Below are 57,671 nucleotides of genomic sequence, written 5' to 3'. Positions count from 1 at the left end.
GGCGGAGCCCCCTGGTGGGGTCGAAGGGGCGAAGCCCCTGGTGATGGGACGGGTAGGGGCGGCGGGGGCGAAAACAGCCCGACCCACACACCACGACACCGCCCCCACCCCCACCGGCGCCCAAAACACCGTGCCCCACCCCACACCCCCGGCGACAATGACCCGGTGCGGTACAAAATCCTGGGCGTCACCCAGGCCGAAGACGACCAAGGCCTCGCCATACCCGTCCCCGGCCCCCGCCTACGCGCCCTCCTGACCGCCCTCGCCCTACGCCCCGGCCGCGTCACCACCCCCGACACCCTGATCGACGACGTCTGGGGAGAGGCCCCACCGCAGGACGCCCCCGCCGCCCTCCATGCCCTCGTCGGCCGCCTCCGCCGCACCCTCGGCAAGAACGCCATCACCTCCGACCCCGGCGGCTACCTCCTGGCGGCCACCGAAGCGGACATCGACCTGTACGTCTTCGAACACCTGGTACGCCAGGGCACAACGGCCCTGGCCCACGACAACGCCGACGAGGCCGCCCAAACCCTGGCCGAGGCCCTGACCCTCTGGCGCGGCCCCGCCCTGGCAGACCTCCCCGACCGCACCCCGGCAACCCGCCCCGAGGCCCTGCACCTGGAGGCGACCCGCGCCCGCATAGAGGCCGACCTACGCCTGGGCCGCGCCCACACAGCCGTACCGCACCTGAAACAACTGACCGCGGCACACCCGTACGACGAACCCCTCCACGCCCTCCTGATCCGAGCCCTACGCGACACGAACCGCAGCGCCGACGCCCTCGCCGTCTACGAATCAGCCCGCCAAGCCCTGGCCAACGACCTGGGCACGGACCCGGGTCCCCAACTCCGCGCCCTACACAGGGAACTCCTCACGGGAACACCGGAATCCACTCACCCGCCGACACCGAGAAACCGTGCCTCTACGGCGGCACCGAGCCCCGCTTCTACGGCGGCACCGCGACCGACCCCGACACCGTCATCGCAACCTGCCCCTGCGGCGACATCGCGACCCACCCCGACCGGCTCCCCGCACCCAACCTCGACAACCACGGCCCACCCCACCCCGACGGGCCCTGAGCCCACCGAGACCTCCAGACCCGCAGCCGACTCAGCGCCGGCGGCTTCCCCCGAGCCGGCCAACTCCTCGACACCCGCAGGCTCCTCCGCGCCGGCCGACTCTTCAGAGCCCGCAAGATCCCCCGAGCCAGCCGGCTCCGCCGCGCCCCCCACTTCCCCCATCCCCGCGAGCCCCTCCGCGCCGGCCGACGCCTCCGCACCCGCGACCTCCTCGGCGCCAGCCGCCCACGCCGCGCCCACGACCTCCCTCGATCCAGCCACCCCGCCCGCGCCCGCCCACTCCTCGCCCGCAGCTCCCCCCGAGCCGGCCCACGCCCCCGAGCCGACGCCCCCCAACCCCTCGTCCGCTCACCCCCACCCCCACCCCCAACCCCACCCCCACCCCCACCCCCAACCCCACCCCCAACCCCACCCCCAACCCCCCACCCGCACCGGCAACCTCCGTCCGCGGCTTACCTCTTTCGTGGGGCGGGAACCCGAACTCGTCGCCATCCGTTCCGAATTGCACAGGGCCCGACTCGTCACCCTCACCGGACCGGGCGGCTCTGGAAAGACCCGTCTCGCCGAGGAAGCCGCCGCCGGGCTCCCGCAGGCGTGGCTGGTCGAGCTGGCGCCGCTCGACCGGCCGGAGGCGGTGCCCGGCGCGGTGGTCAGCGCGCTCGGTCTGCGCGAGACCGTGCTCATGACCACCGAGCTGACCGCCCCGCAGGACGACCCGCTCGCCCTGCTCGTCGAGTACTGCGCCCCGCGCAGCCAACTCCTGATCCTTGACAACTGCGAACATGTCATCGAAGCGACCGCCGCCCTCGCCGAGACGCTCCTCACCCGCTGCCCGGGCCTCACGATCCTCGCCACCAGCCGTGAACCCCTGGGCATCCCGGGCGAGTCGGTGCGCCCGGTCGAACCCCTCGTCCCCGACCAGGCGCTCCGCCTCTTCGAGGAGCGCGCGTCCGCCGTCCGCCCCGACGCGGACGCCCTCCTCGGCGACCGAGAGGCCGTCGTGGAGATCTGCCGCCGCCTGGACGGCCTCCCGCTCGCCATCGAGCTCGCCGCGGCCCGCCTGCGGCTGCTCACACCCCGCCAGATCGCCGACCGCCTCGACGACCGCTTCCGCCTCCTCACCTCCGGAAGCCGCACGGTCCTGCCCCGCCAGCAGACCCTGCGCGCGGTCGTCGACTGGTCCTGGGACCTGCTGGACGAGCAGGAGCGGACGCTGCTGCGCGAGGCGTCGGTGTTCGCGGGCGGCTGGGACCTCGCGGCGGCGGAGGCGGTGTGCGGCGGCCTCGCGGCGGACCTGGTCGGGGCGCTCGTCGACAAGTCCCTGATCGTGGCCGCACCGCACGGGGACGACGGCTCCGGCGAGGGCGCCGGTATGCGCTACCGCATGCTGGAGACGATCCACGAGTACGCCGTGGAGCGCGCCGCCGAGGTCCCCGAACTGCGCGCAGAGGCCGAGCGACGGCACCGGGCGTGGGTGCGCGCGCTGGTGGCGGAGGCCGAGCCACTGCTGCGCTCCGACGGCCAACTCCCGTGGATCTCCCGCCTGGAGACCGAGCTGGACAACATCCGCGCGGCCCTGCACCGCGCCCTCGTCGCCGGCGAGGAGTCGGAGGCCGGCACCCTCGCCCTGGCCATGGGCTGGTTCTGGTGGCTGCGCAACTACCGTCACGAGGGTGGCGCCTGGGCGGACCAGGTCCTACGCCTCGGCGCGCTCCTGGACAACAGAAGCGCCGCCGACACCTCCCACCCGCCCACTCCCGACCCCCTCGCCGCCCTGGCGCACGTGGACCCGGTCGCCGCCTACCTCGCCACCCCGGACGGCGAGGCGCACCACCCGTTGCACGGTCTCCGGATGGATCTCCGGATGCTGCACATATTCCTCCAGGCCGAGGTCGAGCCGATGGACACCCTCCTCGACGAGCGGCTGCGGGAGTACGTCCGCCGGGTGCGGGGCCACTACCAGCCGGGCGGCCCCGCGGCGGCCCGCTTCCCGGGGCTCCTGTGGCCGATGACCGCCTACGTCCTGAGCAACTCGGAGGAGGTCGCGGCCATGATGGAGGTCGCCGTCGCCCACTGCCGGGCGCACGGCGACGACTGGGCGGTCGGCGTCACCCTGATGTTCCGGACCCACATGGTCGTCGACTCGCCGGGCGGCATGAAGGGCATCGACGAGGACCTCGCGGAGCTCAGGGTGCTCAGCCGCCGCGTCGGCGACCGCTGGATGGGCGCCCAGGTGCGCAGCGCGGCCGGCGAGACGAGCCTGGCCCGCGGGCGGTACGTCGAGGCCAGGGACGAGTACGAGGAGGCACTGCGCCTGGCCTACGAGGTGGGGGCGTACGCCGAGACGCCCTTCCTGATCGCCCGGCTCGCGGAGTTCTCCTACCGCGTCGGCGACCGCGCCGCCGCACTGGCCGCACTGGACGAGGCGGCGGCCGCGGCGGACCGCTACGGCGTGGCCGACTCCCGGGCGTTCGTGCTGCTGATGCGCGCCCAGCTGGCGCTGGACGAGAAGAACATCGGCCGGGCGCGCGAGCTGTGCGAGGGGGCCCGCGGGGAGATCGGGCGGGGCACGCCGCCACCCCAGTTCCTGGTGCTGCTGAGCGCGACCGAGGCGTTGGTGACCGTTGCCGAGGCCGGTCCGGCACACGGACTGCCGAAGCTGATCGGTGCCGTGCGGGAGGCGATCGAGCGGCGCTGCGCGGACGCGGTCACGTCGGCCCTGGTGGACACCACGGCGACGGTGCTGGCCGAACTCGGCGACCACGTGCGCGTGGCCCGTCTGCTCGCGGCCGCCGACCGCCGGCGCGGCGACAACCCGCGCGCCATGCCGGAGGGCGCAAAGGCGGAGCGTGCCGAATCGGCCGCCCGCGTCGCGCTGGGCGCGGGCCGCTGGGAGGCGGAGTACGGTACGGGCGCCGCCCTCACCACCGACGAACTGCTCGACGAGCTCACCGGAGCCCTGCGCGACCACCCCGCCGACCAGGCCCGTAAATCCCCCACGGGCAACTGAGTTCCCCGGCAAGCGGCTGAAGTCCCCTAAGAGCAGGTGAACTTCGACTCGGCCCAGTCCGCGAGCGTCAGCGAGTCGAAGTTGCTGTGCGGTTCGACGACCAGCCGTACGGTCTTGTGCCCGGCGAGGTTCACATGGACCGGAACAGCCGGGTCGCCGCCCTCGACCAGGCCGGACTTCCACAGCCGGGCGCCGTCGGCGTAGACGGAGAAGTACACCTTGCCGAGGCCCAGGGTGGAGTCGTCGATGCCGACGGAGGCGTCGTAGGCGGTGCAGCTGCGGTTGAGGTCGATGGTGACGGAGGACCGGCCGTGCACGGTCACGCCGTGCGTGTACTGCTGGTCGCCGATCGAGAGGCCGTACCGCTGCCAGACCCAGCTGCTCTCACCGAGCCGCATCTCGGGCTTGGTGCCGTCGCCGCTGACGTCGTAGGACAGCTCGCTCCACTGGTAGGCGACGGGAGCGGGCGGGGGAGTCGGCGTCGGGGTGGGCGTGGGCTTGGGGGTCGGCGTCGGCTTGGGTTTCGGGGTGGGCGTCGGCGTAGGGGTAGGGGTCGGGGTGGGCTTCGGCCGGGGCGTGGGGGTCGGCGTCGGCGTGGGTCCGGGCGCGGCCGCGATCACCGGGGGAGCAGGCGTGGGTTCCTTCTTGGTCGGCGCGGGCGTCGGCGACTCGGGCCGGACGATCGGCGAGGAGACCGGCGGCTTCGCGTCGGGCTTCTTGGCCTGGTGAGGGCTGCCGGCCAGCGCGATGGCGATCGCGACGCCGGCCGCGGCGACGACACCGGCGGCGATACCGGCCTTCACCGGCGCGCCCAGCCCCTCGGAGGCCGCCGCCCCGCCCCCGGCGCTCGCCCCGCCGGAGGAGCCACCGGCCGCGGCGGCCGCACCCGCGGCGCCCGCCGCACCGGCGCCGGCACCGCCCGCGACGAGCGCGGCGACCTTGGCGTACCCGGCGGCGCCGAACCAGCCGATGACCGCGATCGGCACGGCGGCCGGGATGCCGCTGGCGACTTCCTTGATCTGGCCCGCGGCCAGCCGGCACTTGGCGCACTCTTCCAGATGCTTGCGCAGCCCCCGTTCGGCGCGGGTGCGCAGGCCGCCGCGGGCGTAGGCGCCGAGCCGGTCGGCGTAGCGGGCGCACTCCTCGTCGGTGGCGAGGCTCGCGCTGACATGGGCCTGGAGATAGGCCTGCTTGAGGCCCTCGCGGGCGCGGCTGGCGAGCACCCGCGTGCCGTTTGCGTCCAGCCCGAAGAGTGTGGCGACCTCGCTGGGCGACTCGTCCTCGACCTCGGTGTGCCACAGCACGGCCTGCCAGCGCTCGGGCAGCGAGCGGAAGGCCTGCATGGCCATGGACTGCTCGGCCTCGTGCATCGCGCGCACGTCGGCGCCGAGGTCCAGACCCGCTCCGAAGGAGCTGATGGATGCAGCGTCGTCCGACACCTCGGGGGAGCGGGAGGACTGCGCGGCGAACACCGCGAAGTCGTCGACCAGTTGCTCCCGCTTCGCGGACTTCGTCCAGTTCGCGGCGACCCGGCGGACGGTGGTGAGCAGATAGGCGCGTACGGCGTGCTCGGGGCCGGACCCGCCGCGCACCGCCTGGAGCATGCGGGCGAAGACCTCGGCGGTGAGGTCGTCGGCGGTGTGGGCGTCACGGCAGCAGGTACGGGCGTACCGGCGCACGGCGTTCGCGTGGCGCCGGTAGAGCTCCTCGTACGCGGTGTCGTCGCCGGCGCGCATCCGCTCGATCAGATCGGCGTCGGAGGGTGGCATCTCCCGCGGCGGCGGCAGGATGCCGGCGTCCTCCCGCCGGTCGCGCTGGGCCGGGACACTGCCCTCGACGGGCTCGCCGCCCTGGGCCGGGATGGCGGCGCGTCCCCCCTGGAGCGGCACCTGCGGCGTACCGCCGTCCTCCGGGTCACCGTCCCCCGGTGTCCCGTCCCCGTCCCGCCCGTCAACGCTCATCGCGGAAAGCCCCCGCCGCCTGCCCAACCAGTCCCGAACACCGGGTCAGAGTGCCATATTGGCTTTTGTTCAGGACCCCCTGAGTGCGATCGATCCACTCGTCCGTGGGGATTTGCCGCAACGCAGTACTAGCCCTCACCCATTCGGGGAAGGGTCAAATGACGTCTGCCGAACCGAAGTTGGCGACAATTCCCGAAATGTCCGGCGCATTCGGGGCGTGCACGGGGAGCGCGGGCGGCGCAGAGCCCGCACCCCACGGTCACCTTTTCGGGTAATGCACCGCGGATGACCGCCGGCACTCCACCCGCGGCCGCCGATGGCGAACGCGTCCCACGAGGGCCACCCGCACCCGACCACGAAAGTGTCACGGGTGGTGCGGGTGGGAGAATAAATCCCGGCCGGAGGCCGGAACACACGTCACGCAGGGCGAGACCGCAACCCCTCCAGCAGAATGTCCAGCAGCCGAGCCGAAGCCGCCGCCTGCTGCGCCGCATCCGGCAGCGAGGGCGCCGCCGTGGCGATCACCAGCAGCACGTCCGCCACGGAAACGTCCGCCCGCAGCTCACCCGCCGCCCGCGCCCGCTCCACCAGCTGCCCCACGACCTCGAGCAGCGCCGCAGCCCCGGAGTCCTCGTCGGCCGGTACGGAGCCGCCACCCTCGGGAACCAGCCGCAGCTCACCCGCGCCGGGCTGCGACCGCTGCTGCGGCACCCGCGCCTCGTCGAACACCGAACCGTCGGCCCGCTCGTCGGCCACGCCGACCCGCAGCACCTGCGGCGGCAGCAGCCGCCCCGCGCCCGAGGCCACCGAGGTCCGCAGGAAGCGCGAGAGCGCCGACCACGGCTCGTCCTCCTGGCCGAGCGCCGCCCGGGCCTGGTCGGTCAGCCGGGAGGTCTCCTCCTCGGCTATCCGCCGCACCAGGACGTCCTTGCTCGGGAACCGCCGGTACACGGTCCCCACACCCACCCGCGCCCGCCGCGCCACGTCCTCCATCGGCGCGCCGTAACCCAGCTCGCCGAAGACCTCGCGCGCCGCGCGCAGTACGTGCTCCAGATTGCGCTGTGCGTCCACGCGCAACGGCGTCGTCCGCGAGGTGTCCCCGCGTCCGTTCCCCGCCGCCGCGCTCACCATGCCGCCCGCTGTCAGTGAGGACGCGGACGACCAATGAGAGTCCTGAACATGCATAAGCGTTCCCCCGGTAATGACGTCTCCCCCCGGAGACTCTCCCCGCCATGTGAAAGCCGGGGCGTGCGGAGAACCCTGGATCCGCAAGCCCGCCCGTCGCGGACTTCGAACCCGATGAGCGCATCCCCCTACACCCCGTCGACACACGAACATAGTTGAGAGGGGGTCAATTCAGAAGGGGCAGGTTCCGCACGGAGCGCCCCCCGATCGGAGTACGGGTCGTATACGTCCCGATTGCGCCACCTCCGTACACCCGGCGCACACCCACTGACCTGCAATCCTTCGCACCACTCCGGCAATTCGGCCAACTCCGGAGATCCCTGGCTCGCGGTCACACAAATTGTCGAGGCTGTGGACAAACCCAAGCGCTCGGTGCGTCATGGGATGGTGAAGGAACGTGCGCGCATTCTCGTTGTCGGCGGCGGCTACGTCGGGATGTACACGGCTCTGCGCCTCCAGCGGAAGTTGAAACAGGAACTCGGGCGGGGCGAGGTCGAGATCACAGTCGTCACTCCGGACCCGTACATGACTTATCAGCCGTTCCTTCCCGAGGCGGCGGCCGGTGCCATTTCCCCCCGCCATGTCGTCGTACCGCTGCGCCGCGTCCTCGACCGGTGCCGGGTGGTCATCGGCGAGGTCACCTCGATCGACCACGCCAAGCGCACCGCCACCCTCACCACCCTCGCCACCGAGGAGGAGGGCGCGGGCCCGGAGCAGCTGACGTACGACGAACTCGTCCTCGCGCCGGGCTCGATCTCGCGCACGCTCCCGATCCCCGGACTCGCCGAGCACGCCATCGGTTTCAAGTCCGTCGAGGAGGCCATCGGGCTGCGCAACCACGTCATCGAGCAGATGGACATCGCCTCCTCCACCCGCGACCCCGCCATCCGCGACGCGGCCCTCACCTTCGTCTTCGTCGGCGGCGGGTTCGCCGGCGTGGAGGCGCTCGGCGAGCTGGAGGACATGGCCCGGTACGCCGCGCGCTACTACCACAACGTCCGGCCCGAGGACATGAAGTGGATCCTCGTCGAGGCCTCGGACCGCATCCTGCCCGAGGTCGGCGCCGAGATGGGCCGCTACACGGTCACCGAACTGCGCCGCCGCAACATCGACGTACGCCTGGAGACCCGCCTCGAATCGTGCGCGGACCGGGTCGCCGTACTCAGCGACGGAGCCCGCTTCCCGACCCGGACGGTCGTGTGGACGGCCGGCGTAAAACCCCATCCGATCCTCGCCGCGACCGACCTCCCGCTCAACGAACGCGGTCGGCTGAAATGCACCCCCCAGCTGACGATCGACGGCGCCACGCACGCGTGGGCCGCGGGAGACGCGGCCGCCGTCCCCGACGTCACCGCCGAGGAGCCCGGCAAGGAGACGGCCCCCAACGCCCAGCACGCGGTCCGCCAGGCCAGGGTCCTCGGCGACAACATCGCGCACGCGCTCCGGGGCGAGCAGCTGGAGACGTACGCCCACAAGTACGTCGGCTCGGTCGCCTCCCTCGGCCTCCACAAGGGTGTCGCGCACGTCTACGGCCGCAAGCTGAAGGGCTACCCTGCCTGGTTCATGCACCGCGTCTACCACCTCAGCAGGGTGCCCACTTTCAACCGGAAGGCCCGGGTCCTGGCCGAATGGACCCTCTCGGGCCTCTTCAAGCGGGAGATCGTCTCGCTCGGCTCGCTCGAACATCCCCGGGCGGAGTTCGAACTCGCGGCCGGTGGAAAGCCTCCTACCGACCCGAACTCCGACCGGAACCCGAACCCGAACCCGAAAGGGTCGTCCTGACCGGATCCAGGAACTCCGCGGACCTGACAGGCGTCTGACGGATGTCGCCCAGGTAGGCCACACTGCCAGACTGACCCCGACCCCAGGGCGAGCAGCCGCTCGTCCCACGACCCCAGAGGCTTTCCCCACCGTGCTGCACCCCGGGGGTGTCACCCCCCAGCCCTCCGGCAGGGTCCGGAGCCGGCCGAAGACGACGACACGAGGCAAGGATTCGTGAACTTCACGCGCTGGAGCGCCCGGCTCCCCGGAACTCAGCGCCGCGCCGCAGCGCGGACCGACCACGCGGTCACCCCCGACCGTCCGCCCGAAGGCGCCGGCTCGGTCCCCGCCGCCCGAGCCGAACAGCTCACCGACGACGCCCCGCCCGTCCCCGCCGTCGACGACCTGCCCGTCCGCGAGGTCCTGGACCGCGTCCCGGCCCTGGTCGCCCTGGTGCACGGCTCCGACCACCGCGTCGCCTACGTCAACGACGCCTATACGACGGCCTTCGGCGCCCGCCCGCTCGGCGAGCCCACCCGCGAATCCCTCCCCGAGCTCGCCGAACTGGGCCTGCTCCCGCTCCTCGACCAGGTCCTGCGCAGCCGCAAGCCCCGCACCCTCAAGTCCCGCAAGGCTCCCGACGGCCGCTCCTACACCTTCACCTGCACCCCGGTCACCGAGGGCGACCACGCGGGCGTGCTCGTCTTCGCCACCGACGTCACCGACCACGCCGAGGCCGCCGAACGCCTGCGCGCCAGCGAACGCCGCCAGCGCGAGACCGCCGTGACCCTCCAGCGCTCCCTGCTCCCGCAGGAGCTCGAGGAACCCGACGACCTGCGCCTGGCCGCCACCTACCAGCCCGGCGGGAACGAGGCGGCGGTCGGCGGCGACTGGTACGACGTCATCACCCTCGGCGGCGGCCGCACCGCCCTGGTCATCGGCGACGTCATGGGCCGGGGAGTGCGTGCGGCGGCCGTCATGGGCCAACTCCGTACGGCGGTCCGCGCGTACGCCCGTCTCGACCTGCCCCCGCACGAGGTGCTCCAGCTCCTCGACGGCCTCGCCGCCGAGATCGACGCCAACCAGATCGCCACCTGCGTGTACGCCATCCACGACCCGAACGAGGGCCGCCTGGTGTACGCCTCCGCCGGCCACCTGCCGATCCTGGTCCGCGACGAGAGCGGAGCCGTCCAGCGCGCCGACGAACCGACCGGCCCGCCGCTCGGCACCGGCGGCTGGATGCACGCCTCCGGCTCCATCGCCCTCGGCCCCGGCTCGACCGCCGTGCTCTACACGGACGGCCTGGTGGAGCGCCGGGACGAGGACCTGGACGAGGGCATCGCCGCCCTGGAGCGCGCCCTGTCCGGCGCGACGGGCACCCCCCAGGTCGTCTGCGACCGCCTGGTCCGCTCGGCCGGCGTGACCGCGGACCACGACGACGACGTGGCCGTCCTGGTCCTCCAGCACCCGTCCCGCACGGGCCCCGACAGCGAGCTGTTCCGCAACGCCGCCCTGGAGCTCCTCGGCGGCATCGAAGCGGCCCCACGCGCGCGTGCCTTCGCCTCCGGCGTCCTCACCAGCTGGCGCTTCCCGACCGAACTGCACGACCTCGGCGTCCTCGCGGCCAGCGAACTCGTCGCCAACTCCCTCCAGCACGGCACCCCGCCGATGCGGCTGCGGCTGCGCCGTACCGACCGCCGCCTGATCATCGAGGTCACCGACGGCGACGACCACCTCCCGCGCCGCCGCCGCGCCGAACCGGGCGACGAGTCGGGCCGGGGCATCGCGATCGTCGCGACCATCGCGTCGAACTGGGGCTCACGCCGCACACCGGGCGGCGGCAAGGCGGTCTGGTGCGAATTCGTCCTGCCGAAGGCCTCGCCCTGAGCGATCTCCGGTGCTACTAGCTCTTCATGGCAGACGAACCGGGTTTCCAGCTCACCGAAACAGCCGCCGACCGCTACGAGCACTACGTCGCGCCCATCATGGCGCCCTTCGTCACCGCGATCCTGGACGCCGTCGACCTCTCCCCGGGCGCGACCGTCCTCGACCTGGCCTGCGGCACCGGCTTCGCGGCCCGCGCGGCCGCCACCCAGGCCGGCCCCACCGGCCGGGTCTTCGGCGCCGACATCAACGAGCCGATGCTCAAGGTGGCCACCGCCCACCACCCCCGCCACTACCCCGACATCGAGTTCACCGCGGCCCCCGCCGACGAACTCCCCTACCCCGACGCCTCCTTCGACGCCGTCGTCTGCCAACAAGCCGCCCAGTTCTTCCCCGACCTCGACGCGGCCCTCACGGAGACAGCCCGAGTCACCCGCCCCCAGGGCCGCTTCGCCGCAACCGTCTGGGCCCCCACGGCCCTCACCAGCCCCTACATGGCCGCCCAACACGAGATCATCAAGGAATACGGCGGCCAGCAGGCGGCCGACTCCTTCGCCGCGGCCTTCGCCTGCACCGCCGACCGCCTCACCACGGCCCTCCGCACGGCCGGCTTCCACGACGCGAAGGCCCACGAGCTCACCTTCGGCATCGCCCTCCCCCCACTCGACGAGTTCGCCCCCGGCCACCTCTCGGTCCTCCCCTGGGCCCAGCAGATCCTGGACTCCGACGGCCCGGACGCCCTGACGGAAGCGGGCCGAGCCCTGGTCACCCGCCTGACCCCCCACGCCCCGACCTTCACCTTCACGGCCACCCTGGCGACAGCCACCCGCTGAAACACAAAGGCGGCCGCCACCCGAAGGTGACGGCCGCCCAGCCGAACCTCACGCCTCCGCAACAACCGGCTCCGCAGCCGCCCCACCACGGGCAACCACCCGACTCCGCCCGATCCAGGGCCGATCCTGTACGGCGGTCAGCTGCCGCCCCAGCCGCAGCGCGAGGAAAGTGATGCCGAGCGAGAACAGAAAGAACGCCACGATGTACGGCGCGTGCAGCGAGGCCCCCATGGGCCCGCCGACCGCAGGCCCGACGGCCAGCGCGAGCTGCTTCACCAGGGCGAACGCGGAGTTGTACTGCCCGGCCATCCCCTCCGGCGCCAGATCGGCCACCAGCGGGGCGACAGTCGGCGACAACATCGCCTCACCCAGCCCGAACAGGGCGTACGTCGACACGAAGGCCGCCGTCGCCATCTCCTGGCTACCGTGCCCGAGCCCGGCGTACCCGGCCGCGACCCACGCCACGGCCCAGATCAGTCCGACCCCGGCGATCACGCGCGACCGACGCCGCCGCTCGACGAACTTCAGCACGGCGAACTGCGCGACCACGATCATCAGCGTGTTGGCGGCCAGCGCCGACCCCAGCGCGGAGGTGGAGATCCCCGCGGCCTCGACGCCGTAGGCACTCAGCCCCGACTCGAACTGCCCGTAACAGGCGAAGAACAGCACGAAGCCCAGCACGGACAGCTGCACCATGGCCCGGTTGCCCAGCAGCTGCTTCCAGCTGCTCTTCCCCGACCGGCCGGGAGCCCCCTCGATACGCGGCGAGTGCGGCATCCGCACCGTCGTCATCACGATCGCGAGCAGCAGGAACATCGCCGCCTCGATCGAGAACAGCAGGGTGAAGGAGTCGACGCGCGTAGCGTCGACGAGATGCCCGCCGATGAGCCCACCGACGCCGAGCCCCAGGTTCTGCAGGAAGAACTGCGTCGCGAAGGCACGCGAGCGGGTGTCCGCCGTGGAGCAGTCCACGATCATCGTCGCGAGCGCCGGCTGCATCACGGCCTGCCCCGCCCCGAGCGCCGCCGCGGCCAGGAGTACGGACGTCGCGTTCCCCGCGAGCCCCAGGCTCAGCGCCCCGACGGCGGCGGTGACCAGGGCGGCGAGCAGGACCGGCAGGGGACCGCGCCGGACGATGGCCCGCCCGGCGACCGGCAGCACGACCAGCGCGGCCACGGCGAAGACGGCGAGGACGAGCCCCGCCGTCATGGCCCCCAGCCCTCGCACCTGCGCCACATAGACGTACAGGTACGGGACCGTGAAGCCGAGCCCGAACGCGCTGAGTGCGTTTCCCACATGGATCCGGCGCATCGCTGCGCCCATCGCCCTGGTCACGTTCACCTACTAACTAGTTAGATCTGAAGACTTCGAAGCTAAAGAGTACATAATCAAGGACTTCAAAGCAAAGGGACTGCGTGCGATACTGCGCCCATGGCCGACACAGCCGGCGTCCCGGAGCCGACCCTCGACGAGCAGATCGCCGCGTACCAGCGCGAGTTCCGGGACCTCGACCCCCAGGTCGAGCAGATCGTCTCGGCGCTGTCCCGCCTCAACCGCCGGATGAACGTCGCCTACGGCCGCCAGACCGCCGCGCTCGGCATCAGCAACGCCGAGTGGGAGGTCCTCAAGGCCCTCGTCCTCTCCGGCGCCCCCTACCGTCTGGGCCCCAGCGACCTCGCCAAGCGCCTCGGCCTCACGCCGGCCGCGATGACCCACCGGATCGACCGCATGGTCGCGGAGGGTCTGGTGACGCGGGAGCGCGACGAGTCCAACCGCGTCCGTGTGATCGTGGAGCTGACCGCGGAGGGCCGCGAGAAGTGGCTGGAGGCGATGCGGATGGCCACGGTCTTCGAGGAGGACCTCCTCCAGGACCTCTCGGCCGAGGAGCGCACCAGCCTGGGCGACGTCCTCACCCGCCTCCTGCGTAGGGTGGAGCACGCACAGCCGGACGCCGGCGGCCGCCTCAGCGACCTGGACTAAAAGATCTTGACAAGGGGTGCTTGACAGGCCCCTCCGGGATCCGTAAAGTTCTCCGGGTTGCCACGGAGCCGTAACGGTTCTTCGGTAACACCTCCCGCCGCGTGAGCGGCACCCAAACCATCAGCACGATCTCCCAACCGGGTCGATTTCGGCATGCCCGAATTCAATTCGAATTGGAGCTCGGCGGCCCGATTGGGAATCGCCGAGAGGATCCGCTAAGGTTTGAGACGTCGGAACGGCCCAACGGCCGGGAAGGCAACTCCCGCTGACTGGGAATCAGACGCCGAAAGGATCTGATAGAGTCGGAAACGCAAGACCGAAGGGAAGCCCGGAGGAAAGCCCGCGAGGGTGAGTACAAAGGAAGCGTCCGTTCCTTGAGAACTCAACAGCGTGCCAAAAATCAACGCCAGATATGTTGATACCCCGTCTCCGATCATCATGGTCGGGACGAGGTTCCTTTGAAACAAAACACAGCGAGGACGCTGTGAACTGCCGGATCATTCCTCCGGTGGTTCCGCTCTCGTGTGTGTAATCCCGATGACGGGAAAACATTCACGGAGAGTTTGATCCTGGCTCAGGACGAACGCTGGCGGCGTGCTTAACACATGCAAGTCGAACGATGAACCACTTCGGTGGGGATTAGTGGCGAACGGGTGAGTAACACGTGGGCAATCTGCCCTTCACTCTGGGACAAGCCCTGGAAACGGGGTCTAATACCGGATACCACTCCTGCAGGCATCTGTGGGGGTTGAAAGCTCCGGCGGTGAAGGATGAGCCCGCGGCCTATCAGCTTGTTGGTGAGGTAACGGCTCACCAAGGCGACGACGGGTAGCCGGCCTGAGAGGGCGACCGGCCACACTGGGACTGAGACACGGCCCAGACTCCTACGGGAGGCAGCAGTGGGGAATATTGCACAATGGGCGGAAGCCTGATGCAGCGACGCCGCGTGAGGGATGACGGCCTTCGGGTTGTAAACCTCTTTCAGCAGGGAAGAAGCGCAAGTGACGGTACCTGCAGAAGAAGCGCCGGCTAACTACGTGCCAGCAGCCGCGGTAATACGTAGGGCGCAAGCGTTGTCCGGAATTATTGGGCGTAAAGAGCTCGTAGGCGGCTTGTCACGTCGGGTGTGAAAGACCGGGGCTTAACCCCGGTTCTGCATTCGATACGGGCTAGCTAGAGTGTGGTAGGGGAGATCGGAATTCCTGGTGTAGCGGTGAAATGCGCAGATATCAGGAGGAACACCGGTGGCGAAGGCGGATCTCTGGGCCATTACTGACGCTGAGGAGCGAAAGCGTGGGGAGCGAACAGGATTAGATACCCTGGTAGTCCACGCCGTAAACGGTGGGAACTAGGTGTTGGCGACATTCCACGTCGTCGGTGCCGCAGCTAACGCATTAAGTTCCCCGCCTGGGGAGTACGGCCGCAAGGCTAAAACTCAAAGGAATTGACGGGGGCCCGCACAAGCAGCGGAGCATGTGGCTTAATTCGACGCAACGCGAAGAACCTTACCAAGGCTTGACATACACCGGAAACGGCCAGAGATGGTCGCCCCCTTGTGGTCGGTGTACAGGTGGTGCATGGCTGTCGTCAGCTCGTGTCGTGAGATGTTGGGTTAAGTCCCGCAACGAGCGCAACCCTTGTTCTGTGTTGCCAGCATGCCCTTCGGGGTGATGGGGACTCACAGGAGACCGCCGGGGTCAACTCGGAGGAAGGTGGGGACGACGTCAAGTCATCATGCCCCTTATGTCTTGGGCTGCACACGTGCTACAATGGCCGGTACAATGAGCTGCGATACCGTGAGGTGGAGCGAATCTCAAAAAGCCGGTCTCAGTTCGGATTGGGGTCTGCAACTCGACCCCATGAAGTCGGAGTTGCTAGTAATCGCAGATCAGCAGTGCTGCGGTGAATACGTTCCCGGGCCTTGTACACACCGCCCGTCACGTCACGAAAGTCGGTAACACCCGAAGCCGGTGGCCCAACCCCTTGTGGGAGGGAGCTGTCGAAGGTGGGACTGGCGATTGGGACGAAGTCGTAACAAGGTAGCCGTACCGGAAGGTGCGGCTGGATCACCTCCTTTCTAAGGAGCATCTAGCTGCCGCAAGGCGGCCAGAGCCACTACGCGGGCAGATGTCCTGCGGTGGTCAGCTCATGGGTGGAACGTTGATTATTCGGTCCGGTTCACGGGTCGGAGGCTGTGAGTACTGCCCTCTCGGGGGCGTGGAAAGCATGATCTCCGGGCGGGACCGGTCCGGGCACGCTGTTGGGTGTCTGAGGGAATGAATTCCCTCGATGCCGGCCCCAGTGAACTCGAGCCGATGGCTTGGGGTGATGGGCGACTGGTCGTTGTTTGAGAACTGCACAGTGGACGCGAGCATCTGTGGCCAAGTTTTTAAGGGCGCACGGTGGATGCCTTGGCACCAGGAACCGATGAAGGACGTGGGAGGCCACGATAGGCCCCGGGGAGTCGTCAACCAGGCTTTGATCCGGGGGTGTCCGAATGGGGAAACCCGGCAGTCGTCATGGGCTGTCACCCTTGCCTGAACACATAGGGCAAGTGGAGGGAACGCGGGGAAGTGAAACATCTCAGTACCCGCAGGAAGAGAAAACAACCGTGATTCCGGGAGTAGTGGCGAGCGAAACCGGATGAGGCCAAACCGTATGCGTGTGAGACCCGGCAGGGGTTGCGTATACGGGGTTGTGGGATCTCTCTTCTGTCGTCTGCCGGCGGCAGGACGAGTCAGAAACCGTTGATGTAGGCGAAGGACATGCGAAAGGTCCGGCGTAGAGGGTAAGACCCCCGTAGTCGAAACGTCAGCGGCTCGTTTGAGAGACACCCAAGTAGCACGGGGCCCGAGAAATCCCGTGTGAATCTGGCGGGACCACCCGCTAAGCCTAAATATTCCCTGGTGACCGATAGCGGATAGTACCGTGAGGGAATGGTGAAAAGTACCGCGGGAGCGGAGTGAAATAGTACCTGAAACCGTGTGCCTACAAGCCGTGGGAGCGTCGGAACACAGCTTGCTGTGTTCTCGTGACTGCGTGCCTTTTGAAGAATGAGCCTGCGAGTTTGCGGTGTGTTGCGAGGTTAACCCGGGTGGGGTAGCCGTAGCGAAAGCGAGTCCGAACAGGGCGTTTTAGTAGCACGCTCAAGACCCGAAGCGGAGTGATCTAGCCATGGGCAGGTTGAAGCGGAGGTAAGACTTCGTGGAGGACCGAACCCACCAGGGTTGAAAACCTGGGGGATGACCTGTGGTTAGGGGTGAAAGGCCAATCAAACTCCGTGATAGCTGGTTCTCCCCGAAATGCATTTAGGTGCAGCGTCGTGTGTTTCTTGCCGGAGGTAGAGCACTGGATAGGCGATGGGCCCTACCGGGTTACTGACCTTAGCCAAACTCCGAATGCCGGTAAGTGAGAGCGCGGCAGTGAGACTGTGGGGGATAAGCTCCATGGTCGAGAGGGAAACAGCCCAGAGCATCGACTAAGGCCCCTAAGCGTACGCTAAGTGGGAAAGGATGTGGAGTCGCACAGACAACCAGGAGGTTGGCTTAGAAGCAGCCACCCTTGAAAGAGTGCGTAATAGCTCACTGGTCTAGTGATTCCGCGCCGACAATGTAGCGGGGCTCAAGCGTACCGCCGAAGTCGTGTCATTGCAGCAATACTCCCAACGGAGGCTGTGATGGGTAGGGGAGCGTCGTCTGCCGGGTGAAGCAGCCGCGGAAGCGAGTTGTGGACGGTTGACGAGTGAGAATGCAGGCATGAGTAGCGATTCACACGTGGGAAACGTGTGCGCCGATTGACTAAGGGTTCCTGGGTCAAGCTGATCTGCCCAGGGTAAGTCGGGACCTAAGGCGAGGCCGACAGGCGTAGTCGATGGATAACCGGTTGATATTCCGGTACCCGCTGTGAAGCGTCAAACATCGAACCAGGCGATGCTAAGTCCGTGAAGCCGCCCCGGAGCCTTCGGGTAAAGGGGAGTGGTGGAGCCGACGGACCAGACCTGTAGTAGGTGAGTGATGGGGTGACGCAGGAAGGTAGTCCAGCCCGGGCGGTGGTTGTCCCGGGGTAAGGGTGTAGGCCGTGATCTAGGCAAATCCGGATCACACAAGGCTGAGACCTGATGCCGAGCCGATTGTGGTGAAGTGGATGATCCTATGCTGTCGAGAAAAGCCTCTAGCGAGTTTCATGGCGGCCCGTACCCTAAACCGACTCAGGTGGTCAGGTAGAGAATACCGAGGCGTTCGGGTGAACTATGGTTAAGGAACTCGGCAAAATGCCCCCGTAACTTCGGGAGAAGGGGGGCCATCACCGGTGATCACTCTTGCAGTGTGAGCTGGGGGTGGCCGCAGAGACCAGCGAGAAGCGACTGTTTACTAAAAACACAGGTCCGTGCGAAGCCGTAAGGCGATGTATACGGACTGACGCCTGCCCGGTGCTGGAACGTTAAGGGGACCGGTTAGTCACATTTCGGTGTGGCGAAGCTGAGAACTTAAGCGCCAGTAAACGGCGGTGGTAACTATAACCATCCTAAGGTAGCGAAATTCCTTGTCGGGTAAGTTCCGACCTGCACGAATGGCGTAACGACTTCTCGACTGTCTCAACCATAGGCCCGGTGAAATTGCACTACGAGTAAAGATGCTCGTTTCGCGCAGCAGGACGGAAAGACCCCGGGACCTTTACTACAGTTTGATATTGGTGTTCGGTTCGGCTTGTGTAGGATAGCTGGGAGACTGTGAACTCCGGACGCCAGTTCGGGGGGAGTCGTCGTTGAAATACCAGTCTGGTCGTGCTGGATGTCTAACCTGGGTCCGTGATCCGGATCAGGGACAGTGTCTGATGGGTAGTTTAACTGGGGCGGTTGCCTCCTAAAGAGTAACGGAGGCGCCCAAAGGTTCCCTCAGCCTGGTTGGCAATCAGGTGTTGAGTGTAAGTGCACAAGGGAGCTTGACTGTGAGACCGACGGGTCGAGCAGGGACGAAAGTCGGGACTAGTGATCCGGCGGTGGCTTGTGGAAGCGCCGTCGCTCAACGGATAAAAGGTACCCCGGGGATAACAGGCTGATCTTCCCCAAGAGTCCATATCGACGGGATGGTTTGGCACCTCGATGTCGGCTCGTCGCATCCTGGGGCTGGAGTCGGTCCCAAGGGTTGGGCTGTTCGCCCATTAAAGCGGTACGCGAGCTGGGTTTAGAACGTCGTGAGACAGTTCGGTCCCTATCCGCTGCGCGCGCAGGAATATTGAGAAGGGCTGTCCCTAGTACGAGAGGACCGGGACGGACGAACCTCTGGTGTGCCAGTTGTTCTGCCAAGGGCATGGCTGGTTGGCTACGTTCGGGAGGGATAACCGCTGAAAGCATCTAAGCGGGAAGCCTGCTTCGAGATGAGTATTCCCACCCACTTGATGGGGTAAGGCTCCCAGTAGACGACTGGGTTGATAGGCCGGATCTGGAAGGCAGGTAACTGCTGGAGGTGACCGGTACTAATAGGCCGAGGGCTTGTCCATATTTGCTCGCGTCCACTGTGTTAGTTCTGAGGCAACGACCGTGTTGTTTTCCGGTCGAGTTTCATAGTGTTTCGGTGGTTATAGCGTGAGGGAAACGCCCGGTTACATTCCGAACCCGGAAGCTAAGCCTTACAGCGCCGATGGTACTGCAGGGGGGACCCTGTGGGAGAGTAGGACGCCGCCGAACAAATTTTGAGAAAACCCTCGTACCGATAATTGGTACGGGGGTTTTCTGCGTTCGGCTACCGTTGCTGGCATGAACTACAAGATCCGATCCATACGGGCCGGCGAGTGGGCCGAGGTGAAGGCGCTGCGGCTTGCCGCTCTGCGGGATCCGGTGGCGCACCTCGCCTTCTTGGAGACGTACGAGCAGGCCATGGCCCATCCCGACTCCTTCTGGCAGGAGCGGGCCGCCGGCGGTGCCGAGGGTGCGCTGAGTGCGCAGCAGATCGTCGCCGAGGGGCCGGACGGGGAGTGGGTCGGGACGCTGACCGTGCTGATCGAGGAGGCCGGGACCACGGACTGGGCCGGTATCGCGGTGGATCGGAAGCAGGGGCATGTCGTCGGGGTGTTCGTGCGGCCCGACTGCCGTGGCATCGGGCTCACCGAGGTGCTCTTCGACGCCGGTCTGGAGTGGGCCTGGGCGCGGGGTGTCGAGCGGGTCCGGCTCATCGTGCACGAGCACAACGGGCGGGCTCAACGGCTGTACAAGAAGGTCGGGTTCGTGGCGACGGGCGTGACCGTTCCGGTGGGGGAGGGAACGGCGGAGGTGGAGCTGGAGCTCGCCGTCGAGCGTGAGGTCGGCTGACGTACTACACCGGCAGTTCGTCGTGCGGCCAGCGGGTGCGGCCCTGTTCGCGGGAGCGGAGCAGGGCCAGGGTCGGCAGGCCCCGGTCCGCTCCGGTGGCCAGCAGCTCCGGGAGCTGGGGAAGCGGAGCCACGGCGGCGACGTCGTCGAGGACGAGCGTCAGTGGTGGGTCGAGGCGACCGGCGGATGACCGTTCGGCCATGCGGCGGCCACGCTCGACCACGCTGGAGACGAGGGCCGTCAGGAGGGGCATCGCGCCTGGATTGGTCCTGGGGTCCTCGATGGACTCCCCCACTACATAAAGCGTGCCCCCTTCGTCGACGAAGGAATCCAAGGCGAGTGCATCGGTTCGGTTTGGTGTGCACGCCTCTCGGATGTTGACGGTGAAGAGGGCGGACAGGGCTCGGCTCGTCAACTCCTGGGCCATGTCCCGGCGTTCGGGGTGGGCGGTGAGCGCGGCCTCGAGTTCGCCCGCGGAGCCGGCTGCGGCCTTGGGGCTCGTCCGGAGGACGCGGACCGCGTCCTGTACCTGGGTGCCCTGGGACCAGCGGTGGACGTGGCGGATGGTGCGGCCGTCCACGGCGGCGGCGTGCAGGTAGCAGCGCAGGAGCGTTTCCGCGGTCGCCGACAGGGCCTGGTCGAGCTTGGCCGTGGGGCGGATGGGGGCGAGCAGGGCGGCGGCCCGTGAGGTCGCCGTCTCCTTGTCCTCGCAGCCTGCGGTGGGGGACCAGTGCAGGCGGGCGGGGGTGTCGCAGAGATGGGCGGGGTCGTAGAGGTGGACCGGGCCCAGTTTGGTGCGGGCGTCCTTGGTGTCCGACCAGACGGCCGGGTTCGAGGTGACCACGACGGCGGGGCCTTCCGCGTCGCGTACGGCCTGGGTCGCGGTGGTGTGGCGGGTCGCGGGTGGGCCGTAGTGCACCACGCCTTCGGCGCGGTCCCATCCGCCGGTCCTGCCGGCCAGGACGGGGGACTCGTGCCCGTTCGGTGCCTGCGGGTCGGAGAGAAGGGGCTCGGGGAGGAGGGGCTCGGCTCGCGGGACCGGTACCTCGTGCGCCTCCGTCGGCGTCGGCCGGGGCATCGGTTCCGTCGCGTCCGCGACCGTGTGTGCCAGCCGCCGTCGGGCCCGTCCCGCCCGCCACCGGGCGAAGGTGCCCATCACGAACACGGTCAGTACGAACAGCACCATCAGCTGTCCGATGAACAGGCCCCAGAACAGGCCGTATCCGGAGAGCTGGCTGTCGGGGGTGGCGGGCCAGGCGCCCGCGATGTCGTGCGGTTGGCCGATGAGGTGGCGCATGGCCAGCGGGGTGTGGGTGAAGGTGACCGCGTCCGGCCAGGAGCCCTTCGAGAACAGGCCCGCCAGCCCCGTCGCCGACCAGACCAGCAGGGTCATGCCGAGCAGGAAGGCGAGTATGCCGATCAGGAGCCCGTCGGGGATGCCGCCCTGGCTCTCACGGTCGTCCCGTCTCCGGTCGTCCCGTCTCACCACGTCCGCCTCCCGCTACGCCACCGTCGATTCGGACGAGCCGTCGTAGTCGCTCAGGTGCTGCTCCACGAACGCCGCCGCCCGCTCCTCCGCCTCCAGTTCGGCGGCGCGCAGGGCGTCGTCGTTCAGGTCGAGGTCGCGGGAGGACTCGGTCATCGCGCGGTCGGTGAAGACCAGGGGGCGTTCCGTCTCGGTGACCAGGTGTTTGACGACCTGGACGTTGCCGTTGACGTCCCAGACGGCGATGCCGGGGGTGAGCGTCGGGATGATCTCGACGGCCCAGCGCGGTAGGCCGAGCACGCGTCCCGTCGCCCTCGCCTCGTCCGCCTTCTGGGCGTAGATGGTCCTGGTGGAGGCCATCTTCAGGATCGCCGCGGCCTCCTTCGCCGCCGCTCCGTCCACCACGTCGGACAGGTGGTGGACGACCGCCACGAAGGACAGACCCAGCCGTCGGCCGAACTTCAGCAGCCGCTGGAAGAGTTGGGCCACGAAGGGGCTGCTGATGATGTGCCAGGCCTCCTCGACCAGGAAGACGCGCTTCTTCCGGTCGGGGCGGATCCAGGTGTGCTCCAGCCACACGCCGACGATCGCCATCAGGATCGGCATCGCGATGGAGTTGCGGTCGATGTGGGACAGGTCGAAGACGATGAGGGGCGCGTCGAGGTCGATGCCGACCGTGGTCGGGCCGTCGAACATGCCGCGCAGGTCACCGTCGACCAGCCGGTCCAGGACGAGGGCGACGTCCAGGCCCCAGGCCCGCACGTCCTCTATGTCGACGTTCATCGCCTCGGCCGACTCCGGCTCGGGGTGCCGTAGTTGCTCGACGATGTCGGTGAGGATCGGCTGGCGTTCGACGATCGTCTCGTTGACGTAGGCGTGCGCGACCTTCAGCGCGAAGCCCGAGCGCTCGTCGAGGCCGTGGCCCATCGCCACCTCGATGATGGTGCGCAGCAGCGCCAGCTGGCCGGTGGTGGTGATCGAGGGGTCCAGCGGGTTGAGGCGGATCCCGTGGTCCAACGCGGCCATCGGGTCCAGGCGGATGGGGGTTATCCCCAACTCCTCCGCGATCAGGTTCCATTCGCCGACGCCGTCCTCGCCCTGCGCGTCCAGGACGACGACCTGTCGGTCGCGGAAGCGCAACTGCCGTAGGACATAGGTCTTCTCCAGCGCCGACTTGCCGTTTCCGGACTCGCCGAGGACCAGCCAGTGGGGGGCCGGGAGCTGTTGGCCGTAGAGCTGGAAGGGGTCGTAGATGTAGCCCTTGCCGGAGTAGACCTCGCGGCCGATGATCACGCCGGAGTCGCCCAGCCCGGGGGCGGCCGTGGGCAGGTAGACCGCCTGGGCCTGGCCCGTCGAGGTGCGTACCGGCAGGCGGGTCGTCTCGACCTTGCCGAAGAGGAAGGACGTGAAGGCGTCGGTGAGGACGGACAGCGGATCCCGCATCAGCGAATCAGCCCCTACCTTCGGATTCCGGTGGCGAACGGCAGCGTGTTCACGAAGGACCGGTGGTGCTCGCGGTCGCACCACTCCAGCTTCAGGTACGACTTTCCGGCCGAGGCGCGGATGGTGCGTTTGTCGCGGGCCAGGGCCTCGGGATTGCGGGAGGAGACGGTGATGTAGCCGACCAGGTTGACGCCGGCCGCGCCGCTCGCGAGGTCCTCTCCGCGCTGGTCGAGGCGGTTGTGGGCGGCGATGTCGCGCGGGTCCACCGTGCGGTTCATCTTGGCGGCGCGGGAGGCCTCCGCGTCGTCGTTCGTCTTCTCGGTCAGCATGCGCTCGATGGCGACCTCGGTGGGCTCGAGGTCCATCGTGACGGCGACCGTGCGGATGACGTCCGGGGTGTGGACGAGGAGGGGCGCCAGGAAGTTGACGCCGACGGGCGTCATCGGCCACTCCTTCACCCAGGCCGTGGCGTGGCACCAGGGCGCGCGGGTGCTGGACTCCCGGGTCTTCGCCTGGAGGAACGTCGGCTCCATGGCGTCGAGTTCGGCCGGCCAGGCGTTGCGCTGGGTCATCGCCTGGATGTGGTCGATCGGGTGGTCGGGGTCGTACATGGAATGGATGAGGGAGGCGAGACGGCCCTGGCCCAGCGGCTGTCGTACGCGGATGTCGGCCTCCTGGAGGCGCGAGCAGATGTCGGTCAGCTCGCGGGCCATGACGACCGCGAGACCGGCGTCCCGGTCCACCTTCCGCCCGGCCTGCGGGCGCGCCGCGCGGGCCATTGCCTGTGCCTCGGCGGCGAGTTCGCGGGTGTAGTGCATGCAGGCGACGAGATAGGCGCGGTGCTGCTCGCTGCTGGTGGACACCATGGACTGGAGTTGGTCGTACGACTGCTGGAGCCAGCCCAGTGACTTCTCGTCGCCGCGCAGGGCGACGTCCTTGGCGTGCGCGTCCGGGTCGGCGGGCAGCGTGCGGGCGAGCATCTGGAGGCGGGTGACGAAGCCGTCGCCGTTGGCCACGTGCTTGAGGAGGGTGCCGAAGCGGTCGACGAGGGCTTCCTGGTCCTCGGAGTCGCGCAGGCCGACGCCCGGGCCTTCGATCTCGATGGCGGCGGTCACCATCCTGCGGTCCGCGTGCAGGAGTACGGCGATCTCGTCGGGGCCGAAGGGGGCGGCGAGCCAGGTGATGCGGCCGATGCCGGGGGGCGGTCCGACCTCGACCTCACGGCCGTCGAGGCGCGTACCGGCTTCCATGACCCCGCTGCGGTACAGGGTGCCCTGCTTCAGGGTGCGCTTGTAACTGCGGTTGATCTCGAACCACTTGTAGAACGTGCGGTGCTTGTACGGCACGTAGACCGCCATCAGCGCCAGCAGCGGAAAGCCCATCAGCAGCACGATGCGCAGGGAGAGGACGGGGACCAGGAGCCCGCACATCATGCCGAGGAACGCGCCGCCGATGATGAGCGCGATCTCGCCGGACTCGCGGTTCCGGCCGACGATCGCGTTCGGCCTGGCGCGGCCGATGAGATATGTACGGCGGGGCGTGACCGGATGGGACAGGTGGGACTCGGTCGTCAACGCCCTTCACCTCCCGTGCGGTTGGTACTGCTGTTGCGGGTGTTGCCGGCGTGCGGGGTGTTCACCGGGCTCGACGAACGGGGTGCGGGTGCGGCGGAGGGGACAGATCCGCCGCCACCACCGTTCGGGGTGCGGGTGCTGTGTGCGGCCACGCCGCCGGAGACCGGGTTGCTCGGGCGGGCGCCGCCGTTGGAGGACGACTGGCCGCCGCCTCCGTTGTCGTTCGAGCGGGCGCTGTGGGTCTTGATGCCCTGCGCGACCATGGTCGCGGGGGAGCTGATGACGGCCGCGGCCTTGCCCTCGGCGCCCTGCATGATGCGGTTGTTGCGGCCGCTGGCGATCTCGTCGCCGAAGCCGGGGACGAAGCGGTAGATCATCGCGCTGGCGAAGATGGCGAGCAGGATGATGGCGAGGCCGGAGACGACGGCGGAGAAGGAGTCCGGGCCGTTCTCGCTGGACAGCGCGCCGGCCAGGCCCAGCACGATCACGATGATCGGCTTGACCAGGATGACCGCGATCATGATGCCGGCCCAGCGGCGGACGTGGCTCCAGAGGTTCTTGTCGACGAGGCCGGCGTAGACGACGGTGCCGAGGAGGGCGCCGACGTAGAGGAGCGCTGCCCTGATGACGAGCTCCAGCCAGAGGACGCCCGCGGCGAGGATGCTGACCAACGACACGACGATCAGCATGATGGGGCCGCCGCCGATGTCGGTGCTCTTGTCGAGGGCGCCGGAGAAGGTGCCGAAGAAGGTGTCGGTCTGGTCGCCGGTGGTCTTCGCGAGGACGTCGGTGACGCCGTCCGCGGCGGATACGACGGTGTACAGGATCAGGGGCGTGAAGGCCGACGCCAGCACGGTCAGCCAGAGGAAGCCGACGGCTTCCGAGATGGCGGTGGTGAGGGGGACACCGCGGACTGCGCGCTTGGCCACGGCGAGGAGCCACAGCAGGAGGGTGAGGATCGTGGACGCGGCGAAGACGACGGCGTACTGCTGCAGGAACTTCTGATTGGTGAAGTCGACGTTCGCGGTCTCTTTGACGGCGTCACTGAGCTTGTCGATGGTCCAGGAAGCGGCGTCGGCGCAGCCCTTGGCGAGGGAGGAGAGGGGGTCGAGGGTGGAGGTGGGGTCCACGGAGGTGGAGCCGCCCGTGCTCGAGTCGCTGTTGCCGCGTTCGCAGTACTTCTTCGCCTCGCCGACGATGAGATCGCAGGGGTCGCTGCTCTTGGACGGCGAAGGGGAGGGGCTCGGTGCGGCCGCGGCACGGGTGGCCAGCAGCACGGCGGCTGTCTGTACGGCGGTGACGACTCCGGCGAGCCTGAGGACGCGGTGCGGGTTACCGGGCATACGTGAACCCTCCGTACTCCTGGATGGCCTTGCTGATCTCGTCGGAGGAGGCGGCCTTGTCGTCTCCGGGTACCGGTGCCGGGCCGTCCTTCTGGGAGTCCGTGACGATCTTCCAGTCGCCGGCCGACCACTGGAGGTCGAACGTCCACGTCTTCCAGGTCGAGCTGACGGGATCGGTCGAGCTCTGCCCGGACATGCCGATGAGCCCCAGATACCAGACCGCGACTCTGGCGGTGCTGTCGCTGTACTGCTGGGCGGTCGCGCCCACTGGGACGACGCGTGAGACGAACGTGCTGCCCTGCGGCGGGTTGCCGCTCGCGTCGAGGCCCAACTTGCCGAGGAAGTCCGTCGAGTAGGCCCCGTCCATGGCGGTCTGCAACTTCGCGGCCGCGGCGGTCGTGTAGAGGGCGTCGACGATCCTGTGCCGGCTGTCCTTGGTGAACATGCCGGTGGAACCCAGCGTCACCGCGAAGTTCGTCGCCGCACTCTGCGCCCCCTGCCGGTCATGCGCGAACCCCGCTGGAATTCCCGCCGCCTTGGACTGGACCGGCTTCGTCCCGCTGGCTGCGGTGGTCGACGTTTCCGGCTTGTCGTTGGCTCCGGTCGAGGAGGTGGAGTCGTCGTCGCCGCGGTTCGCGAAGGCGATCGCGGCGATCAGGAGGACCACCACGCCGACCACCGTGACCAGGCTGCGTGAGGACGAGCGGCCGCCGCGGCGGGCGCCGCCGTAGACGTCGCCGGCGCCCTCGGGCAGCCTGGTCCGGGTCTGGCCCGTGCCGCCGTAACCGCCGGAGGCCTCGTGCTCGTCTCCGAGACTCATACCGCGTACGCCCTCTCCACCTCGTAGACATACGACGGTAGCCGTGCTGGGGTCCGCGCGGGCGCGGTGTGGTGACTCGACATCAGGGAAACGCAACCTCAGCCGGTGGGCACGACGGGCGGGTGGGGTAGAGGGGAGAGAGCTGCCTGCTAGACGGCCATGCCGTACACGATGGTGAAGAGCGTGCCCAGGGAGCCGATGATGAAGACCCCGGTGAGGCCGGCGATGATGAGGCCCTTGCCCTGTTCGGCGCTGAAGGTGTCGCGGAGGGCGGTCGCGCCGATGCGCTGCTTGGCGGCGCCCCATACCGCGATGCCGAGGCAGAGCAGGATGGCCACCGCCATCACGACCTCGATCATCACCTTGGCCTCGTTGCCCAGGCTGCCGAAGGGGCCCCAGTCCGGAGCGATCCCGCCGATGATGGTGTTGATGTCTCCCTTGTCGGCCGCAAAGAGCATGTAAGTCACCGCCCCTGGTGGGTAGTTCCGGTTCGCGTTCGCGTTCGTGTCCTCTGCGTCGGTGCAGAGGTCAGGGTCATTGTCGCCGACAATGCCGTCGTCGTATGTCGACTTGACGTCATTGATTGGCGGGTTTCGTACGAATGGCACGTACGGTCACTCTGTGTATCACGGCAGGTCACGCCGGGCAATGAGGCCTGAGCGGAACCTGTCGTGTGGTTCCGTCGTTGACCCCTTCCATGACCTGGGCCGATTCTGGCGGCCGGTCGGGTGAGTGGTCGAGACGATGTTCTCACGGTTGATGGGGAGAAAAGGCCTGCGGGCCCCGGCAGCAACCGGGGCCCGCAGGCGTTCTGAGGTGGTGTCAGTCACCCTGTCAGTTGGCGAAGGCCGAGATGCCTTCCGGGGTGCCCCAACCGGTCGGGCCGTCGTAGCCGGTCGTGGCGGTGCAGAAGTACGACGTGGTGCAGGTGCCGTTGTTGCCGCTGGTCACGTCGTTGAGCGACGAGGTGCCCGCGTAGTCGTAGGGGTACTGCGCCGGGTAGGTGCCGCTGGCTGGGGTGCCGGCCAGGGCGTAGACGCCCGCGATGATCGGCGCGGAGACGCTGGTGCCGCCGAAGGTGTACCAGCCGGCGGTGACGCCGTAGGAGTCGTAGACCGAGACGCCGGTTGCGGGGTCGGCGACCGCGGAGACATCGGACTCCATGCGCTTGGTGCAGCCGGTGTCGGTCTGCCAGCTCGGCTTGGCGTCGTACGCCGAGCAGCCGGAGCCGGTGCCCTCGGTGCTGGATGTCTTCCAGACGGTCTCGGTCCAGCCGCGGGTGGTGGAGGAGGTGGCCAGCTTGGTGCCGCCGACCGCGGTGACGTACCGGGAGGTGGCCGGGTACTCGGCGCCGTAGGCGCTGTCACCGGAGGAGACGGTGATGGCGACGCCGGGGTGGTTGTAGTACGAGGTGTCGTACGAGGTCTGGGAGGAGGACTCCGAGCCGCCGTAGGAGTTCGAGACGAACTTGGCGCCGAGCGTCACGGCCTCGTTCTCCGCGGTGCCCAGGTTGGCGTAGGAGGCGCTGGTGGCCTCGACCAGCAGGATGTTGCAGTTCGGGCAGATCGCGGAGGCCATGTCGAGGTCGAGGGAGATCTCCTCGGCCCAGCCGGTGTTGCCGGCGGGCAGTGAGGTCGTCGAGCCGGTCTGACTGACCTTCTTGAAGCAGCCGTTGGCCGTGGTGCAGGCGGAGAGGCCGTAGTACGAGCGGTACGTCGCGAGGTCGGACTCGGCGTTCGGGTCGTTGTACGCGTCGACGATCGCGATCGTCTCACCGGAGCCGTTGGAGGAGGCCGCGGAGGTCAGACCGTAGGCCGACTGGAGGTTGGTGGGGCCGTAGCCGGAGGGGGTCGACGCGTCGGCCGCCTTGGGGGTGACGCCGGTCTTCTCGGCCTGCATCTTCTGGTAGGCGGTGAGGCCGCCGGTGACCCGGTAGGACTTGCAGGTGAGGTCGCCCTCGTGCTTGGGGGTGGCACAGGGGGTCGAGACGTAGGTCACCTTGGTGGACGCGGTGGCGGCCGCGTCGGCCTGTACCGCGGTGCCGAGGCCGGCGAAGACCAGTGCGGCGGTGGCGGCGAGGGCCGAGCCCGCGCGGCGCCAACCGCGGTGCGTCGAAGGTCTGTTGGGGGGAGTGGAACGCATCGTGCAGCCTCCTGATGTTCCTGATGGGGTGGAACAGGGGCGGTGCGGGTGCGATGCCGTCGGTACGGGTTCCCCGGCGGCGGGCGGCGGCCCGCCAAGACCATCGCTTGTTGAGTACGCGACAACAAGAGGCTTACGGAATTCTGACTTCCGGCTTACTGAACGTGGTTCAGTCCTTTACTCAACGCACAGGAGGCTCAAGGGAGTTGCATGGATTGCGGGCTGGCTAGCGGCTGCTGCACTTGGGGTAGGCCGCACCCTCCGTGCAGAGGGCGTAGGCGCTGCTGCTGACGTCGACCTCTTCCTCGCTGCCGCCCTTGGTGCGGACGTTCAGCTCGTACTCGGTGTGGCAGGTGCGGGTCTTCTTGGTGCCCTTGCGCTTCGTCTTGCACTCGTAGTCCGTGTCCTTGCTGACCACGGTGCCGGTGACGGGCTTCGACTTGCTGCACGCGGTCAGCGGCGCGCTGAGTGCGGCTACGGCGAGCAGGACGGCGAACGTGCGCTTCATGGTGCTATTTCCCCCGGGGCGTCGTCAGTTGGGCTTGGGCGGCGTCCCGGGGACCTTACCCGCTACGGGAAAACGGGCCGCGGCCGGCTGCCGTGACCCGTTTCCCTTTCCATGCCGCCGAGGAGACCCCACGTACTCCTCATTCGGGCGGCTCCCCGTGACCCGACGGGGAGGTCGTACCTGCTGTTGTCAGCCCGTGAAGGCGTCCAGGCCCTCCGGGGTGCCCCAGCCGGTCGGACCGTCGTAACCGGACTCCGCGGTGCAGAAGTAGGCGGTGGAGCAGGAGCCGTTGTTGCCGCTGGTCACGTCGTTGAGGGCGGAGGTGCCGGCCGCGTTGTACGGGTACTCGGCCGGGTAGTCACTGCTGCCCGGGGTGCCCGCGAGGGCGTACACCGAGGCGATGATCGGGGACGAGGCGCTGGTGCCGCCGTAGGTGTTCCAGCCGGTGCCGTCGTCGCCGTAGGAGTCGTAGACCGAGACTCCGGTGGCCGGGTCGGCGACGGCGGAGACGTCGGCGATCATGCGCTTGGTGCAGCCGGTGTCGGTCTGCCAGGAGGGCTTGGCGTCGTAGGAGGAGCAGCCGGAGCCGGTGCCCTCGGTGCTCGACGTCTTCCAGACGCTCTCGGTCCAGCCGCGGCTGTTGGAGGAGCTGGACAGCTTGGTGCCGCCGACCGCGGTCACGTACCGGGAGGCCGCCGGGTACTCGGCGCCGTAGCCCTCGTCGCCCGCGCTCGCGGTGATGGCGACGCCCGCGTGCTTGTAGTACGAGCTGTCGTACGTGGTGTCGGAGGAGGACTCCGAGCCGCCGTAGCTGTTGGAGACGAACTTCGCGCCGAGCTTGACGGCCTCGTTCACCGCGGTGCCCAGGTTGGCGTCGGACGCCGACTTGGCCTCGACGAGGAGGATGTTGCAGTTCGGGCAGGTCGCGCTGACCATGTCGAGGTCGAGCGAGATCTCACCGGCCCAGCCGCTGTCGGCCGAGGGGAGCGAGGTCGTCGAGCCGGTCTGACTGACCTTGCTGAAGCAGCCGTTGTCGGTCGTGCAGTCGGAGAGGCCGTAGTACGAGCGGTAAGTGGCCAGGTCCGCCTCGGCGTTGGGGTCGTCGTAGGCGTCGACGATGGCGACCGTCTCGCCGGAGCCGTCGGAGGAGGCGGCCGAGGTCAGGCCGTAGGCCGACTGGATGTCGGTCGGGCCGTAGCCGGTCGGGTCGTCCGTGGCGGCGTTCGGCTTGATGGTCTTGGGGGCGATCCCCTTGAGCGCGGCCTGCTTCTCCATGAAGGCGGTGGTGCCGCCGGTGACCCGGAGGGCGTTACAGGCGGCGAACCCCTTCTTCGGGGTCGCACCGCAGCCGGCCTTCTCGTACTGCACATGGGCCTTGGCCACCTGCGCGGCGATGGTCCCGGCGCTCACCTTGTGGGAGGTGGCGGTGGCCGCGTTCGCGTGGACCGCGGTGCCGAAGCCGGCCAGGACGAGTGCGGCGGTGGCCGCGGCGGCCGAGCCGATGCGGCGCCATCTGCCGGATATGTGGGGGGAGTTGGGGGTGTCCGTACGCAACGTACAGCCTCCTGGGAGTGGTTGACAGAGGCCTGCGGGTGGGGGGACCACCGGTGAGGTTCCCGGTGGGGGCGGCGGCCCGCACCGACCATCGCTTGTTGAGTACGCGACAAACAAGAGCGTTTCGGAATTCTGACTTCCGCATTACTGAAGGGGGTTGGGGGTTTGTGGATCAATGGCGGTGGGATGGCGGGGGGTTGGGGGCACCTTGACTCGGCGCACAGGACTCTCACAGGTTGACGCGCGTTGATCGACCGGAGACGAGGGCTATGCGCCGGGCGTGAGGACGATGCGTCGGCCCGGGGCGGTCGGCGCGTTCCAGGCCTGCTCGACCTCGGAAAGGGGGAAGGGCACGGGGTCGATGGTGAAGGCTCCTGAGGTGATCCGCTCGGCCAGGGACGGGAGTTCGGCGAGGATGCCGGCGGTGCTGACCGAGCCCTGGCCGCTGCCCATGAGCTGGAGGTTCGCGGCGCGCAGGTACTGGGAGGGGAGGGTGAGCTCCAGGCCCGCCATCGAGCCGATCTGGATCCAGGCGAGGGGCCTGGCGCGGTCGGTGCGGGCGGTGAGGAGGGCGGGCATGGCCCGCTCGGTGACCGGACCCCAGAGGTAGTCGAGGACGACGTCGGCCTGGGGGGCGGTGGTGGCCGCGAGCCGTTCGGCCGCCTGCTGGGGGTCGCCCTGGAGGGAGACGGTCTCGTCGGCGCCCAACTCCGGGAGCAGGGCGAGGCGTTCGGGATCACGGCCGGCCGCCACGACGTGTCCGGCGCCGAGGTGCCGGGCGATCTGCACGGCGAGCCGGCCCGCGCTGCCGGTGGCGCCCAGCACGAGGACGCGGGCGCCGGGGTCGAGGGTGACGCGTCGGCGCAGGGCGATCCAGGAGGACATCGCCGGGTTCATCGCGGCGGCCACGGCGCTCACGGCGGCCGGCTCGGTGCCCGCGGGGAGCGTGATGGCCCGCCGGTGGTCGACGGCGGCCTGCTCGGCCATGGTGCCGTGGTCGTCCGGGGCGACGAAGTAGAGGAGTTCGCCGTCGGGGGTGCGGCCGACGCCGTCGATGCCCGGGATCAGGGGGAGGGCGCCGTCGGAGGTGTAGTGCGTACCGTTCGCGGCGGAACGGACCCGGGGGTGGAGTGCGGCGGCCAGGACGTCGACGAGGATCTCGTGCTCGCCGTGCGGGGTGGGGGTGGCGGTCGTCTCGTACCGGGGCGGGGTGTCGAAGGAGTGGACTACGGCTGCGTGCATGACGGGCCTCCGTTGGGCGGTGCCGGGTGGTTTGTGGCGCGTACTACTTGGCTGTACGGCGATTTGGTTTGTGTCGCGTACTATCGAGGACGCTAGTTTGTGTCACGTACTAGGTCAAGAGGTTTGTGCCACAAACCAAATCCTGCGGAGGAGGCCTGCATGACCACCGGTGACAGAGGCGACGACGTCCAGGAGAGCACCGTGGACGCCCTGGTCCAGTTGTCGTTCCTGGTCCAGAGCGTGCTGGGCCGGGTCGCCGCCGAGCACGACCTCTCCCTCGTCCAGGTCCGCCTGCTCGGCATCCTGCGTGACCGCCGGCCCGGCATGCTCGAACTCGCCGGCCATCTGGGGCTGGACAAGTCCTCCATGACCGGGCTGGTGGGGCGTGCCGAGAAGCGGGGACTGGTACGGCGGATTCCCTCGCCGGTCGACGGCCGGGGCGTGCTCGTCACCCTCACACCGGCCGGGCGGGAACTCGCGGAGCGGGGCGAGGCGGAGATGGACGAGCGGATCGGCGCGCTGACCGCGTCGCTGACGGCCGGTGAGCATGTGCAGCTGAGGGGGCTGGCGGCGAAGCTGCTGCACGGGGCGACGGTCCGCTGACGCCGGGGCCCGTCGTGCCCCTACGCGGCCCCGCTCTCCAGCCGCCGCTTCAGGTTCCGGTAGCTCACCGGCGCTCCCTTCGCCGCCTGGCGGCGGACCAGGGGGAGGAGCGCGAGGCCGATGCCCCGCGGGGCGAAGTCGAGGGCGAAGGTGACGCGGGAGCCGGTGCCGTCGGCGAGGGGTTCGAGCGTCATGTCCATCGACGGGCGCAGGGGGCCGTCCAGGCCGCGGGCGGACCAGTGGAACGGCGGGCGGGAGTCGGTGACCTCCTGGCTGAAGGTGCGGTCCTTCGGGCCGATACGGCGGGTGGTCGTGAAGGTGCGGCCGTCGCTCGCCGCCCGTGCGCTCACCACGTCGCCCTGCCACTCCGCGAAGCGGGCCGGGTCGGTGACGTAGGCGAAGACCTCGGCGGGCGGGCGGGAGATCTCGATGCTGGAGACGAGAGGTGCCATGGTGCGCCCTCCTCAAGGGTGTGGGTCGGCTTCTCCTACCTCCCTGACGGACGGGGTCCGTCGTCTGTGACCGGGTGGACCGGCGGACGCATCGCCGCGGCCACCCGGTCCGGCTCCTCGCAGGCCAGCAGGTCCAGGAGCAGGCCGCGTACGAGGGCGAGGGCGCGGGTGGCGCGGGCCTCGGCGAGCGCGGGAGGGGTGTCGGCCGGCTGGGCCCGCACCAGCAGGCCGAGCCATTCGCGCGCGGCCTCACCGGCGAAGCCGGCCCAGGGGCCGGGGTCGCGGGTCAGGGACAGCAGGAAGGCCTCGTAGGTCACGCGGACCATGGGGCGCTGGGCGGGGGAGGAGAGGAAGGCCCAGAGACGGTCGGTCAGATCCTCGAGACCGCTGTCGTCCCCCATGTCCGCCAGCGCCTCGGCCATCAGACCCACCTGTTCGTGCCGGGCTCGGGCCAGGAGCTCGCGGACCAGGGCGTCCTTGCTGCCGAAGAGGTAGAGGAGGACGCGGGGGCTGGTGCCGGTGGCGGCGGCCAGGGGGCGGAGGGACAGACCCGTGAGGCCGTGGTCGAGGAGGTAGGCGTAGCAGGCGTCGAGGAGTTCCGTGCGGCGGGGTGACGGTGTCGGGGGCACGGGGTTACCGTAACTGAAACGAGTGTTTCAGTGGAGGCGGCGTGCGGATGGGCGGCCACATGGACTTCGGGCTCGACGGGCGTACGGCCCTGGTGACCGGCTCGGTGCGGGGGCTGGGCCTGGCGATGGCGCGCGGGCTGGCGCGGGCCGGTGCGCGGGTGATCCTCAACGGGCGTGATCCGGCGACGCTTGCGGAGGCCGCCGGGAAGCTGCGCGAGGAGGGGCTCGACGTCGGGGCCGCCGCCTTCGACGTCACCGAGCGGGAGGCGGCCCGGGAGGCGGTGACCGGGCTCGGGGACGTCGACGTGCTCGTCAACAACGTGGGGCACCGGGACCGGCGGGGCATGGCGGAGATGACGCCGGAGGAGCTGGCCCGGCTGCTGGACGTGCACCTGACCTCGGCGTACGCACTGAGCCGGACGGTCGCACAGGGTCTGGCGGTACGGGGCGTGCCGGGCCGGATCATCAACGTCTCCTCGGTCATCGGCACCCTCGGCCGGGCCGGTGACGTCGCGTACTCGGCGGCGAAGGCGGGCCTGGACGGGCTGACCAGGGCGCTGGCCGCGGACCTGGGGCCGACCGGGACGACGGTGAACTCGGTCGCGCCGGGGCCGTTCGCGACCGAGGTCAACGCGGGGCTGGCGCACGACCCGGAGTGGGCTCAGTGGCTGCGGAGCCGTACCGCGCTGGGGCGTTGGGGGCGGCCGGAAGAGGTCGCGGGGATCGTGGTGTTCCTGGCGAGCGACGCGGCGTCGTTCGTCACGGGGCAGACGATGGCGGTGGACGGGGGGATGACGACGACGTTCTAGAACCCGGGCCGGGGCGCAACGCCGCGGGAGGCGGATGGGCCGGGCGGGCCGTACGGTGGATTCGACGCCGGAGAGGTTTGCAGCGGGGAGGAACGGAGGCCGTTCAGTCATGTCCCTGTCGCCGGGCACGCCGCCGTCTTCCCAGCCGCGGAGCGGGCGGTTCACGGAGATATCTCAGTGAACGGCAGACCGTTTCTCACCTTCGTCGGACACAGTGGGGTCCGATGAAGCGCACCTCACGCGTCAACAGCCGGATCGCCAGCCCCCTGTGCGCGGCCGTCGTCCTGCTCGTGCCGGCCCTCACCTCCGCCTCGCTCGCGGCCGCCGACGACGGGCCCGGGCCCTTCGGAGTCACCGCCGTCGCCGCGGTGGGCAGACAGACGGCCCGGATCGGAGCCCTCTTCGGCGCCGACCGGGCCGACAGGCTCGCCGGCGGGCACTTCTGCACCGCCTCCGTCGTGCACGGCCCGTACCGGAATCTGATCGTCACCGCCGCGCACTGTCTGGACGGGGACGACGCCGGGGACCTCGTGTTCGTGCCGGGTTACCGGGACGGGACGGCGCCCCACGGGGTGTGGAAGGTCAAGCGCCGGTTCCTGCCCGACGGGTGGGCCAAGGGGCAGGACGAGGACAGCGACGTCGCCTTCGCCGTGGTCGAGGACCAGGACGGACGCGGGGTCGAGGACGTCGTCGGGGGCAATCGGTTCGTCGCCGGTACGGCCACCGGGGCCACCGCCGTCACCGTCACCGGGTATCCCAACTCCCGCGAGGTGCCGGTCAGTTGCACCAACAAGCCGACCCCGCACAGCCCTACCCAGCAGCGCATCGACTGTCCCGACCTCAGCGGCGGTACCAGCGGCAGTCCCTGGGTGAACGGGGACCAGCAGGTCGTGGGGATCCTCGGCGGGCACGAACAGGGCGGGAACACCGACGACATCTCGTACAGCGTGGTGCTCGGGACGGAGGCGGCGGAGCTGTACAAGGACGCTGCCGCCGATCCCTGAGCCCGGCCGCGCCGGTGAGCTCTGACCTGTTTCCGCCCCTGCGTGATCACCCCGGAACACAGCCCCCGCCCCTACACTGACCTGGGCTATGGACTCCTGGGCTGCGAGGGGCGGTTGACGGTGCGTAAGGCATGGGTCATCGGCGGCATCGCCGTCGGTTCGGCTCTGTCCTTCGTGATGCTGCTCGTCGTCGGTGTGTACGTCGTGGCCGGGAACCTCGTCAACGGGGTGGGCGGAGGCACCAAGGCGCTCGCCAAGGGGTCGGTGCCCGCGGCCTATTCGGCCATCGTGCAGAAGTGGGGCAACCTCTGCTCCGCCATCAACCCCGCGCTGCTCGCCGCCCAGCTGTACCAGGAGAGCGGGTTCAACCCGAACGCCAAGAGCGCGGCGGCCGCCGAGGGGATAGCTCAGTTCATCCCGGGGACCTGGGCCACGCACGGGATCGACGGCAACGGCGACGGTGTGAAGAACGTCTGGGATCCGCAGGACGCCATCCCGTCCGCCGCGTCGTACGACTGCAAACTCGCCTCGTACGTGAAGGACGTACCCGGGAACCTGACCGAAAACATGCTCGCCTCCTACAACGCCGGTGCCTACGCGGTGATCAAGTACGGGGGCGTGCCGCCGTACAGCGAGACCCGGAACTACGTGAAGACGATCACGACGCTGGAGGAGAGCTTCGCGGCGCCCGTCACCCGGGTCGATCCCAGCAAGCAGGCGGCGGGGGCCATCTACTACGCGCAGAAGAAGCTCGGGACGCCTTATCTGTGGGGCGGGAACGGGACCGCCGCGGACAACGGGCGTTTCGACTGCTCGGGGCTGACGAAGGCCGCCTTCGAGAGCGTCGGGGTGACGCTGCCGCGAGTGGCGAACGATCAGTACAACGCCGGTCCGCATCCCAAGCGGAGCGAGCTGCTGCCCGGTGATCTCGTGTTCTTCTCGGACGACCTCACCGACTCCCGGGCCATCCGGCATGTGGGGATTTACGTCGGCGGCGGGTACATGATCGACGCGCCTCGGACGGGGGCCGTGATCCGCTTCGACCCGATCGACACGCCGGACTACTTCGGGGCGACCCGGGTCACCGAAGATGGCGCGAAAGCGTTGCCGACGACGGTGTGAGCTGAGCGTGAACCCACCCCCTGAGCTGGGGGAACGGGTCTCTCTTCGATAACGTCTGCGTGATCATTCGGTGGAGTGTGGAACGTATCAAGCGGGACCGTGCGTTCCTGTTGTCGTAGTCATCGACGATGTGTTCTAACGACGTGATCTACAACCACGGGGGTGGGTAGGCGGACGTGCGCGAGCGCGTCCGGGAGCAGACGACGAAGGGGCCGCAGCACCATGGCTGGACTCGCCGAATCCGGGTCGAACCCCGACGTCGACCTGCTCTACGACATCAATGGCCTGGCCAAGGACGCCCCGCACTGGTTCGACCGGATCATGGAGTACGTCGGGGAGTACGGGATCGTGCTCGCCCTGGTGCTGCTCGTGGTGTGGTGCTGGTGGTCCGTGCGGCGCAGGGGTGGCGAGGAGGCGGCGCCGTCCGTCGCCGCGCTGGTGTGGGCGCCGCTCGCCGCGGGGATCGCCGTGCTGGTGAACGTGCCGATAAGGGGCTTCGTCGAGCGGCCCCGGCCGTTCCTCGACCACCAGGGGATCGACGTCCTGGTCTCCGGGAAGACCGACTACTCCTTCGTGAGTGATCACGCGACGATCGCCATGGCCCTGGGGGTCGGGCTGTTCGTCGCCAACCGGAAGTTCGGGATCGCCGGGATCGGGCTGGCGCTGCTCGAAGGGTTCTGCCGGGTGTACATGGGTGTGCACTATCCGACGGACGTGGTCGGTGGGTTCGCGCTCGGGACGGCGGTCGCCCTGCTGCTGTCGCCGCTCGCCATGGCGCTGCTGACGCCGCTGATGAAGGCGGTCGAACGGTCGCCGCGGGGCGGGTGGTTCGTACGGGCCCGGGGGCGGGCCGCGGTTGGGCAGGACGCGGTGATTCCCGGGGCCAGGACGGAAGCGGTGGGATCGGAGGAGCGGGATCTCGCAGCGTAAGAGCTAGAGAGCCTGTGGGTAGGTGAAGAACCGGTTCGGGTCGTACTGCTTCTTCACGCTCGCCAAGCGCGCCGCCGCATCCCCGTAGTACGCCTTGCGCCAGTTCGTCAGGGTCGGGTCCGTGTAGTTCTGGTAGGCCGCGCCCGAGGCGTACGGCTTCATCGCGTCGTGGGTCTTCGTCAGCCAGGACTGGGCCGTCGTGCCCGTCGTGCCCGCGCTCCAGGACGCTATGTACTGGGCCAGCATGCGGGAGCGGCGGTGGACGAAGGCCGTTGCCGTGGGGGACACGCGGTTGACCGCGCCGCCCAGGGCCGTGAGGGCGATGCTGCCCGCGCCGCCCTGGACCGAGGCGGTGCGCGAGAGCAGCGTCTGGATGCCCGCCGCCGAGATCGAGCGGTCGAAGAAGTCCGAGCGGGCCGAGTAGGTCTCGCGGCCCAGCGCACCCTGCGGGCTGCGGCCCGGCGTGGCGCCGGGGAGGTGGCACTGGGCGGCCGTCGGGAAGGACGAGCAGCCCGCGTACGCCTCCATCGCGCCCTCGTAGGTGTGCCGCTTCAGCGTGACGCTGCGGGCCGGCGTGCCGACCTGGTCGGCCAGGCGGTCGAGCGCGTTCTGCAGCTCCCCGTGCGTGCCCAGCGAGAACGCGGCGACTGAGACGGTCGGCGAACCGCCGTTCTCCAGGTGGCAGGAGGACCAGATCTCGTCCGGCTGGTCGGGACCCCACTCCTGCCACGCCTTGACCACCGCGGCCGCCTTCGACCAGGGCCAGGTCACGTAGGCCGAGACCGCCTGCGGGGCCGGATGCGTCTTGAAGTGCAGTTCGGTCACGACGCCGAAGTTGCCGTTGCCCGCGCCGCGCAGCGCCCAGAAGAGGTCCTTGTTGGTCGTGGCGTTCGCGGTCACCTCCTTGCCGTCGGCCGTGATCAGCGTCGCCTGGGTGAGGCTGTCGCAGGTCAGGCCGTACGCCCGGGAGACCACGCCGTGGCCGCCGCCGAGGACCAGGCCGGAGACGCCGACCGTGGGGCAGGAGCCGGCCGGGATCGTCACGCCCTTCGCGGTGAGCCCCCGGTAGACGTCGATCAGCTTGGAGCCGGCGCCGACGACCGCCTGGCCACCGCCCACCCGGATCTGGTTCAGCCTGGAGACGTCGAGGATCAGCTTGCCGTTGCCCGAGGACCAGCCGGCGTAGGAGTGGCCGCCGTTGCGGATCGCCACCTGGATGCGGTGGGCGCGGGCGTAGGCCAGGGTGGTACGGATGTCGTCCGCGTGTGCGACATAGGCGACCGCGGCCGGCTTCAGACCGTCGAAGCGGGTGTTGTAGAGCTGGTGGGCCGTGGCCCACTTGGTGTCGCCCGGGCGCACGAGCGTGCCGTCGAGGCCGTGGGCGAGGGCGGTCCAGTTCGCGGGCGCGGCCGCGGCGGACTGGGACCTGATCGACGTACCGGAGGTGCCGGAGGACGAGGAGGAGCCGGCGTCGGCGTCGGCCGAACCGCCCTTGCAGGCGGCCGTGGCGACCGCCGCGATGGCGGCCGCGCCGCCGCCTATGAACGTACGCCGTTCCATGCTGTGCCTCCCGATGGCTCTCGGGGAACGAGACGGCACGCCGACCTCACGGGTTCCAGAGCAAGTGTCACTCGTGTGTCACCGTATGGCTGGAACCTCCATGTGCCCTCCCCGTGAGCATTCCGTGACCTAACCACAACGTCTGCAGGGGTTCACCTGCCGTTCATTTGCGCCAGTCGGCGGCTTCACCTGATCTGCCTAATTTCGGCCCTACGCGATGTGTGTCGTGCCTCGGACGGGGGCGGCCTCATCAACCAGTCTTCGCAATTCCGCACGCCGCCGATTCAGGACGGCGGCTCCTGGAAGGATCTCTTTCAAGTGAAGCTTCAGCGCATGAACCGGCGGGCCCTCGCTCTCGGTGCTCTCGCCGCCTCCGGCGCCCTGGTCCTCACGGCGTGCGGCTCGGACGACAACGGCGACAGCAGCGGCGGCAGCGCGAGCGCGTCCTCCACCGGTGCGGCCAGCTCCATCAAGTGCAACGACGCCAAGGGCCAGCTGCTCTCGGACGGCTCCTCGGCGCAGAAGAACGCGATCGACGCGTGGGTCGCGCAGTTCTCCAAGGCCTGTGGCGTCCAGATCAACTACAAGGCCTCCGGCTCCGGTGCCGGTGTCACCTCCTTCAACCAGGGCCAGCTCGCGTTCGCCGGCTCCGACTCGGCGCTGAAGCCCGAAGAGGTCACCGCCTCCAAGAAGGTCTGCACCGGCGGCCAGGGCATCGACCTCCCGATGGTGGGTGGCCCGATCGCCGTCGCGTACAACGTGTCCGGCGTGGACAACCTGGTCCTGGACGCCCCCACCCTGGCGAAGATCTTCGACAGCAAGATCACCAAGTGGAACGACGCCGCGATCAAGAAGCTGAACCCCTCGGCGAAGCTTCCCGACCTGAAGATCCAGGCGTTCCACCGCTCGGACGAGTCCGGCACCACGGACAACTTCACCAAGTACCTGATCGCCGCCACCCCCGACAACTGGAAGTACTCGGGCGGTAAGGCCTGGCAGGCCAAGGGTGGCCAGGCCGCCGCCCAGTCCGCGGGTGTCGCCGCCGGTGTCAAGCAGACCAACGGCGCCATCGGCTACATGGAGCTCTCCTACGTCGCCGACGGCATGAAGGCCGTCAGCGTCGACACGGGCGCCAGCGCCCCGGTCGCCCCGAGCAGCGACTCCGCCACCAAGGCCATCGCCGACGCGAAGGTCGTGGGCACGGGCAGCGACCTGTCGCTCCAGCTGAACTACGCGACCAAGGCCGACGGCGCCTACCCGATCACCCTGGTCACGTACGAGATCGCCTGCGACAAGGGCAACAAGGCCGACACCCTGCCCGCCACCAAGGCGTTCCTCACCTACATCGCCTCCGAGGACGGCCAGGGCCTCCTCAACGGTCTGAAGTACGCCCCGATGCCCGCGGACATCATCGCCAAGGTCCGCACCACCATCGACGGCCTTAGCTGATCTGAGTGTGCGGTCCGGTCCCGGGCCAGTCCCGGGACCGGACCGCACCGTCCGGTGCACCGCCGCCACGAGCCGTACGAGTCGTACGGCTTCGCAGAACCGCACCTCGCGTGCGGTTCCGCAGACCGGAGAACCCGATGGACATAACGACGAAGAGCACTGACACACCACCCCCCTCCCCCCAGCCGTCCGAGGCCGAGCAGAAGCGCAACGCCCGCGGTGCCACCCGACCCGGAGACCGGATCTTCCTCGGTCTCTCCCGTGGGTCGGGCATCTTCCTGTTGGTGATCATGGCCGCGATCGCGGTCTTCCTCACCTACCGTGCGTCCCTCGCCATCAGCAAGGACCACGGCAACTTCCTCACCACCTTCGAGTGGAACACCAACATCCAGCCGCCGTCCTTCGGCATCGCGGTGCTGGCCTACGGCACGGTGATCTCCTCGATCATCGCCATGGTCCTCGCGGTCCCGATCGCGGTGGCCATCGCGCTGTTCCTCACCCACTACGCGCCGCGTCAGCTCAGGGGCCCGATCGCCTACGTGATCGACCTGCTGGCCGCCGTGCCGTCCATCGTGTACGGCCTGTGGGGCGCGCTGATTCTCGTACCGCACCTGAACGGCCTCTTCGGCTGGCTGAACGACTACTTCAGCTGGACCGGGGTGCTCTCCTGGGACGAGGGCCCGCCGCGCTCGATGCTCACCGTCGGCATCCTGCTCGCGATCATGATCCTGCCGATCATCACCAACGTGAGCCGCGAGGTCTTCCGCCAGGTCCCGCAGATGCACGAGGAAGCCGCGCTGGCCCTCGGAGCCACCCGCTGGGAGGTCATCCGCATGGCGGTGATCCCCTTCGGCCGCTCCGGAGTGATCTCCGCCTCGATGCTCGGCCTCGGCCGCGCGCTCGGCGAGACGATGGCCGTCGCGACCGTGCTCTCCCCCGACTTCCTGATCCACGCCAGCCTGCTCAACGGCGGCGGCGGAACGTTCGCCCAGAACATCGCCAGCAAGTTCAGCGAGGCCGACCAGTTCGGCCGTGACGCGCTGATCGCCTCCGGTCTGGTCCTGTTCGTCATCACCCTGTTGGTCAACGGCGCGGCCCGGCTCATCATCGCCCGTCGTGCGGAGTACTCGGGGGCCAACGCATGAGCAACGCCGCCATCACCGACAAGCGCCCCGGTTCCCTGCACGGCGCCCGCCTGCCGAAGTGGTCGCCGTGGGCGATCGCCGCCGGCTCCGTGGCCGTCGCCGTCGGCATCGGCGCGGGCGCCGGTCTCGACAGCAAGGTCCAGTGGGGCCTGATCGCCGGCCTCCTCTTCCTCTTCGGCACGTACGGCATCGCCGCGGCCGTCGAGGGACGCCGGCAGGCCAAGGACCGCATCGCCACCGGCCTGGTCTGGGTCGCCTTCGTGGTCGCCCTGGTGCCGCTGGTCTCCCTGGTGTGGACGACCGTCTCGCGCGGTGTGAAGGTCCTGAACGTCTACTTCCTGACCCACTCGATGGGCGTCGTCCCCGACTCCCAGCCGGGCGGTGGCATCTACCACGCCATCATCGGCAGCCTGGAGCAGGTCGCCCTCGCCACGATCATCGCGGCGCCGGTCGGCATCCTCACCGCCGTGTACCTGGTGGAGTACGGCCGCGGGAAGCTCGCCAAGTCGGTCACCTTCTTCGTCGACGTCATGACGGGCATCCCGTCGATCGTCGCGGGTCTGTTCATCCTGTCGCTGATGCTGATCTTCGACATGGAGCCGTTCGGCTTCGCCGGTTCGATGGCCCTGGCCATCCTGATGATGCCGGTGGTCGTCCGCTCCACCGAGGAGATGCTCAAGCTCGTCCCGAACGAGCTGCGCGAGGCGTCCCTGGCGCTGGGCGTGCCGAAGTGGCGCACGATCCTTAAGGTGGTCCTGCCGACCTCCATCGGCGGCATCACCACCGGTGTCATGCTGGCGATCGCCCGTATCGCCGGCGAGACCGCGCCCGTGCTGCTGCTGGTCTTCGGCAACCGGTTCATCAACAACAACCCGTTCGAGGGTGCGCAACAGTCGCTGCCGCTGTACATCTATCAGCAGTACGCGCAGAGTGCCGGTGCGAACGCGGCGTACGACCGCGCCTGGGCGGCGTCGCTCACGCTGATCGCCTTCGTGATGATCCTCAACCTGGTGGCCCGCGGCATCGCCCGCTGGAAGGCCCCCAAGTCCGGTCGCTAAAGCGTCAATTTGCGGCTACCGCCGCGTGGGGCCATACAGCGACCCCACCAGACTTTTGGAAGTGAAGCAGTAATGGCCAAGCGAATCGACGTAAGCGGCCTCAGCGCCTACTACAGCTCCTTCAGGGCCATCGAGGACATCTCGATGACCATCGAGCCCCGTACCGTCACGGCCTTCATCGGCCCGTCCGGCTGCGGCAAGTCCACGTTCCTGCGCACCCTGAACCGGATGCACGAGGTGACGTCGGGCGGCCGGGTCGAGGGCAAGGTCATGCTCGACGACGAGAACCTGTACGGGCCCGGGGTCGACCCGGTGGCCGTGCGGCGTGAGATCGGCATGGTGTTCCAGCGGCCGAACCCGTTCCCGACGATGTCGGTGTACGAGAACGTGGTCGCCGGTCTGAAGCTGAACGGCAAGTTCAAGAAGAGCGAGCTCGACGACACCGTCGAGAAGTCGCTCAAGGGCGCGAACCTCTGGAACGAGGTCAAGGACCGCCTGAACAAGCCGGGCTCGGGTCTCTCCGGTGGTCAGCAGCAGCGGCTGTGCATCGCCCGCGCGATCGCGGTCGAGCCGAAGGTCCTGCTCATGGACGAGCCCTGCTCCGCCCTGGACCCGATCTCCACCCTCGCCATCGAGGACCTGATCGGTGAGCTCAAGGAGCGCTTCACGATCGTCATCGTGACGCACAACATGCAGCAGGCGGCGCGTGTCTCGGACCGTACGGCCTTCTTCAACCTGGCGGCCGTCGGGCAGCCCGGCAAGCTGATCGAGATAGACGACACGGAGCGCATCTTCTCCAACCCGTCCGTCCAGGCCACGGAGGACTACATCTCCGGCCGCTTCGGCTAGGCCGTACCGAACCCCTCGCGGTGCTGCATGGCGGTGCCACCGCGAGGACGAAGAAGGGCCCGCCCCTGGCTCCCAGGGGCGGGCCCGTCGTCGTATGCCTTCAGTTGCGCGGGGGTTCGCCGTCCCCGGATGATGCCGACCGGCTCCCCTACAGGAACGCCAGGTGTACGAGGCCGTAGGCGCCCGCTGCCACCAGTGCCGCCGCCGGCATCGTGATGAACCAGCCCATGACGATGTTCTTGGCCACTCCCCAGCGGACCGCGTTCACGCGCTTCGTCGCGCCGACGCCCATGATGGCCGAGGTGATGACGTGGGTCGTGGAGACCGGGGCCTTGAAGAGGTAGGCCGTGGTGAACATGATGGCCGCGCCGGTGGTTTCCGCGGCGAAGCCCTGTGGGGGGTCGAGTTCGATGATCTTGCGGCCGAGGGTGCGCATGATGCGCCAGCCGCCGGCGTAGGTGCCCAGCGAGAGCATCACCGCGCAGACGATCTTGACCCAGACCGGGATCGGGTCGCCGTACGTCTCATGGCCGGAAATCACCAGTGCCATCACCACGACACCCATCGTCTTCTGGGCGTCCTGGAGGCCGTGGCCGAGCGCCATGCCCGCCGCGGAGACCGTCTGCGCGATGCGGAAGCCGCGCTTGGCCTTGTGCGGGTTGGCCTTCCGGAAGATCCACATGATCGCCGTCATCACCAGATAGCCGGCGAGCAGGCCGACGACCGGCGAGAGGAACATGGGGATGATGACCTTGTCGATCACACCGTGCCAGATCACCTCGGTGCCGCCCGCGAGCGCCGCACCCACCAGGCCGCCGAACAGGGCGTGCGAGGAGGAGGACGGCAGGCCGAAGTACCAGGTGATCAGGTTCCAGGTGATCGCGCCGACCAGGCCCGCGAAGAGGATGCCCATCCCCTTCGAGCCCTCCGGCGTCTCGATCAGGCCCTCGCTGACGGTCTTGGCGACCCCGGAACCGAGGAAGGCGCCGGCGAGGTTCATCACGGCGGCCATGGCGAGAGCCGCTCGCGGGGTGAGTGCACGCGTGGAGACCGACGTCGCGATCGCGTTCGCCGAGTCGTGGAAGCCGTTGGTGTACGTGAAGAAGAGCGCGACCGCGATGGTCACGACCAGGGCGAAGGTGTCCATCGACGCCTCAGGACTCCTTGACGGCGATGGTCTCCACCGTGTTCGCCACGTGCTCGAAGGCGTCCGCCGCTTCCTCCAGGACGTCCACGATCTGCTTGAGCTTCAGCACCTCGATCGCGTCGTACTTGCCGTTGAAGAGGTGCGCGAGGAGCTTGCGGTGGATCTGGTCGGCCTGGTTCTCAAGGCGGTTGACCTCGATCCAGTACTCGGTGAGGTTGTCCATCGTGCGCAGGTTCGGCATCGCCTCGGCGGTCAGCTCCGCCGCCCGGGCCAGCACCTCGATCTGCTGCTCGACGCCCTTCGGCAGCTCTTCGACGTTGTAGAGGACGACCAGGTCGACGGCCTCCTCCATGAAGTCCATGATGTCGTCGAGGGACGAGGCGAGGGAGTAGATGTCCTCACGGTCGAACGGCGTGATGAACGAGGAGTTCAGCTGGTGGAAGATCGCATGCGTGGCGTCGTCACCTGCGTGTTCAGCGGCCCGCATACGCTCTGCGATCTCGGCCCGGCCGGCGGTGTCCGCCCCGAGCAGTTCCATCAGGAGTTTCGAGCCCGTGACGATGTTGTCCGCGGATGCGGCGAACATGTCGTAGAAGCTCGTCTCCCTGGGGGTCAGACGAAAGCGCACAAGGGGTCCTCGGATTGCATCGGTTTCGGTCAGGCTGATGCTAAGTGCATCATCCGGCCACGGCTAATGGGCCGTCGTCCAGTGTCGCCCATCGGGCAGAGTGATCAGCACGGGGGCGGTACGGGGCTCCGGTTCCGGCGTTGGCCAAAGGCCCTATACCCAGCAAAGTTCGATACCATATACCCACCTGGGGTATATGTCCCCATGAGTTGCGGGAGGACGCGATGACGACGACCGAGGCCGGCGCCACGGCGCCCTCCGGAACCACCACGCACGGCTACCACAAGCAGAAGGACGAGCACCTCAAGCGGCTGCGCCGGATCGAGGGCCAGATCCGTGGCCTGCAACGGATGGTCGACGAGGACGTGTACTGCATCGACATACTCACCCAGGTGTCCGCCTCCACCAAGGCCCTCCAGTCCTTCGCGCTCCAGCTGCTCGAGGAGCACCTGCGGCACTGCGTCGCTGACGCGGCCGTCAAGGGCGGCGACGAGATCGACGCGAAGGTCGAGGAGGCCACGAAGGCGATCGGGCGGCTCCTGCGCACGTGACGTATGTCCCTATGTGCTGCGAAGGGGGGCCTCCGGCTAGTCGCCGGAGGCCTCACGCTCTTCGGCCACTTTCAGCACCTCGTCGATGCTCGCAAGGCTGAGCCGGTCCTCCGCGGCCGAGGCCGCGATGATCAGCTCTCCGCACAGCTCGATCTCGGCGAGGGCCACGTGGTCCTGAACTGCCGTACCGCCGACCGGAGCCACGTGCGTCACCTCATCTCTGCCGTCACCGACTTCCTAGAGTAGGGAGCGGCCTACACACCGCGCATGGCACGGACGGGCTAGTTCTTGACGCCCGTCACGCCCACTTGCTATTCCGCGATCTTCCCCGCGTAGATGTCCTTCGAGGCCGGCAGGTGTACGTCGACGGGGGTCCCGAAGCCGTACAGCAGGGTGGTCGAGTAGACCACGACGGTGCCCTTCTGCCGTCCGTTGACGAAGCTGAACTCATGCCGGACCTTGCGGATACGGCCCTGTTCGTCGAGGTAGGCGTCGAACGGCACCGTCTTCCTGGCGAACCCTTTCACCACCGCCGCGGGCAGCTCCGTCGTCCCGCGGTAGTGCCGCACCGGCACCCCCGCCAGCCGCGCCTTCCCGAGATACGTCGCCGTATGCGTCCCGCGCAGCAACTCGGCCGCGGCGAACGGGTCGGTGGCGCCGCCGGTCACCAGGTTCCCGTCGGAGAGGGTGGCCGTGTCGACCCGGACCCACTTGTCGGCGGGCACCCCGGCGCCCCGGTTCTTCATGAACAGGGCACCGGGCGCGAGGAGTTCGGTGATCGGGCGGTGCTCGGCGGCGCCGGCCGGGTCCTGCGGCAGTCGCACCCGCAGCCGGCCGAGCCGCCGCCGGTAGTCGTACACGCCCTGGCCGCGGATGGTGACGCGGGTGCCGCCGGTGGCCATCTCCATCGAGGTCGTCGCCTGCGAACTGCCCGCGTCTACCAGGGTGCCGGACGCCCGGTGCAGCACCTGCACGGCGTCGCTGCCACGGGCGTCCTCGGCGGCCGCTCCGCCGGAGCAACCGGCCGCCCCGAGACAGACGGCGATCCCCGCGGCGACCGCCCCGCCCACCCTCTGCTGCCGCTCCGCCATCGCCCGCCTACCCCCAAGCCGCCCTGTCGTTCCGGTTAACGACGGGTGGGCGGGGGCCGTCACGCGCGTACGTGGCCTTTGCCGAGGGTGGGTAACGTTGTCGGTGTGGCGCAGGAACACACGACGATGACCGTCGAGCAGGGTCGCTTCTGTTTTGCCCGGTGCAGTTGCGGGTGGCGCGGGCCTGCCCGAAGAGCCCGTAGCCAGGCCCGGACCGATGCCCAGGTACATCTCGATCTTCAGGCGTGACGCAGGCTCGTCAGCAGTTCGTCGACAAGGGTGCGGTCGCGGTGCTGGGTCAGGCGGCTGCGGGCCGCGGCGGGGGAGAGCCACAGGATGCGGTCCACCTCCGGGTTGGGCGTGAAGCCGCCGGTGAGCGCCTCGGCGGCCCAGTAACGCACCTGTTTGGGACGGCCGCCCGCGAAGTACCGCACCGTCGACAGCTCGGCGCCGGGGGCAGCCGCGTAGCCGGTCTCCTCCGCGACCTCGCGCAGGGCGGCGTCGAGGGGTTCCTCGGCGTGCTTCAGCTTGCCTTTCGGGTGGGACCAGTCATCGTATTTGGGCCTGTGGACCAGGCAGACCTCCAGCTCGCCGTCCACGGGGGAACGGCGCCAGAGGACGCAGCCGGCCGCCTGGATGAGGGTGTCGTTGCTTTCCTGGGGCTGCGTCACGTACTCACCGCCTGTTTCTGCCAGCACTGCTGGAACGCGAACCGCGCCGCCTCCACTTCGTGGCGCTGATCCGCGTGGAGCACCCCGAGTGCGTATGCCGTAGCCGGGGCGATACGGGGGGTTCGGGCCGCCGATGCCGCGGCTGCCGCCGCCTCCGAGGCGTCGCGGTGGCGGTCCAGGGCCTGGCCTGCGGTGAGGAGGCGGACGTCGACAGGCGTGGTCTCGCCGTGGAGGGCCTCGCGGGCGTAGCGGTGCAGGCGGAGGAGGAGGCGGACCTGGTGCCAGGGGGCGTCCTGGGGGTGGGGGGCCGGGTCGGGGGAGAGGCCGTGGATGAGGGCCTCGGCGTTGTAGGGGTGGCCGGCGGTGACGAGGGGGAGGGCGGCGATGGCGTCCGTGAGGCGTTCCTCGGCGGCGGTGGCCAGGGGGTGGAGGTCGGTGGTGGGGGCGGTGGGGGTGAGGGGGACCTCGCTGGCGAGGACGGCGACCTTGTCCGCGACGGCGTGAAAGCGGGAGGAGCCGAGGGCCTGGAGGGCGGTGCTGTGGGCTCGGGTGCGGGCGAGGGTGAGCTGGCGTTCGAGAAGGGCGCCTGCTTTTGCCGCGCCGACTGTCAGGTTGCCGCGGTCCGCTGTGGGAGCCGGGTTGGCGGGCCCGGCATGAGAAGAAGAGGAGGCGGCCGCCACCTGCGCGGGGAACACCGTTGCCCCCGACAAGCGGTGCAGCGCCAGCAGCAGTCGTTCCAGCCTCGCCGCGTACGCGTGTTCCATGGTCAACGTGCCCGACAGCCATGCCAGTTCGGGGCGCAGGGCCTCCGACCAGTCGGTTTCCAGCAAAGGCCGGTACGTGTGCAGGCTGCCGCTGATGCGGCGGACCGAGCGGCGCAGGGCGCGGGCCGCGTCGACGGATTCGTCCGTACCGCCGGCGGCCGCACCGGACTCCCGGTGCAGCCGTAGGGCACGGAGGAACTCCGTGGCCTGGGCCCGCAGGTAGCCCGCGAGGGCATCCCCGGTGGGGGCGGCCCCGGCCGTGGGGTCCGTCGGGTCAAGGTGTTGCTGTGCCACGCCGGCGCCTCCGGGCGTCTATGAGCATCTCCTGGACGTTTCGCAGGGGTTGGCCGTCCGCGTCGGTGGCGTGCCGGATCCACTCGCCGTCCGCCCCGAGGTGCCAGGAGGAGGTGGTGTCGGACATGCCGGTCTCCAACAGCCGGTTCAGGGCTGCGCGGTGGGCCGGGTCGGTAACCCTGACCAGGGCCTCGATACGGCGGTCGAGGTTGCGGTGCATCATGTCGGCGCTGCCGATCCACACCTCGGGTTCGCCGCCGTTGCCGAAGGCGAAGACCCGGGAGTGTTCCAGGAAGCGGCCGAGGATCGAGCGGACCCGGATGTTCTCCGACAGTCCGGTGACGCCGGGGCGGATCGCGCAGATGCCGCGCACCCAGACGTCGACCGGCACGCCGGCCTGGGACGCGCGGTAGAGCGCGTCGATGAGGGCCTCGTCGACCATCGAGTTGACCTTGATGCGGATGAACGCGGGACGCCCGGCACGGTGGTGCTGGGCCTCCTTGTTGATCCGCGCGATCAGGCCGTCCCGCAGGGATTTCGGGGCGACCAGGAGGCGGCGGTACGTCTCCCGGCGCGAGTAGCCGGAGAGCCGGTTGAACAGGTCGGACAGGTCCGCGCCCACCTGGGGGTCGGCGGTGAGCAGGCCGAGGTCCTCGTACAGTCGCGCGGTCTTCGGGTGGTAGTTGCCCGTGCCGACGTGGCTGTAGCGCCGTAGCGTGTCGCCTTCCTGGCGGACCACCAGGGAGAGCTTGCAGTGGGTCTTCAGGCCGACCAGGCCGTAGACGACATGGCAGCCCGCCTCCTCCAGCTTGCGCGCCCACTTGATGTTGGCGTGCTCGTCGAAGCGGGCCTTGATCTCGACCAGCACGAGGACCTGCTTGCCGGCCTCGGCGGCGTCGATGAGCGCGTCGACTATCGGGGAGTCGCCCGAAGTGCGGTACAGGGTCTGCTTGATGGCGAGTACGTCGTCGTCCTCGGCGGCCTGCTGGAGGAAGGCCTGCACGGAGGTGGAGAAGCTGTCGTACGGGTGGTGCAGCAGCACGTCCCGGGTGCGCAGGGCCGCGAAGATGTCGGGCGAGGACGCGGACTCCACCTCGGCCAGGTCGCGGTGGACGCCGGCGATGAACTTGCGGTACTTCAGCTCGGGCCGGTCGAGGGAGGCGATCCGGAAGAGGCCGGTGAGGTCCAGGGGGCCGGGGAGGGGGTACACCTCGGCCTCGGAGATCTTCAGCTCGCGGACCAGGAGGTCCAGGACCTCGCGGTCGATGGACTCCTCCACCTCCAGGCGCACCGGGGGCCCGAAGCGGCGCCGCATGAGCTCCTTCTCCAGGGCCTGGAGCAGGTTCTCGGCGTCGTCCTCCTCGACCTCCAGGTCCTCGTTCCGGGTCAGCCGGAAGGCGTGGTGCTCGAGCACCTCCATGCCCGGGAACAGCTCCTCCAGGTGCGCGGCGATGACGTCCTCGATGGGCACGTACCGGCCGGGGGAGCTCTCCAGGAAGCGGGACAGCAGCGGCGGGACCTTGACGCGGGCGAAGTGCCGGTGGCCGGTGACCGGGTTGCGTACCACCACGGCCAGGTTCAGGGAGAGGCCGGAGATGTACGGGAAGGGGTGCGCCGGGTCGACCGCCAGGGGGGTCAGGACCGGGAAGATCTGGTGCCGGAAGAGCGTGAAGAGGCGCGCCTGCTCCTTCTCCGTCAGCTCGCTCCAGCGGACCAGGTGGATGCCCTCCTCCGCGAGCGCGGGGGCGACGTCCTCGTGGTAGCAGGCGGCGTGCCGGGCCATCAGTTCGCGGGAGCGGGCCCAGATCATCTCCAGCACTTCACGCGGCTGGAGGCCGGACGCCGAACGGGTGGCGACACCGGTGGCGATACGGCGCTTCAGACCGGCCACCCGGACCATGAAGAACTCGTCCAGGTTGCTGGCGAAGATCGCGAGGAAGTTGGCGCGCTCCAGCAGGGGCGTGTTCGGGTCCTCGGCGAGCTCCAGGACGCGCTCGTTGAACGCGAGCCAGCTGCGCTCCCGGTCGAGGAAACGACCCTGCGGCAACTGGGGCCCGTCGTACGGCGACTCCTCGTATGCGTCGAGGTCGGCGTCGATGTCGGGTTCCAGGTCGGAGACCGCGGCGGCCACCGTGTGCGGGCGGTGCGCGGCTATGGAGCCCACGGAGGGCTGTGCGTGCTGGACCTGTGCCTGGGCGTTGGGCTGACTCATGGACCCATTCTTCCGCGCCACCGGCGTTACGGGCGCGTCGGAAGCCGCGGGCGGGAGCGTGATCACGGCGGGCCGGGCGTCCCCGTTCCCCGCGGTGCCCTCGGGGGGCGGCGAAGGCTCTGGCACGGAGGGCGTCATTGGGGGAGCGTCGCAAGCCCGTCTGAACCGTTGGTTACGGCGACATGGCGTGCGGGATATCTGGAGGCGGCTCCCGGGCGTCTACGTCGGCCGGACCGGCGTAACACCTGGCTGGGAGCCGCCCCCGAGGGTACGTACGTCCGTCCCCCCGTGGAAAGGACGTACGCGGATCGGGTGCGTCACACGGTGCGGCGGGGCAGCAGACGGAAGGCGATCACGGTCGCGAGAACGGCCACGGCGAGGACGATGCCGGTCTCCACGAGGTGCATGGGCCAGAAGTGGGACCGGGGGTGGTAGCTGGCGTGGTAGCCGTCGGCGTCGTGCCAGCCCTTCAGCTGCCAGAGGCCGTTCGGGAGGTCGAAGCGGGTCGCCGAGGTCTGGGTCAGCGCGGGCCAGAAAGAGCCGCGGTAGCGCTCCAGGGCGAAGTTGAGGAGCCACATCGCGGCCAAGGAGATGCCGAGGGCGGGCAGGGTGCGGCGGATCAGGAGTGCGGTGAGCGTGCCGACCGCGAGGGCGCACAGGCCGTACGCCACCGCCGCCGGGCCGCGGGCCACGAAGACGTCGGCGAAGGTCCAGTCGTCCCCCATCAGGTCCCGGTGCGCGCCCCAGCCCCAGCGGAACGCCAGCACCAGCGCCGTCCCGCCGAGCGTGATCAGCAGCGCGGGCAGGGCCAGCTTGGCGGCCAGCCAGCGGACGGGGGTGACGCCCTGCGTCCACGCCAGCTTCGCCGTGCCGGACTCCAGCTCGCGGCCCATCAGCGCGGCGCCCGCCCAGGCGGCGACGGCGAGGAAGCTGTAGCAGACGAGGGTGCCGACGTAGCCGGTCCGCTCGCTGTAGTTCAGCGCGGTGAGGATGTTGCAGGTCTCGTGGTGCTCGCAGTAGGCCATCTCCCGCTCGGCCGCGTCGGCGGTGAGCGTGTTCAGCCAGACCAGCCAGCCGATCATGGCGGCGACGAAGGCGCCCCACACGAGCAGCGCCGTGCGGTGCAGCCGCAGGACCGTGCGGGGCAGTCCGGGCAGCGCGAATGCGGTCATACGGTGGCCTCCTCGCGGGAGCGGACGGTCCGGGCCACCGCGGTCCGGCGCCTGAGCAGGCGGAACGTGACCGCGGCCAGCAGCGCGGCGGCGACGAGGAGCAGGCCGGCCGTCATGAACTGGAGCGGCCAGTACTGGGACGCGGGGTGGAAGTCCTTGTAGTAGGAGACGGCGTGGAGCCGGTCGTACAGGGTGCTGCACTCGGTGGCGAGGCTGGTGCCGCAGTAGGGGTCGGCGATGCGCCGCCCGTCGGCGGTGAGCAGTCCCGAGGCGACCTGGATGCCGGCGCCGGGCGCGCCGTTGTTCCGCAGACCGGCCACGCTGGTGACCGTCGGCCAGAGGTGGGGCATCGCCAGGTGGGCGCCGGCCCAGAGCAGGGCGGTGGCGGCCAGGCCGGTGCCCAGCGCGGCCAGGGTGCGGCCGAGGACCAGCCCGGCGAGCGCGCCGGCGACCAGCCCGGCCAGGGCCAGGGCGACCGGTACGGGCCCGTTGGCGTAGAAGGTCTCCAGGCTGTACCAGGGCTTGGCCGTGTCGATCCGGCCCTCGCCCGCCGACCAGGCAAGCCGGTGCAGCAGCACGAGCAGACCGGTGCCGGCGGTGACCAGGACGGCCGGTGCGGCGAGCTTGGCGGTCAGCCAGCGGACCGGTGTCACGCCCTGGGTCCAGGCCAGGTGCGCGGTGCCGTGCTCCATCTCGCGCCCGACCAGGGAGGCACCGGCCCAGGCCGCGACGGTGAAGGGGAGCGCCAGCAGGGGGTAGGTCGTGTAGGTGTAGACGTCCTTGTAGCGCAGGATCGAGGCCTGGTCGTAGCTGCACGCCTCGGTCCGGCAGGCGTCGAACTGCTTCCAGGCGTCCGCGGCCGCGTCCGTCAGCGGACCCCACAGCCACAGCAGCAGCGCGGCGAGTGCGACGACCAGTGCCGTCCAGACGTACAGGGCCGGTCGGTGCAGCCGGACCAGCCAGCGGAGCAGGCGGGGGGCCGGGGTGCGGAGCCCGACGGGGGCGGCGAGGGCGGTCATATCGCGGCCTTCTCGTGCTCGGCCGGGAGGGTGCCCGGGGCCTGGGGGTTGCGCAGGTAGGACAGGACGAGCTCCTCCAGGGAGGGGGTGCTCGGGCGCAGGCTCTCCGGGAGCGGGCCGGACGGGCGGACCAGCGCGGTCAGCTGGCGGCCGGTCGTACGCGACTCGACGACCGTGTGCCCGTCGAGGGAGGCCTCCGCGGGGCCGGACACGCGGGTGTGCGCCGCCAGCAGGTCGTCGATCTCGCCGGACAGCCGCACCCGGCCGCCGCCGATCAGCAGCAGGTGGTCGCAGGAGCCTTCCAACTCGGCGACGACGTGCGAGGACATCACGATCGTGGTGCCGAACTGGGCGGCCTGCGCCATCAGCACGCCCATCAGCTCGTGCCGGGCCAGCGGGTCCAGGTCGGCCATCGGCTCGTCCAGGAGCAGCAGTTCGGGCTTCTTGGCGAGGGCCAGGGCGAGCGCGACGCGGGTGCGCTGGCCGCCGGAGAGCGCCCGGATCCTGGCCTTGGGGTCGAGGTCCCCGTCGGCGACGATCCGCTCGCCGGTCGCCGCGTCCCAGCGGCCGGGGTTGAGGTCGGCGCCCAGCCGCAGCGTCTCGGCCACCGTCAGCTGCGGGTACAGCGGCTTCTCCTGCGCGACGTAGCCCACCCGGGTGCGGGCCGAGGCCGGGTCCGTGCCGAGGACGGTGACCGTGCCCTCGGTCGGCGCCAGCAGGCCGGCGGCCAGGGCGAGGAGGGTGGACTTGCCGGCGCCGTTCGGGCCGACGACGGCGCAGACCCGGCCGGCGGGCAGCCGGAAGGTGCAGTCGCGCAGTGCCCAGGCCGGGGACGTCCAGCGGGCGCCGAAGCGCCTGCCCACGGCGGCCGCCTCCAGGGCGAAGCCGACGGTGTCGGTCATGAAAGGTCCCCCAGGCTGTGCTTGTCGGTGAAGTGCTTTTCCAGTGCGGCGGTGAAGAGCGCGGCCACGTCGTCCCGGTCGAGGCCGGCCTCGCGGGCCTTCCCGGCCCAGGCGTCCAGCTCCCCGTGCAGGGGGGACTCGGCCGGGGTGGCGGTGCCCAGTGAGCGCCGTACGAAGGTGCCGAGGCCTCGGCGGGCCTCGACCAGGCCCTCGCGTTCCAGCTCGCGGTAGGCCTTGAGGACCGTGTTCGGGTTGATGGCGGTGGCCTCGACCACCTCGCGTGCGGTGGGCAGCTTGTCTCCCGGCTCCAGGAGGCCCAGTCGGAGGGCCTGCTTGGTCTGCTGGACGATCTGGACGTAGGTGGCGACGCCGGAGCGCCGGTCGATGCGGTACTCGACCACTCGTACAACCACCCTTTCACTAATTGAGTAGTGAAAGGGTGGTGGAAGCGGCCTGCGAAAGTCAAGCGCGAAGTCGTGCGCGAAATTCTTGGGCGATCGTGTGAACCGATCCGTGGGGCCGGTCCGATGAGGGGACGTGAGCGAAACGAGAAGCGACGGGGAACTGCTGCGGTCCGCCGCGGACGGGGACCGGCGCGCCTTCGAGGAGCTGTACCGGCGGTACGCGCCGTGGCTGACCGCCCGGCTGCGCGGCCGGTGCGCCGACACGGGGGTCGTCGACGACGTCGTACAGGAGACGTTCCTGGCGATCTGGCGGGGCAAGGCCCGCTACCGCGAGGACGGCGATGTGGCCGGGTGGCTGTGGCGGATCGGCTCGCGGCGGCTGATCGACGCGCTGCGGGGCGACGGGGCGCGGGGGAGGTTGCGGCAGGCGCTGGCGCGGCTGCGGCACCGGGACGAGGCGTCCGCGGAGGAGCGCGTGCTCGCGGGGGTTGAGCACGGGGACCTCGCGGGTGCCCTGGTCCGGCTCTCGCCGGAGCTCCGGGCGGTCCTCCAGGCGACGGTCATCGACGGGCTGACCACCCGCGAGGCCGCCGTTCTGCTGGGGATTCCGCCCGGGACGGTCAAGACACGGGCGATGCGGGCCCGCACACAGCTGAGGGAGGCGCTGGCATGACGACGTGGCATGTGGACACCGAAGACCTACGGGCTTATGCCCAGGGCGAGTTGGCGGCCCCGCTGCTCTGGTCCGCCGACACGCACCTGGTCGCGTGCGCCGAGTGCCGGGGGGTGCTCGCCTCCGTGAGCGACCCGGTGTCCGTCGACGCCGGCTGGGAGCGGCTCGACGCCGAACTCGACGCGCCCCGGCCCGGGTTGTTCGAGCGACTGCTGGTGCGGATCGGGGTCGCCGACCACGTCGCGCGGCTGCTCGCGGCCACGCCGGTGCTGCGCCGCTCCTGGCTGGGCTCGGTCGTCGCGGTCCTCGTGATGTCGGTCGCGGCGGCCTACACGGCCCGCAACTCGCAGTCGCCGACCGTCTTCCTGGCCCTCGCGCCGCTGCTCCCGCTCGCCGGGGTCGCGCTGTCCTACGGGCCCGCGCTGGACCCGACGTACGAGATGGCGGTGGTCGCCCCGGTGCACGGGTTCCGGCTGCTGATGATCCGTACCGTCGCCGTCCTCGCCGCGGTGCTCGGCCTCAGCGGCCTCGCGACGCTCGCGCTGCCGGGCTACGGACTCGGCGCCCTGGCCTGGCTGCTGCCCGCGCTCGCGCTCACCTCGACCGGCCTGGCGCTGTCCGCCCGGCTCGGCCCGGTGCTCGCGCCGTCGCTGGTCGGCGGGGCCTGGGTCGCGGTGCTGCTGACGGCGCGCGCCGCCGACTCCGGCAGCACGCTCGCGCCGTTCACCGCGGCCGGCCAGGGGGTGGCGGCCGGGGTCGCCGCGCTCGCGGGCGGGCTGCTGTTCCTCGTCCGGGACCGATTCGACCGCTTTCGGGGCAGCGCCGTATGACCACCGCCGCGCCCGCCCTTTCCGACTTCTACCGCCATCCTTGGGGGAGTACCGCATGACACCCACCGTTTCCGCCTCCGGGCTGAGTCTGCGCTACGGCGCGACCCGCGCCCTCGACGACGTGTCGCTGCGGCTGACACCGGGCGTCACCGGCCTGCTCGGCCCCAACGGGGCCGGAAAGACGACCCTGTTGCGGGTCCTGGCCACCGCCGTGCCCGCCGACGGCGGCTCGTTCACCGTGCTGGGCCATGACCCGGGCACGGGGGCCGGCCGGCAGGAGGTGCGGCGGCAGCTCGGCTATCTGCCCCAGACCCCCGGGTTCCACCCGGACTTCACGGCCTTCGAGTTCGTCGACTACGTGGCGATCCTCAAGGAGCTGACCGACCGGGGCGCCCGGCACCGCGAGGTGCGGCGCGTCCTCGACCAGGTCGACCTCGCCGACGTACGCGGCAAGCGGATCAAGAAGCTCTCCGGCGGTATGCGGCAGCGGGTCGCGCTGGCCGCCGCGCTGGTCGGCGACCCGGGGTTCCTGGTCCTGGACGAGCCGACGGTCGGTCTGGACCCCGAACAGCGCATGCGCTTCCGGGAGTTGATCGCGCAGGCCGGTGAGGGGCGGACCGTGCTCCTCTCCACCCACCAGACCGAGGACGTGGCGATGCTCTGCCACCGCGTGCTGGTGATGGCGGGCGGCGCCATCCGCTTCGACGGCACCCCCGCCGAGCTCACCGCCCGCGCCGCCGGACGCGTCTGGAACAGCGCCGAACGCGACCCGGACGCGAAGGCGGGCTGGCGCACCGGCACCGGCTCCTTCCGCAACGTCGGCAACCCGCCCGCGGGCGCGGACCTCGCCGAACCCACCCTGGAGGACGGCTACTTGCTCACCCTGGACGGCGCCGGCGCCGACGCCGGTGCGGAGGTGGCGGCATGAGCGCGGTACTGGAGGAAACGCCCGCGGTGGAGCGGACGGCACGGTCCGGCGGGTCCACGTCGGCGATGCTCGACCTGGCGCTGTTCGAGACACGGCGGCTGCTGACCCGCATACCGATGCTGCTCGCCTTCGCGGCCTACGTCGCCTGGATGGTGTGGCGCACACCGAAGTTCGAGGACGGCTTCCCGGCCCTGCAGAACGCCGACCGCGCCACCCAGAGTGGCCCGCTCCTGGTCGGCCTCGCGGTGATGCTGTGCGCCAACCACGCGGTGCTGCGCTCGCACCGGCACGACACGGAACGGCACTTCGCGGTCCTGGTGCTCGCGCCCTGGCGGCGTACGGCGGCCCATGTGCTGTCCGTCGTACCGGTCGTGCTGCTCGTCGCGGTGGGCGTGGCGGGGCAGTTCGGCTGGGAGGCGCTCAAGCCGGGCGCCGTCGGGACCGGTTCGGTGGCCGAGCTGCTGGTGGGGCCGCTGATCGTGCTGCTGTTCGGCGCGATCGGGGTGCTGCTCGCCCGGCTGATCCGCTCGGGCTTCGCGGCGCCGCTGACGATCGTGCTGTTCTTCTTCCTGTTCTTCGCCGGGGCGTTCCCGACGGGGAACGGCGAGCGGGGCACGCGCTGGCTGGCGCCGGTGGTGGACGAGATGGGCAGCGGCTCCATCC

Annotated in this window: 47 protein-coding genes and 3 rRNA genes (1 of these 50 running past the window's edge); 23 read left to right on the top strand and 27 right to left on the bottom strand. The window is 69.6% G+C overall.

Annotated elements, in window-relative coordinates:
- Positions 1-165: 165 nt before the first annotated feature.
- On the top strand, positions 166-4,089 hold the full coding sequence (locus ACQEWB_RS23195) for a BTAD domain-containing putative transcriptional regulator (protein ID WP_432834001.1): 3,924 nt from the start codon (positions 166-168) through the stop codon (positions 4,087-4,089).
- A 26-nt stretch (positions 4,090-4,115) separates the two neighbouring features.
- On the opposite strand, the gene ACQEWB_RS23190 is transcribed toward ACQEWB_RS23195, so the two are convergent.
- A complete protein-coding gene (locus ACQEWB_RS23190) occupies positions 4,116-6,050 on the bottom strand; it encodes a sigma-70 family RNA polymerase sigma factor (RefSeq protein ID WP_432833999.1) in 1,935 nt (644 codons plus the stop codon).
- A gap of 417 nt (positions 6,051-6,467) precedes the next feature.
- Complete coding sequence (locus ACQEWB_RS23185; RefSeq protein WP_432833997.1) at positions 6,468-7,235, bottom strand: TetR/AcrR family transcriptional regulator; 768 nt, start codon at positions 7,233-7,235, stop codon at positions 6,468-6,470.
- Between the two features lie 384 nt (positions 7,236-7,619).
- Here ACQEWB_RS23185 and ACQEWB_RS23180 point away from each other — a divergent pair, with 384 nt between their 5' ends.
- The 3 genes from ACQEWB_RS23180 (at position 7,620) to ACQEWB_RS23170 (ending at position 11,713) form a co-directional block, all read left to right on the top strand.
- Positions 7,620-9,017 carry an NAD(P)/FAD-dependent oxidoreductase gene (locus ACQEWB_RS23180; protein WP_432833995.1) on the top strand — a complete coding sequence of 466 codons (1,398 nt, stop codon included), beginning with the start codon at positions 7,620-7,622 and terminating at the stop codon, positions 9,015-9,017.
- Positions 9,018-9,230: 213 nt separating this feature from the next.
- Positions 9,231-10,883, top strand: coding sequence for an ATP-binding SpoIIE family protein phosphatase (locus ACQEWB_RS23175; RefSeq protein ID WP_432833993.1), 1,653 nt, complete (start codon positions 9,231-9,233; stop codon positions 10,881-10,883).
- A gap of 26 nt (positions 10,884-10,909) precedes the next feature.
- Positions 10,910-11,713, top strand: a complete 804-nt coding sequence (locus ACQEWB_RS23170) for a class I SAM-dependent methyltransferase (RefSeq protein WP_432833990.1) — start codon at positions 10,910-10,912, stop codon at positions 11,711-11,713.
- Positions 11,714-11,761: 48 nt separating this feature from the next.
- Here the strand turns inward: ACQEWB_RS23170 and ACQEWB_RS23165 are convergent, their stop codons facing one another.
- The gene (locus tag ACQEWB_RS23165; RefSeq protein WP_432843961.1) at positions 11,762-13,024 is read right to left on the bottom strand and encodes an MFS transporter; all 1,263 of its coding nucleotides are present in this window, start codon (positions 13,022-13,024) and stop codon (positions 11,762-11,764) included.
- 120 nt (positions 13,025-13,144) lie between these two features.
- On the opposite strand from ACQEWB_RS23165, the gene ACQEWB_RS23160 reads away from it, so the two are divergent.
- From ACQEWB_RS23160 to ACQEWB_RS23140, 5 genes are all read left to right on the top strand, one after another.
- Positions 13,145-13,693, top strand: a complete 549-nt coding sequence (locus ACQEWB_RS23160; protein ID WP_432833988.1) for a MarR family winged helix-turn-helix transcriptional regulator — start codon at positions 13,145-13,147, stop codon at positions 13,691-13,693.
- 551 nt (positions 13,694-14,244) lie between these two features.
- Positions 14,245-15,770 (top strand): 16S ribosomal RNA (locus ACQEWB_RS23155).
- 302 nt (positions 15,771-16,072) lie between these two features.
- Positions 16,073-19,192 (top strand): 23S ribosomal RNA (locus tag ACQEWB_RS23150).
- 70 nt (positions 19,193-19,262) lie between these two features.
- A 5S ribosomal RNA gene (rrf, locus tag ACQEWB_RS23145) occupies positions 19,263-19,379 on the top strand.
- Together the 16S, 23S and 5S rRNA genes form the textbook arrangement of a ribosomal RNA operon.
- A gap of 69 nt (positions 19,380-19,448) precedes the next feature.
- Entirely contained in the window at positions 19,449-20,000 is a 552-nt protein-coding gene (locus tag ACQEWB_RS23140) for a GNAT family N-acetyltransferase (RefSeq protein WP_432833986.1), read from the top strand.
- Positions 20,001-20,004: 4 nt separating this feature from the next.
- Here ACQEWB_RS23140 and ACQEWB_RS23135 read toward each other — a convergent pair whose 3' ends face one another.
- From ACQEWB_RS23135 to ACQEWB_RS23090, 10 genes are all read right to left on the bottom strand, one after another.
- Entirely contained in the window at positions 20,005-21,486 is a 1,482-nt protein-coding gene (locus ACQEWB_RS23135; protein WP_432843959.1) for a TraM recognition domain-containing protein, read from the bottom strand.
- Between the two features lie 15 nt (positions 21,487-21,501).
- Positions 21,502-22,929 (bottom strand): ATP-binding protein, encoded by a 1,428-nt coding sequence (locus tag ACQEWB_RS23130; protein ID WP_432833984.1) that lies wholly within the window; start codon positions 22,927-22,929, stop codon positions 21,502-21,504.
- A gap of 14 nt (positions 22,930-22,943) precedes the next feature.
- A complete protein-coding gene (locus tag ACQEWB_RS23125; protein ID WP_432833982.1) occupies positions 22,944-24,503 on the bottom strand; it encodes an SCO6880 family protein in 1,560 nt (519 codons plus the stop codon).
- Positions 24,500-25,846 (bottom strand): hypothetical protein, encoded by a 1,347-nt coding sequence (locus ACQEWB_RS23120; RefSeq protein ID WP_432833980.1) that lies wholly within the window; start codon positions 25,844-25,846, stop codon positions 24,500-24,502. Before ACQEWB_RS23120 ends, ACQEWB_RS23125 begins: the two co-directional genes overlap by 4 nt.
- Positions 25,836-26,666: a hypothetical protein gene (locus ACQEWB_RS23115; RefSeq protein ID WP_432833978.1), complete on the bottom strand. Its 831-nt coding sequence runs from the start codon at positions 26,664-26,666 to the stop codon at positions 25,836-25,838. The genes ACQEWB_RS23120 and ACQEWB_RS23115 overlap by 11 nt, the downstream gene beginning before the upstream one ends.
- Before the next feature lie 149 nt (positions 26,667-26,815).
- The gene (locus ACQEWB_RS23110; RefSeq protein WP_014673544.1) at positions 26,816-27,124 is read right to left on the bottom strand and encodes a hypothetical protein; all 309 of its coding nucleotides are present in this window, start codon (positions 27,122-27,124) and stop codon (positions 26,816-26,818) included.
- A gap of 376 nt (positions 27,125-27,500) precedes the next feature.
- Positions 27,501-28,808, bottom strand: coding sequence for a S53 family peptidase (locus ACQEWB_RS23105; RefSeq protein ID WP_432833975.1), 1,308 nt, complete (start codon positions 28,806-28,808; stop codon positions 27,501-27,503).
- 226 nt (positions 28,809-29,034) lie between these two features.
- Entirely contained in the window at positions 29,035-29,316 is a 282-nt protein-coding gene (locus ACQEWB_RS23100; protein ID WP_432833973.1) for a hypothetical protein, read from the bottom strand.
- Positions 29,317-29,505: 189 nt separating this feature from the next.
- Positions 29,506-30,870 carry a S53 family peptidase gene (locus ACQEWB_RS23095; protein WP_432833971.1) on the bottom strand — a complete coding sequence of 455 codons (1,365 nt, stop codon included), beginning with the start codon at positions 30,868-30,870 and terminating at the stop codon, positions 29,506-29,508.
- Positions 30,871-31,137: 267 nt separating this feature from the next.
- A complete protein-coding gene (locus tag ACQEWB_RS23090; protein WP_432833969.1) occupies positions 31,138-32,112 on the bottom strand; it encodes a quinone oxidoreductase family protein in 975 nt (324 codons plus the stop codon).
- 159 nt (positions 32,113-32,271) lie between these two features.
- On the opposite strand from ACQEWB_RS23090, the gene ACQEWB_RS23085 reads away from it, so the two are divergent.
- The gene (locus ACQEWB_RS23085) at positions 32,272-32,715 is read left to right on the top strand and encodes a MarR family winged helix-turn-helix transcriptional regulator (protein WP_432833967.1); all 444 of its coding nucleotides are present in this window, start codon (positions 32,272-32,274) and stop codon (positions 32,713-32,715) included.
- Positions 32,716-32,735: 20 nt separating this feature from the next.
- Here the strand turns inward: ACQEWB_RS23085 and ACQEWB_RS23080 are convergent, their stop codons facing one another.
- Both ACQEWB_RS23080 and ACQEWB_RS23075 read right to left on the bottom strand, forming a co-directional pair.
- Positions 32,736-33,167 carry an SRPBCC family protein gene (locus ACQEWB_RS23080; protein WP_432833965.1) on the bottom strand — a complete coding sequence of 144 codons (432 nt, stop codon included), beginning with the start codon at positions 33,165-33,167 and terminating at the stop codon, positions 32,736-32,738.
- Positions 33,168-33,202: 35 nt separating this feature from the next.
- Entirely contained in the window at positions 33,203-33,796 is a 594-nt protein-coding gene (locus tag ACQEWB_RS23075) for a TetR/AcrR family transcriptional regulator (RefSeq protein WP_432833963.1), read from the bottom strand.
- 47 nt (positions 33,797-33,843) lie between these two features.
- Here ACQEWB_RS23075 and ACQEWB_RS23070 point away from each other — a divergent pair, with 47 nt between their 5' ends.
- From ACQEWB_RS23070 to ACQEWB_RS23055, 4 genes are all read left to right on the top strand, one after another.
- Entirely contained in the window at positions 33,844-34,605 is a 762-nt protein-coding gene (locus ACQEWB_RS23070) for an SDR family oxidoreductase (RefSeq protein WP_432833961.1), read from the top strand.
- Between the two features lie 224 nt (positions 34,606-34,829).
- Positions 34,830-35,609, top strand: a complete 780-nt coding sequence (locus tag ACQEWB_RS23065) for a trypsin-like serine peptidase (protein WP_432833959.1) — start codon at positions 34,830-34,832, stop codon at positions 35,607-35,609.
- A gap of 114 nt (positions 35,610-35,723) precedes the next feature.
- Entirely contained in the window at positions 35,724-36,731 is a 1,008-nt protein-coding gene (locus tag ACQEWB_RS23060) for an NlpC/P60 family protein (protein ID WP_432843957.1), read from the top strand.
- Positions 36,732-36,953: 222 nt separating this feature from the next.
- The gene (locus ACQEWB_RS23055; RefSeq protein ID WP_432833957.1) at positions 36,954-37,661 is read left to right on the top strand and encodes a phosphatase PAP2 family protein; all 708 of its coding nucleotides are present in this window, start codon (positions 36,954-36,956) and stop codon (positions 37,659-37,661) included.
- A 3-nt stretch (positions 37,662-37,664) separates the two neighbouring features.
- Here the strand turns inward: ACQEWB_RS23055 and ACQEWB_RS23050 are convergent, their stop codons facing one another.
- Complete coding sequence (locus ACQEWB_RS23050; protein WP_432833955.1) at positions 37,665-39,221, bottom strand: FAD-binding oxidoreductase; 1,557 nt, start codon at positions 39,219-39,221, stop codon at positions 37,665-37,667.
- Positions 39,222-39,539: 318 nt separating this feature from the next.
- On the opposite strand from ACQEWB_RS23050, the gene pstS reads away from it, so the two are divergent.
- From pstS to pstB, 4 genes are all read left to right on the top strand, one after another.
- Positions 39,540-40,670: a phosphate ABC transporter substrate-binding protein PstS gene (gene pstS / locus ACQEWB_RS23045; RefSeq protein ID WP_432833953.1), complete on the top strand. Its 1,131-nt coding sequence runs from the start codon at positions 39,540-39,542 to the stop codon at positions 40,668-40,670.
- Positions 40,671-40,807: 137 nt separating this feature from the next.
- On the top strand, positions 40,808-41,815 hold the full coding sequence (gene pstC, locus ACQEWB_RS23040; protein ID WP_432833951.1) for a phosphate ABC transporter permease subunit PstC: 1,008 nt from the start codon (positions 40,808-40,810) through the stop codon (positions 41,813-41,815).
- Complete coding sequence (pstA, locus tag ACQEWB_RS23035; protein ID WP_432833949.1) at positions 41,812-42,873, top strand: phosphate ABC transporter permease PstA; 1,062 nt, start codon at positions 41,812-41,814, stop codon at positions 42,871-42,873. The genes pstC and pstA overlap by 4 nt, the downstream gene beginning before the upstream one ends.
- 72 nt (positions 42,874-42,945) lie before the next feature.
- The gene (gene pstB, locus ACQEWB_RS23030; protein ID WP_432833947.1) at positions 42,946-43,722 is read left to right on the top strand and encodes a phosphate ABC transporter ATP-binding protein PstB; all 777 of its coding nucleotides are present in this window, start codon (positions 42,946-42,948) and stop codon (positions 43,720-43,722) included.
- A gap of 148 nt (positions 43,723-43,870) precedes the next feature.
- Here pstB and ACQEWB_RS23025 read toward each other — a convergent pair whose 3' ends face one another.
- Entirely contained in the window at positions 43,871-44,869 is a 999-nt protein-coding gene (locus ACQEWB_RS23025) for an anion permease (protein ID WP_432833945.1), read from the bottom strand.
- Positions 44,870-44,876: 7 nt separating this feature from the next.
- On the bottom strand, positions 44,877-45,497 hold the full coding sequence (locus tag ACQEWB_RS23020; RefSeq protein WP_015659485.1) for a DUF47 domain-containing protein: 621 nt from the start codon (positions 45,495-45,497) through the stop codon (positions 44,877-44,879).
- Between the two features lie 224 nt (positions 45,498-45,721).
- Between ACQEWB_RS23020 and ACQEWB_RS23015 the strand changes: the two genes are divergently transcribed.
- Positions 45,722-46,048, top strand: a complete 327-nt coding sequence (locus tag ACQEWB_RS23015; protein ID WP_242765152.1) for a metal-sensitive transcriptional regulator — start codon at positions 45,722-45,724, stop codon at positions 46,046-46,048.
- Between the two features lie 36 nt (positions 46,049-46,084).
- On the opposite strand, the gene ACQEWB_RS23010 is transcribed toward ACQEWB_RS23015, so the two are convergent.
- From ACQEWB_RS23010 to ACQEWB_RS22970, 9 genes are all read right to left on the bottom strand, one after another.
- Positions 46,085-46,252 (bottom strand): hypothetical protein, encoded by a 168-nt coding sequence (locus ACQEWB_RS23010; protein ID WP_432844410.1) that lies wholly within the window; start codon positions 46,250-46,252, stop codon positions 46,085-46,087.
- Positions 46,253-46,359: 107 nt separating this feature from the next.
- A complete protein-coding gene (locus tag ACQEWB_RS23005) occupies positions 46,360-47,139 on the bottom strand; it encodes a hypothetical protein (RefSeq protein WP_432833942.1) in 780 nt (259 codons plus the stop codon).
- Between the two features lie 239 nt (positions 47,140-47,378).
- Positions 47,379-47,810, bottom strand: coding sequence for an NUDIX hydrolase (locus ACQEWB_RS23000; RefSeq protein ID WP_432833940.1), 432 nt, complete (start codon positions 47,808-47,810; stop codon positions 47,379-47,381).
- Positions 47,807-48,868, bottom strand: a complete 1,062-nt coding sequence (locus ACQEWB_RS22995; RefSeq protein WP_432833938.1) for a CHAD domain-containing protein — start codon at positions 48,866-48,868, stop codon at positions 47,807-47,809. Before ACQEWB_RS22995 ends, ACQEWB_RS23000 begins: the two co-directional genes overlap by 4 nt.
- Complete coding sequence (locus tag ACQEWB_RS22990; RefSeq protein WP_432833936.1) at positions 48,849-51,080, bottom strand: RNA degradosome polyphosphate kinase; 2,232 nt, start codon at positions 51,078-51,080, stop codon at positions 48,849-48,851. The genes ACQEWB_RS22995 and ACQEWB_RS22990 overlap by 20 nt, the downstream gene beginning before the upstream one ends.
- 317 nt (positions 51,081-51,397) lie before the next feature.
- Entirely contained in the window at positions 51,398-52,252 is an 855-nt protein-coding gene (locus ACQEWB_RS22985) for a hypothetical protein (protein WP_432833934.1), read from the bottom strand.
- Positions 52,249-53,271 (bottom strand): ABC transporter permease, encoded by a 1,023-nt coding sequence (locus ACQEWB_RS22980; RefSeq protein WP_432833932.1) that lies wholly within the window; start codon positions 53,269-53,271, stop codon positions 52,249-52,251. The genes ACQEWB_RS22985 and ACQEWB_RS22980 overlap by 4 nt, the downstream gene beginning before the upstream one ends.
- Positions 53,268-54,173 carry an ABC transporter ATP-binding protein gene (locus ACQEWB_RS22975; protein WP_432833930.1) on the bottom strand — a complete coding sequence of 302 codons (906 nt, stop codon included), beginning with the start codon at positions 54,171-54,173 and terminating at the stop codon, positions 53,268-53,270. The genes ACQEWB_RS22980 and ACQEWB_RS22975 overlap by 4 nt, the downstream gene beginning before the upstream one ends.
- Positions 54,170-54,574, bottom strand: coding sequence for a GntR family transcriptional regulator (locus ACQEWB_RS22970; RefSeq protein WP_432833928.1), 405 nt, complete (start codon positions 54,572-54,574; stop codon positions 54,170-54,172). The genes ACQEWB_RS22975 and ACQEWB_RS22970 overlap by 4 nt, the downstream gene beginning before the upstream one ends.
- A 136-nt stretch (positions 54,575-54,710) precedes the next feature.
- Between ACQEWB_RS22970 and ACQEWB_RS22965 the strand changes: the two genes are divergently transcribed.
- The 4 genes in view from ACQEWB_RS22965 to ACQEWB_RS22950 are tightly spaced (at most 55 nt apart) and all read left to right on the top strand, a layout consistent with a single transcriptional unit that may run on beyond the window.
- On the top strand, positions 54,711-55,250 hold the full coding sequence (locus tag ACQEWB_RS22965; RefSeq protein ID WP_432833926.1) for an RNA polymerase sigma factor: 540 nt from the start codon (positions 54,711-54,713) through the stop codon (positions 55,248-55,250).
- Positions 55,247-56,080 carry a zf-HC2 domain-containing protein gene (locus ACQEWB_RS22960; protein ID WP_432833924.1) on the top strand — a complete coding sequence of 278 codons (834 nt, stop codon included), beginning with the start codon at positions 55,247-55,249 and terminating at the stop codon, positions 56,078-56,080. Before ACQEWB_RS22965 ends, ACQEWB_RS22960 begins: the two co-directional genes overlap by 4 nt.
- 55 nt (positions 56,081-56,135) lie before the next feature.
- On the top strand, positions 56,136-57,008 hold the full coding sequence (locus ACQEWB_RS22955; protein WP_432833922.1) for an ABC transporter ATP-binding protein: 873 nt from the start codon (positions 56,136-56,138) through the stop codon (positions 57,006-57,008).
- Positions 57,005-57,671, top strand: the beginning of a protein-coding gene (locus tag ACQEWB_RS22950; RefSeq protein WP_432833920.1) for an ABC transporter permease. 857 nt of this gene lie beyond the right edge of the window; the window shows 667 of its 1,524 coding nt (coding positions 1-667); its start codon is at positions 57,005-57,007; the stop codon falls past the right edge of the window. The genes ACQEWB_RS22955 and ACQEWB_RS22950 overlap by 4 nt, the downstream gene beginning before the upstream one ends.

Source organism: Streptomyces sp. CA-249302, assembly GCF_050936785.1.
Taxonomy (GTDB): Bacteria; Actinomycetota; Actinomycetes; order Streptomycetales; family Streptomycetaceae; genus Streptomyces.
This window is presented reverse-complemented; position numbering and strand designations above follow the sequence as displayed.

Coding starts and splice junctions, on each gene's coding strand:
- ACQEWB_RS23190 (WP_432833999.1), bottom strand. CDS start 6,050: ATGAGCGTTGACGGGCGGGACGGGGACGGGACACCGGGGGACGGTGAC.
- ACQEWB_RS23185 (WP_432833997.1), bottom strand. CDS start 7,235: ATGCATGTTCAGGACTCTCATTGGTCGTCCGCGTCCTCACTGACAGCG.
- ACQEWB_RS23180 (WP_432833995.1), top strand. CDS start 7,620: ATGGTGAAGGAACGTGCGCGCATTCTCGTTGTCGGCGGCGGCTACGTC.
- ACQEWB_RS23170 (WP_432833990.1), top strand. CDS start 10,910: ATGGCAGACGAACCGGGTTTCCAGCTCACCGAAACAGCCGCCGACCGC.
- ACQEWB_RS23165 (WP_432843961.1), bottom strand. CDS start 13,024: ATGCGCCGGATCCATGTGGGAAACGCACTCAGCGCGTTCGGGCTCGGC.
- ACQEWB_RS23160 (WP_432833988.1), top strand. CDS start 13,145: ATGGCCGACACAGCCGGCGTCCCGGAGCCGACCCTCGACGAGCAGATC.
- ACQEWB_RS23140 (WP_432833986.1), top strand. CDS start 19,449: ATGAACTACAAGATCCGATCCATACGGGCCGGCGAGTGGGCCGAGGTG.
- ACQEWB_RS23130 (WP_432833984.1), bottom strand. CDS start 22,929: ATGCGGGATCCGCTGTCCGTCCTCACCGACGCCTTCACGTCCTTCCTC.
- ACQEWB_RS23120 (WP_432833980.1), bottom strand. CDS start 25,846: ATGCCCGGTAACCCGCACCGCGTCCTCAGGCTCGCCGGAGTCGTCACC.
- ACQEWB_RS23115 (WP_432833978.1), bottom strand. CDS start 26,666: ATGAGTCTCGGAGACGAGCACGAGGCCTCCGGCGGTTACGGCGGCACG.
- ACQEWB_RS23110 (WP_014673544.1), bottom strand. CDS start 27,124: ATGCTCTTTGCGGCCGACAAGGGAGACATCAACACCATCATCGGCGGG.
- ACQEWB_RS23105 (WP_432833975.1), bottom strand. CDS start 28,808: ATGCGTTCCACTCCCCCCAACAGACCTTCGACGCACCGCGGTTGGCGC.
- ACQEWB_RS23100 (WP_432833973.1), bottom strand. CDS start 29,316: ATGAAGCGCACGTTCGCCGTCCTGCTCGCCGTAGCCGCACTCAGCGCG.
- ACQEWB_RS23090 (WP_432833969.1), bottom strand. CDS start 32,112: ATGCACGCAGCCGTAGTCCACTCCTTCGACACCCCGCCCCGGTACGAG.
- ACQEWB_RS23085 (WP_432833967.1), top strand. CDS start 32,272: ATGACCACCGGTGACAGAGGCGACGACGTCCAGGAGAGCACCGTGGAC.
- ACQEWB_RS23080 (WP_432833965.1), bottom strand. CDS start 33,167: ATGGCACCTCTCGTCTCCAGCATCGAGATCTCCCGCCCGCCCGCCGAG.
- ACQEWB_RS23070 (WP_432833961.1), top strand. CDS start 33,844: ATGGGCGGCCACATGGACTTCGGGCTCGACGGGCGTACGGCCCTGGTG.
- ACQEWB_RS23065 (WP_432833959.1), top strand. CDS start 34,830: ATGAAGCGCACCTCACGCGTCAACAGCCGGATCGCCAGCCCCCTGTGC.
- ACQEWB_RS23055 (WP_432833957.1), top strand. CDS start 36,954: ATGGCTGGACTCGCCGAATCCGGGTCGAACCCCGACGTCGACCTGCTC.
- ACQEWB_RS23050 (WP_432833955.1), bottom strand. CDS start 39,221: ATGGAACGGCGTACGTTCATAGGCGGCGGCGCGGCCGCCATCGCGGCG.
- pstC (WP_432833951.1), top strand. CDS start 40,808: ATGGACATAACGACGAAGAGCACTGACACACCACCCCCCTCCCCCCAG.
- pstA (WP_432833949.1), top strand. CDS start 41,812: ATGAGCAACGCCGCCATCACCGACAAGCGCCCCGGTTCCCTGCACGGC.
- pstB (WP_432833947.1), top strand. CDS start 42,946: ATGGCCAAGCGAATCGACGTAAGCGGCCTCAGCGCCTACTACAGCTCC.
- ACQEWB_RS23025 (WP_432833945.1), bottom strand. CDS start 44,869: ATGGACACCTTCGCCCTGGTCGTGACCATCGCGGTCGCGCTCTTCTTC.
- ACQEWB_RS23015 (WP_242765152.1), top strand. CDS start 45,722: ATGACGACGACCGAGGCCGGCGCCACGGCGCCCTCCGGAACCACCACG.
- ACQEWB_RS23005 (WP_432833942.1), bottom strand. CDS start 47,139: ATGGCGGAGCGGCAGCAGAGGGTGGGCGGGGCGGTCGCCGCGGGGATC.
- ACQEWB_RS22990 (WP_432833936.1), bottom strand. CDS start 51,080: ATGAGTCAGCCCAACGCCCAGGCACAGGTCCAGCACGCACAGCCCTCC.
- ACQEWB_RS22985 (WP_432833934.1), bottom strand. CDS start 52,252: ATGACCGCATTCGCGCTGCCCGGACTGCCCCGCACGGTCCTGCGGCTG.
- ACQEWB_RS22980 (WP_432833932.1), bottom strand. CDS start 53,271: ATGACCGCCCTCGCCGCCCCCGTCGGGCTCCGCACCCCGGCCCCCCGC.
- ACQEWB_RS22975 (WP_432833930.1), bottom strand. CDS start 54,173: ATGACCGACACCGTCGGCTTCGCCCTGGAGGCGGCCGCCGTGGGCAGG.
- ACQEWB_RS22960 (WP_432833924.1), top strand. CDS start 55,247: ATGACGACGTGGCATGTGGACACCGAAGACCTACGGGCTTATGCCCAG.
- ACQEWB_RS22955 (WP_432833922.1), top strand. CDS start 56,136: ATGACACCCACCGTTTCCGCCTCCGGGCTGAGTCTGCGCTACGGCGCG.